This is a genomic window from Streptomyces sp. A01 (genome assembly GCF_059026195.1).
This window is the reverse complement of record NZ_JBWLKN010000043.1, coordinates 1-45,807: the sequence shown is the minus strand read 5'-3', so window position 1 is coordinate 45,807 and position 45,807 is coordinate 1. Positions and strand designations below refer to the sequence as shown.

37 protein-coding genes and 5 tRNA genes are annotated in these 45,807 nt (G+C 70.6%); 28 read left to right on the top strand and 14 right to left on the bottom strand.

Translation table 11 applies throughout. The features are described 5' to 3' along the window. The first annotated feature begins 89 nt into the window (after nt 1-89). The gene (locus tag AC5P1B_RS33605) at nt 90-452 is read left to right on the top strand and encodes a hypothetical protein (protein WP_493891798.1); all 363 of its coding nucleotides are present in this window, start codon (nt 90-92) and stop codon (nt 450-452) included. A gap of 35 nt (nt 453-487) precedes the next feature. Here AC5P1B_RS33605 and AC5P1B_RS33600 read toward each other — a convergent pair whose 3' ends face one another. Further along, nucleotides 488-2,239 carry an MFS transporter gene (locus tag AC5P1B_RS33600; protein ID WP_493891797.1) on the bottom strand — a complete coding sequence of 584 codons (1,752 nt, stop codon included), beginning with the start codon at nt 2,237-2,239 and terminating at the stop codon, nt 488-490. Nucleotides 2,240-2,412: 173 nt separating this feature from the next. Between AC5P1B_RS33600 and AC5P1B_RS33595 the strand changes: the two genes are divergently transcribed. Then, the gene (locus tag AC5P1B_RS33595; protein WP_493891796.1) at nt 2,413-3,159 is read left to right on the top strand and encodes a TetR/AcrR family transcriptional regulator; all 747 of its coding nucleotides are present in this window, start codon (nt 2,413-2,415) and stop codon (nt 3,157-3,159) included. A 157-nt stretch (nt 3,160-3,316) separates the two neighbouring features. After that, nucleotides 3,317-3,538: a hypothetical protein gene (locus AC5P1B_RS33590; RefSeq protein ID WP_493891795.1), complete on the top strand. Its 222-nt coding sequence runs from the start codon at nt 3,317-3,319 to the stop codon at nt 3,536-3,538. Between the two features lie 137 nt (nt 3,539-3,675). Here AC5P1B_RS33590 and AC5P1B_RS33585 read toward each other — a convergent pair whose 3' ends face one another. Further along, a complete protein-coding gene (locus AC5P1B_RS33585) occupies nt 3,676-5,253 on the bottom strand; it encodes a PucR family transcriptional regulator (protein ID WP_493891794.1) in 1,578 nt (525 codons plus the stop codon). Nucleotides 5,254-5,658: 405 nt separating this feature from the next. Between AC5P1B_RS33585 and AC5P1B_RS33580 the strand changes: the two genes are divergently transcribed. From AC5P1B_RS33580 to AC5P1B_RS33565, 4 genes are all read left to right on the top strand, one after another. After that, nucleotides 5,659-6,585 carry a proline dehydrogenase family protein gene (locus AC5P1B_RS33580; RefSeq protein ID WP_493891793.1) on the top strand — a complete coding sequence of 309 codons (927 nt, stop codon included), beginning with the start codon at nt 5,659-5,661 and terminating at the stop codon, nt 6,583-6,585. 250 nt (nt 6,586-6,835) lie between these two features. Next, on the top strand, nt 6,836-8,467 hold the full coding sequence (gene pruA / locus AC5P1B_RS33575) for an L-glutamate gamma-semialdehyde dehydrogenase (RefSeq protein ID WP_493891792.1): 1,632 nt from the start codon (nt 6,836-6,838) through the stop codon (nt 8,465-8,467). A 197-nt stretch (nt 8,468-8,664) separates the two neighbouring features. Next, complete coding sequence (locus AC5P1B_RS33570; RefSeq protein WP_493891791.1) at nt 8,665-10,140, top strand: cytochrome P450; 1,476 nt, start codon at nt 8,665-8,667, stop codon at nt 10,138-10,140. A 198-nt stretch (nt 10,141-10,338) separates the two neighbouring features. Continuing rightward, complete coding sequence (locus AC5P1B_RS33565) at nt 10,339-10,467, top strand: hypothetical protein (RefSeq protein ID WP_493891790.1); 129 nt, start codon at nt 10,339-10,341, stop codon at nt 10,465-10,467. A 211-nt stretch (nt 10,468-10,678) separates the two neighbouring features. On the opposite strand, the gene AC5P1B_RS33560 is transcribed toward AC5P1B_RS33565, so the two are convergent. Continuing rightward, nucleotides 10,679-12,295: a purple acid phosphatase family protein gene (locus AC5P1B_RS33560; protein ID WP_493891789.1), complete on the bottom strand. Its 1,617-nt coding sequence runs from the start codon at nt 12,293-12,295 to the stop codon at nt 10,679-10,681. Nucleotides 12,296-12,424: 129 nt separating this feature from the next. On the opposite strand from AC5P1B_RS33560, the gene AC5P1B_RS33555 reads away from it, so the two are divergent. Together AC5P1B_RS33555 and AC5P1B_RS33550 are read left to right on the top strand one after the other, a co-directional pair. Next, entirely contained in the window at nt 12,425-13,462 is a 1,038-nt protein-coding gene (locus AC5P1B_RS33555) for a 3-isopropylmalate dehydrogenase (RefSeq protein ID WP_493891788.1), read from the top strand. A gap of 255 nt (nt 13,463-13,717) precedes the next feature. Then, nucleotides 13,718-14,815, top strand: coding sequence for a branched-chain amino acid aminotransferase (locus AC5P1B_RS33550; protein ID WP_493891787.1), 1,098 nt, complete (start codon nt 13,718-13,720; stop codon nt 14,813-14,815). Between the two features lie 166 nt (nt 14,816-14,981). On the opposite strand, the gene AC5P1B_RS33545 is transcribed toward AC5P1B_RS33550, so the two are convergent. Further along, nucleotides 14,982-16,409, bottom strand: a complete 1,428-nt coding sequence (locus AC5P1B_RS33545) for a cytosine permease (RefSeq protein WP_493891786.1) — start codon at nt 16,407-16,409, stop codon at nt 14,982-14,984. Between the two features lie 168 nt (nt 16,410-16,577). Here AC5P1B_RS33545 and ureA point away from each other — a divergent pair, with 168 nt between their 5' ends. From ureA to AC5P1B_RS33510, 7 genes are all read left to right on the top strand, one after another. After that, the gene (ureA, locus tag AC5P1B_RS33540; RefSeq protein ID WP_493891785.1) at nt 16,578-17,501 is read left to right on the top strand and encodes an urease subunit gamma; all 924 of its coding nucleotides are present in this window, start codon (nt 16,578-16,580) and stop codon (nt 17,499-17,501) included. 5 nt (nt 17,502-17,506) lie between these two features. After that, nucleotides 17,507-19,204, top strand: coding sequence for an urease subunit alpha (locus AC5P1B_RS33535; protein ID WP_493891802.1), 1,698 nt, complete (start codon nt 17,507-17,509; stop codon nt 19,202-19,204). A 125-nt stretch (nt 19,205-19,329) separates the two neighbouring features. Next, entirely contained in the window at nt 19,330-20,409 is a 1,080-nt protein-coding gene (locus AC5P1B_RS33530) for an agmatine deiminase family protein (RefSeq protein ID WP_493891784.1), read from the top strand. A gap of 89 nt (nt 20,410-20,498) precedes the next feature. Further along, the gene (locus tag AC5P1B_RS33525; protein WP_493891801.1) at nt 20,499-21,038 is read left to right on the top strand and encodes a TetR family transcriptional regulator C-terminal domain-containing protein; all 540 of its coding nucleotides are present in this window, start codon (nt 20,499-20,501) and stop codon (nt 21,036-21,038) included. A 505-nt stretch (nt 21,039-21,543) separates the two neighbouring features. Next, nucleotides 21,544-23,157 (top strand): citramalate synthase, encoded by a 1,614-nt coding sequence (gene cimA / locus AC5P1B_RS33520; RefSeq protein WP_493891783.1) that lies wholly within the window; start codon nt 21,544-21,546, stop codon nt 23,155-23,157. Between the two features lie 426 nt (nt 23,158-23,583). After that, entirely contained in the window at nt 23,584-25,167 is a 1,584-nt protein-coding gene (locus AC5P1B_RS33515) for an acyl-CoA carboxylase subunit beta (protein WP_493891782.1), read from the top strand. 16 nt (nt 25,168-25,183) lie between these two features. After that, complete coding sequence (locus tag AC5P1B_RS33510; RefSeq protein ID WP_493891781.1) at nt 25,184-25,423, top strand: acyl-CoA carboxylase subunit epsilon; 240 nt, start codon at nt 25,184-25,186, stop codon at nt 25,421-25,423. A gap of 217 nt (nt 25,424-25,640) precedes the next feature. Here the strand turns inward: AC5P1B_RS33510 and AC5P1B_RS33505 are convergent, their stop codons facing one another. From AC5P1B_RS33505 to AC5P1B_RS33470, 8 genes are all read right to left on the bottom strand, one after another. Next, nucleotides 25,641-26,219, bottom strand: a complete 579-nt coding sequence (locus tag AC5P1B_RS33505; RefSeq protein ID WP_159469791.1) for a GTP-binding protein — start codon at nt 26,217-26,219, stop codon at nt 25,641-25,643. Further along, nucleotides 26,200-26,964 (bottom strand): DUF742 domain-containing protein, encoded by a 765-nt coding sequence (locus AC5P1B_RS33500; RefSeq protein WP_493891780.1) that lies wholly within the window; start codon nt 26,962-26,964, stop codon nt 26,200-26,202. Before AC5P1B_RS33500 ends, AC5P1B_RS33505 begins: the two co-directional genes overlap by 20 nt. 81 nt (nt 26,965-27,045) lie before the next feature. After that, on the bottom strand, nt 27,046-27,459 hold the full coding sequence (locus tag AC5P1B_RS33495) for a roadblock/LC7 domain-containing protein (RefSeq protein WP_493891800.1): 414 nt from the start codon (nt 27,457-27,459) through the stop codon (nt 27,046-27,048). 10 nt (nt 27,460-27,469) lie between these two features. After that, complete coding sequence (locus AC5P1B_RS33490; RefSeq protein ID WP_493891779.1) at nt 27,470-30,634, bottom strand: sensor histidine kinase; 3,165 nt, start codon at nt 30,632-30,634, stop codon at nt 27,470-27,472. A gap of 363 nt (nt 30,635-30,997) precedes the next feature. Next, nucleotides 30,998-31,579 carry a GTP-binding protein gene (locus AC5P1B_RS33485; RefSeq protein WP_493891778.1) on the bottom strand — a complete coding sequence of 194 codons (582 nt, stop codon included), beginning with the start codon at nt 31,577-31,579 and terminating at the stop codon, nt 30,998-31,000. Then, nucleotides 31,560-31,970 carry a DUF742 domain-containing protein gene (locus tag AC5P1B_RS33480; protein ID WP_493891777.1) on the bottom strand — a complete coding sequence of 137 codons (411 nt, stop codon included), beginning with the start codon at nt 31,968-31,970 and terminating at the stop codon, nt 31,560-31,562. Before AC5P1B_RS33480 ends, AC5P1B_RS33485 begins: the two co-directional genes overlap by 20 nt. Before the next feature lie 91 nt (nt 31,971-32,061). Continuing rightward, a complete protein-coding gene (locus tag AC5P1B_RS33475) occupies nt 32,062-32,475 on the bottom strand; it encodes a roadblock/LC7 domain-containing protein (RefSeq protein WP_493891799.1) in 414 nt (137 codons plus the stop codon). 49 nt (nt 32,476-32,524) lie between these two features. After that, nucleotides 32,525-36,748 (bottom strand): nitrate- and nitrite sensing domain-containing protein, encoded by a 4,224-nt coding sequence (locus AC5P1B_RS33470; RefSeq protein ID WP_493891776.1) that lies wholly within the window; start codon nt 36,746-36,748, stop codon nt 32,525-32,527. Between the two features lie 530 nt (nt 36,749-37,278). Here AC5P1B_RS33470 and AC5P1B_RS33465 point away from each other — a divergent pair. From AC5P1B_RS33465 to AC5P1B_RS33430, 8 genes are all read left to right on the top strand, one after another. Continuing rightward, nucleotides 37,279-37,458, top strand: coding sequence for a hypothetical protein (locus AC5P1B_RS33465; RefSeq protein WP_493891775.1), 180 nt, complete (start codon nt 37,279-37,281; stop codon nt 37,456-37,458). Between the two features lie 241 nt (nt 37,459-37,699). Continuing rightward, on the top strand, nt 37,700-38,482 hold the full coding sequence (locus AC5P1B_RS33460; protein ID WP_493891774.1) for a fumarylacetoacetate hydrolase family protein: 783 nt from the start codon (nt 37,700-37,702) through the stop codon (nt 38,480-38,482). Continuing rightward, the gene (gene gltX, locus AC5P1B_RS33455; RefSeq protein WP_493891773.1) at nt 38,475-39,941 is read left to right on the top strand and encodes a glutamate--tRNA ligase; all 1,467 of its coding nucleotides are present in this window, start codon (nt 38,475-38,477) and stop codon (nt 39,939-39,941) included. Before AC5P1B_RS33460 ends, gltX begins: the two co-directional genes overlap by 8 nt. Before the next feature lie 192 nt (nt 39,942-40,133). Next, nucleotides 40,134-40,205 (top strand) — tRNA-Gln (locus AC5P1B_RS33450). Nucleotides 40,206-40,258: 53 nt separating this feature from the next. Further along, nucleotides 40,259-40,331 (top strand) — tRNA-Glu (locus AC5P1B_RS33445). 62 nt (nt 40,332-40,393) lie between these two features. Continuing rightward, nucleotides 40,394-40,466 (top strand) — tRNA-Glu (locus AC5P1B_RS33440). A 13-nt stretch (nt 40,467-40,479) separates the two neighbouring features. Beyond that, nucleotides 40,480-40,551: transfer RNA gene (locus tag AC5P1B_RS33435), tRNA-Gln, on the top strand. A gap of 12 nt (nt 40,552-40,563) precedes the next feature. Further along, nucleotides 40,564-40,636: transfer RNA gene (locus AC5P1B_RS33430), tRNA-Glu, on the top strand. A 459-nt stretch (nt 40,637-41,095) separates the two neighbouring features. On the opposite strand, the gene ndgR is transcribed toward AC5P1B_RS33430, so the two are convergent. Further along, a complete protein-coding gene (gene ndgR, locus AC5P1B_RS33425) occupies nt 41,096-41,812 on the bottom strand; it encodes an IclR family transcriptional regulator NdgR (protein WP_493891772.1) in 717 nt (238 codons plus the stop codon). A gap of 146 nt (nt 41,813-41,958) precedes the next feature. On the opposite strand from ndgR, the gene leuC reads away from it, so the two are divergent. The 4 genes from leuC (at nt 41,959) to AC5P1B_RS33405 (ending at nt 45,181) form a co-directional block, all read left to right on the top strand. After that, entirely contained in the window at nt 41,959-43,383 is a 1,425-nt protein-coding gene (leuC, locus tag AC5P1B_RS33420) for a 3-isopropylmalate dehydratase large subunit (RefSeq protein ID WP_493891771.1), read from the top strand. A gap of 6 nt (nt 43,384-43,389) precedes the next feature. Then, nucleotides 43,390-43,983, top strand: a complete 594-nt coding sequence (gene leuD, locus AC5P1B_RS33415; RefSeq protein WP_493891770.1) for a 3-isopropylmalate dehydratase small subunit — start codon at nt 43,390-43,392, stop codon at nt 43,981-43,983. Between the two features lie 125 nt (nt 43,984-44,108). Beyond that, nucleotides 44,109-44,354, top strand: coding sequence for an SCO5555 family protein (locus AC5P1B_RS33410; RefSeq protein WP_493891769.1), 246 nt, complete (start codon nt 44,109-44,111; stop codon nt 44,352-44,354). Between the two features lie 125 nt (nt 44,355-44,479). Further along, on the top strand, nt 44,480-45,181 hold the full coding sequence (locus AC5P1B_RS33405; RefSeq protein ID WP_493891768.1) for an HU family DNA-binding protein: 702 nt from the start codon (nt 44,480-44,482) through the stop codon (nt 45,179-45,181). 156 nt (nt 45,182-45,337) lie between these two features. Here AC5P1B_RS33405 and AC5P1B_RS33400 read toward each other — a convergent pair whose 3' ends face one another. Next, nucleotides 45,338-45,541, bottom strand: coding sequence for a hypothetical protein (locus AC5P1B_RS33400; protein WP_493891767.1), 204 nt, complete (start codon nt 45,539-45,541; stop codon nt 45,338-45,340). Nucleotides 45,542-45,807: the final 266 nt, after the last annotated feature.

Sequence of the window (45,807 nt, the reverse complement as noted above, 5' to 3'; positions counted from 1 at the left end):
ACGGCTAGGTTCACTGAGACAGAAAGCGAAACGACTGGGTTCGCTGAGTAAACGCCTCGATTGGATGAGAGCGGTCACGGGGGAAGGTGGTGCCGCAGCCGCAGCTGGAGGAGATGTTCACCGTTCCGGACGTCACCTACACGGGCAAGGGAAACTGCCGCGTCCCGGGCGACCCGACCGCGGGCCGCGCCTGCTTCAGCGCCGGGCTGAACCGGACCACGTGGTCGAACGGCGTCGTCGTCTGGGGCAAGTCCGGCGCGGTCCCCGGCTACACCACGGGGGTGTCGGCCACCCGCGACCTGCGGCGCGTCCTGGTGTACTCGCTCAACGCGACCGGCAACAAGGACGGTTCGGAGCTTCCGTACGTCGTGAAGCTCGTCGCTGCCGGCTTCGACCCGTCGCTCGCCGAGCAGCAGAAGGAGCAGCAGGAGCAGAAGCAGAGGGAGAAGTAGAGGGGTAAGGAGAAGCAGGCGGCACGGGGCCGTGGTCACCGTCCGGGAGCGGCTGCCGGGCTGGGGACAGGCTCCGTGCCGGGAGCCGCCTCACCGTCAGGAACGGCTTCGGCGCCGGTGGCTGGTGCGTTGTCCGTCGCAGTCGCAGTCGCAGTCGCAGTCGCAGTTACGGCCGTACTCGTACTCGCGGTCGCATTCGCGGTTACGGTCGCGGACTCGGCGTCAGGCGCTGAAGCCGTCTCCTGGGGAAGCCGGCGGAGCGTGAGCAGCGCCAGGGCGGACGCGACGAGCAGCAGGGCCATGCCGCCGAGCGATGCCGCCCGCATGCCGTGCGTGAACGCCTCACGCGCCGCGCTCAGCAGAGCCTCCCCGGTGTGGTCCGGCAGCCGCCCCGCCGTGACCGTGGCGTTGCCCAGGGTCTCGCGCGCGGCGTCCAGTTGCGCGTGCGGAAGCCCGGACGGGGCCGCGTCGGCGAGGTCGCGCCTGTACACCGCGTCACCGAGGCTGCCGAGCAGTGCCATCCCCAGCGCCCCGCCGAACTCCTGCCCTGTCTCCAGTACGGCGGAGGCCGAGCCCGCCCGCTCCGGCCGCACCGTACCGAGCGCCAGATCGGTGGCGAGTGACATGACGGTGACGATGCCGCTGGCGAGCACACCGGAGCCGAGGAGGACCGTCCAGAGCGAGTCCGATCCGGCCAGCGCCAGCAGCCCGTAACCGAGTGCGGCGCTGAGGAAGCCACCGCAGATCACGTACCGCCGGTCCACGCCGCGCCGTACCAGCGCGGCCGCGACGGGAGCGGCGGCACCGACGGCGGCGGACGGGAGGAGGGCCCAGAGCGCCGCTTCGAGGGCGCCCTTGCCGAGCACCGACTGGAGGTACTGGGTGGTGAAGTAGGCCGAGCCCATCATCGCGAACGAGGCCAGGAGATTGAGCCCTACGGAGGCGCCGAAGCCACGGTTCCGGAACAGCTCAGGGCTGATCATCGGCGCCCGGCTGGTCCGCTGGCGCCGTACGAAGACGGCGCCCACGGCGAGACCCGCCGCGACGCACAGTGCCAGGGGCGCGCTGAGGCCGTCCACGGAGATGCGCTTGAGTCCGTACACCACCGGCAGCACGGCGCCCATCGACAGCGGCACGCTGAGCAGATCGAACCGGCCGGGCTCCGGGTCCTTGAACTCGGGTACCAGCAGCGGCGCGAGCACCAGCAGCAGCACCATCGCCGGAACGTTCACCAGGAAGACCGAGCCCCACCAAAAGTGGTCGAGCAGCACCCCGCTCATGACGGAGCCGAGCGCTATGCCGCCCGCCATGGTCGCCGACCAGAGCGCGATGGCGGTGCCGCGCTGCCTGGCGTCCCGGAACATGTTCCGGACGAGCGCCATCGTCGAGGGCATCAGTGTGGCGCCGCCGATGCCGAGCACGACCCGCGCCGCGATGAGCATGCCCGCGCTCTGCGCGTACGCGGCGGCGACCGAGGCGGTGCCGAACGCGACGGCACCGATCAGCAGCAGCTTGCGGCGCCCGATCCGGTCACCCAGGGAGCCCATCGTGATCAGCAGCCCGGCCAGTGCGAACGCGTAGACATCGAAGATCCACAGCTGCTGGGTACTGGTCGGTTCCAGCTCCGCACTGATCGCCGGCACCGCGAAGTAGAGCACCGAGACGTCCATGGAGACCAGGAGCAGCGGAAGCAGCAGCACGCCGAGCGCGGTCCACTCCTTGCGCCCGGCACGCGGCTCGGGCAGGGCGGACGGCGCGGGGGCCGAGGCAGAGGGGGAGGGAATCATGAGCGGAATTATACGGGCGTCTTAAACGCTTGTCTATGACGCTTGTATAGAACGAATGGGTAAGACGCCCGTGTGGGACGTGTATGGGACGGTGCGTATGGGGCGTGGGTGCAGGACCGGCGTACAAGACGAGCGTCTAAGACGGCCGTATGAGGCCGGGATACGCTGGCGGAATGGGACATCGTGAGGATCTGCTGGAAGGCGCGAAGCGCTGCCTGCGTGAGAAGGGGCTCGCCCGTACCACGGCGCGCGACATCGTGGCTGCCTCGGGCACCAACCTGGCGTCCATCGGCTACCACTACGGCTCCAAGGACGCCCTCATGCGGGAGGCGTTGTTCACGTCGATGGGCGACTGGGCCGACGACGTCCAGGAGGCGGTCTCGGCCGCTGTCGAGCCTGACGCGGATCTGCTGGAGCGGTTCGAGCAGGGCTGGGGCCGGGCGCTCGAACTCTTCGGCAAGCACCGCGACTTGTGGAAGGCCCAGCTGGAAGCCATCATGCGCGTCGACCAGGACCCCGAGTTGCGCGAGGCGTTCCGGCGCGCCCAGCCCGAGGGGCGCGAGGGCCTTGTGGCGCTGTTCCACGGCATCGCGGAAAGCGAGGTCGGCGCGGAGAACGCGCGGGTCTTCGGCTCCTTCTACATGACGCTGGTCAGCGGTCTCGTGGTGCAGTCGGCACTCGACCCGGAATCTGTGCCGAGCGGCCGCGACCTGGCGGAGGCGATGCGCCGGATCATCGCGAACGAGCCTCTGCCGACGGGCGGTACGGAGGCGCACGGTGCGGAGGCGCACGGTGCGGAAGCCCACGGTGCGGAAGCGGCTGCTGCGGAAGCGCACGGCGGGGGAGTGGCCGAGGCGGCGGCGACCGCCGGTGCCGAAGCGGCGACCGGCCAGGCCGGTTCACACGCCGCCCCGCACTGACAACCGCCCCCGCACTGACAACCGCGCCGCACTGACGGCCGCATCTCACTGACGGCCGCGCCTGACCGCCAGCAGAGGTCAGCGGCTGTGCGGCTTTTCGGCGCCGGGGCGGAAATCCGCTACCGGTGTCGAGGCTCCTGGCCTAGCATCGCGAGCCATGCCCCCACCCCATGGATTCAGCTACGTACGCCGCGCTGACGGCGCCATCGTCATCACCCACCACGGCCGAGCTGCCGGGACACTGCGCGGCGCCCGCGCGGAGCGGTTCTCCGCCGAGGTGGGATCGGACGACGCCCAACTGGTGATGGCCCGCTGGACCGGAGCGTACAAACACGGCAACGAGCGCGCGGCACGCCACCACCCGCGCAACCGCCACTGATCCTGCCTCTTCGAGCGGGCAGCGACCATGCCCCGTCGCCCCGTCGCCCCGTCGCCCCGTCGCCCCGTCGCCCCGTCGCCCCGTCGGGACGTACGCACGGTGCACGGTAGTGGGCCCCGGCCCCTACAGACGTGTCCCTACAGGCGTGTCAGCCGGGCCGCCTTCAGGGCCATGTGCAGGAGCAGCCGGTCCTCGCCCTCGTCGAGGTCGAGGCCGGTGAGCTGCTCGACCCGGGAGAGCCGGTAGTAGAGCGTCTGCCGGTGGATGCCGAGCGCTTGCGCGGTACGGCCCGCCTGCCCCGCCAGGTCCAGGAATTCCTCGGCGGTACGGGCGAGTTCGGCGTTGGAGCGCTCCAGCAGCGGGCGGACCGCCGCATCGGGGGCGGCTACGGGGAGCCCGGTCAGCAGCCGGTACGGGCCGATGTCCGCCCACTCGGCGACGGGGCCGAACCGGGCGTCGGCCCGCGCCGCCCGTGCGGCGGCCAGTGCCTCGCGCCACGCGGTGGGCAGTTCGCCGAGCCCGCGCCGCACCCCGCTCACCCCGGCGGCGGGCCCCGCTCCCGCCGAGGCCCCGGCCGGACCCGTACCGCCGGTCGTTCCGCTTCCGTTCGCCGTTCCCGGCCTGCTCGTCGTTCCCGCACCACCGCGCGGCCCCGTACCCGCTCCGCCGCTTCCCGCCGTGCCCGGCCCGCTCCGTTGCCCCGTGCCGGTCGCCCCGTCGCGCCCCGTCCCCGCCAGAGCGTTCGCGGCCGCCGCCGTGCCGCCCGTCCCGGCCGCCTGCGGCTGCCCCGCGGCGTCGGGCGCGGCGCTTCCCACGTGCCCCGCAGCGCGCGGGGAGCGGAGCAGCTGCTCAGCCGCGGCGCGTGCCGCTTCGGCGGAGGTCGTCGAGCGGAGCCTGACCAGCGCGGCGAGGCTGGTAGCCGGCACGGACACGGGCTCCGGGGTGAGCGGGACGTCAGGGCGCACGGCGGCGCGTACGGCGGCACCCCTGCGGCGGGTCGGCGGGTCGTCCGCCGGGGTGTCGGGGTGCCAGTCGCCGCCCGCCGCGCCCGCCGGTGCGGTGATGGTGCACACAGCGGCCAGGCCCGGCAGGTTCGGCAGCGGGGCGGCGTCCGCCATGCCCTCCGTGGCCCACGGGGTGACAGCGACGACGGCCAGGGGCCCGTGCGCCGCCGCGCGCAGCGCGTCACGCAGGTCCGACTCCGCCCCGTCCCGTCCCGATGGCGGCCCCACCAGCAGCGCCCGCAGCAGCTCGCCGAGCTCGGCCCCGCTCCGTGCCTCGGCCGCCAGCAGCGCGCCGATGCGCTCCGCCGTCTCCATGGCCTGCGCGAGACGGGGGTCGGCCGGGGCTCCGGGGTGGCCCAGCTCCAGGTCGGCGAGGTGGCCGTCGTCGAGCAGCCACACATAGCCGTGGACGATGCCCCGGTGCCGCACCGGCAGACAGATCCGCCCCATGAACACCCCCGCCGCAGGGTCGGGCGGGATGCGCAGCGGTGCCTGGGCGCGCGCGATGCCGAATGCCTCGAACCAGGCGCGGACCGCCGCCGTGGACCGTCGCTGCAGGATCGAACGGGTCCGTACCGGGTCCATGGCGAAGTCGTCGTCGCTGTCGTGCACGCCGAAGGCGATCAGTCCGAAATCCCGGTCCTCAAGGGTCGCAGGTGCGCCGAGGATCGCTGAGATCTCGTCCACGAGTTGCTGGTAGTCGCCGCGCATCCGCCGCGTGGCTCCCTTCGAGGTGTTCGGACAGTGAGGTGTGCCGGCAGTGAGGTGTTCGGGCTTCGAGGCGTAAGCGCCTTGAGGTGATGTGGGTCGGTGGCATGTGAGTCGTTGGCGTACAGGACGTTACGGGCTGTCTTCGGGGTATTTGAGGGGCTACAGGATGCTTCTTGCGAGGGAGAATGACGCTGATGTGGTCTGTCCGGGGCTGCCGACGGCACCGGCGCACGCCGCCGGTGCCCATTGTCATACATCTGTCTGAGATGCAGGGCACCAACGCGTGACAGCTGTCGATGGCCGGGGAGCGCGAACGATCCTTAGGTTTCACGGTGGCTCACCTTGCCGTCGCGGCTGCGCGGCGGCGTCAGTCTTGACAGAAGAACCGCAACGTGGAGGTGCCCCGTGCTGGGTCCTGTGCTGCTCGCTGCTTCTCGCAGCGACGCCATCCGCCGTATCGTCTCGGCCGCCCCGGTCACCCGCCCGATGGTGGACCGTTTCGTCGCGGGGGAGCAGCTGGACCAGTCGATCGGGGTCGTACGGGGCCTGACCGGACGTGGCCTCGACGTCACCATGGACTTCCTCGGCGAGGACATCACCGACCCGGCCGAGGCCACCCGCAACCGTGACGCCTACCTCGCGCTGACCGAGGCGCTGGCCCCGCTCGGCCTCGGCGCCCGCACCGAGATGTCGGTCAAGCTCTCCGCCTTCGGGCAGGCGCTGCCCGGCGGCCACGACCTGGCGCTGGCGAACATCACGCCTGTCGTGGAGGCCGCCGCCGAGGCCGGGATGAACGTGGCCCTCGACATGGAGGACCACACCACCACCGACTCCACCCTCGCGATCCTCGCCGACCTGCGGAAGCGTTTCCCGCAGACCGGTGCCGTCGTGCAGTCCTACCTCTTCCGTACCGAGGAGGACTGCCACACGCTCGCCGGGGAAGGCTCGCGGGTGCGGCTGGTGAAGGGCGCGTACAAGGAGCCGTCCGACGTCGCTTTCCAGGACAAGCGCGACGTGGACAAGGCGTACGTCCGCTGCCTGAAGATCCTCATGGCGGGCGAGGGCTACCCCATGATCGGCTCGCATGACCCGCGCCTGGTCGCCATCGCGCAGGAACTCGGCCGCCGCTACGGGCGCAAGCTCGACGAGTACGAGTTCCAGATGCTGTTCGGCATCCGCGTCGCCGAGCAGGAGCGGCTGGTGGCCGAGGGCCACCGGATGCGGATCTACGTCCCGTACGGCACGGACTGGTACGGGTACTTCATGCGGCGGCTCGCCGAGCGCCCGGCCAACATGGCGTTCTTCCTGCGCTCGCTCGTGAGCCGCGGCTGACCCTCCGCCGCTGAGCCCGGGAGGGTGTGAGCCACGGTTCACGCGCCCGCGCGCCAGTGGCTCCGCTGACGGAGCCGAAGCGCGAGACTTGCAAGGGGGGCACAAGCGCCCCCGCGGACGAGTCCGCGCTCGCCCCGTCCGCCGAAGCTGAGCCGCCCCGGCGGCCTGGTGGCCCCGTGCCACCGCCCTGCGTCCCGTGCGCAGAACGTATCCGTACGCAGCAGACCCGACGATCGAAGGAGACACGGCCATGGACGCTGTGACCCAGGTCCCCGCGCCGGTGAACGAGCCGGTGCACACCTACGCACCCGGCACTCCCGAGCGCGCCCGTCTGGAGACCAAGCTCAAGGAGCTTGGCCAGAACCCCATCGACCTCCCGATGACCATCGGTGGCGAGAAGCGGCTGGGCGGCGGCGAGCGCTTCGACGTCGTGCAGCCGCACAACCACGCCGCCAAGCTCGGCACGTACGCCAACGCCACCGCCAAGGACGCCCAGGACGCCGTGGACGCCGCGCTGGCCGCCGCCCCGGCATGGCGCGCGCTGGCCTTCGACGACCGCGCCGCGATCATCCTGAAGGCCGCTGAGCTGCTCGCAGGGCCCTGGCGGGAGACCCTCGCCGCCTCCACCATGCTGGGTCAGTCGAAGACGGCGCAGCAGGCCGAGATCGACACCCCGTGTGAGCTGGTCGACTTCTGGCGCTTCAACGTGCACTTCGCGCGCCAGATCATGGCCGAGCAGCCGATGGCCAACGCGCAGGGCGTGTGGAACCGCAGCGACCACCGGCCGCTTGAGGGCTTCGTCTACGCGATCACGCCGTTCAACTTCACGGCCATCGCGGGCAACCTGCCGACCGCCCCGGCCCTGATGGGCAACACGGTCGTGTGGAAGCCGTCCCCGACCCAGACGCACGCCGCCGTGCTGCTCATGGAGATCCTTGAGGAAGCCGGGCTGCCCAAGGGCGTCATCAACCTGGTGACGGGCGACGGCCAGGCCGTCTCCGAGGTGGCCCTGAACCACCCGGACCTGGCGGGCATCCACTTCACCGGCTCGACCAAGACCTTCCAGTACCTGTGGAAGACGGTCGGCAACAACATCGAGAAGTACAAGACGTACCCGCGGCTGGTCGGCGAGACCGGTGGCAAGGACTTCATCGTCGCCCACCCGTCCGCGGACCCGGCGGTCCTCAAGACGGCCATGACGCGTGGCGCCTTCGAGTTCCAGGGCCAGAAGTGCTCCGCCGCCTCGCGCGCGTACGTGCCGCGCTCGCTGTGGGAGAACGGCCTGAGGGAAGAGTTCGCCGCCGAGGTCGACTCGCTCACCATGGGCGACGTCACCGACCTGTCGAACTTCATGTCCGCCGTCATCGACGAGCGCGCGTTCGCCAAGAACAAGGCCGCCATCGACCGCGCCAAGGCCGACCCGACCATAGAGGTCATCGCCGGTGGCACGTACGACGACGGCGTGGGCTACTTCGTGCGCCCGACCGTGCTCGTCTCCACCGACGCGGACAACGAGATCTTCCGGGACGAGTACTTCGGCCCGATCCTCGGCGTCTTCGTCTACGAGGACTCCGAGTACGACGCCATGCTCACGCAGATGGAGTCCGCTTCGCCGTACGCCCTGACCGGTTGCGTCATCGCCCAGGACCGGGCCGCTGCCGCCGCCACGTGCGAGGCGCTGCGCTTCGCCGCGGGCAACTTCTACATCAACGACAAGCCCACCGGCGCCGTCGTCGGCCAGCAGCCCTTCGGTGGCGGCCGCGCGTCCGGCACCAACGACAAGGCGGGCGCCAAGCAGAACCTGATGCGCTGGACCTCGACGCGCTCCATCAAGGAGACCCTGGTCCCGCCGACGGACTTCCGCTACCCGCACATGGGCTGACCGTGTTCCCGCTCCTGTGCTGACCGTGTTCACGCACATGGGCTAACCGTGTTGCCGCCCCCTGGGCTGACCGTTTTCTCCGCCCAGGGGCCGCCCAGCTGGCGCGTGTCATACGCGCGCTTTGTGACTTCCGCCCCCGAATGGCCCCCCAGCCATTCGGGGGCGGATGTTTTGGGCTGCGAAAAACGCCAGGCACGATGGCGGACATGAGAAACCTCCGCTCGCGCACCGTCTCCTGGCTGGGGCGCAAATATCTCTCCTTGATGCAGAAAAGGGGCTTTGATCCCGCGCACATATCTCTCCTCCCCGACGCCGCGCTGCTGCCCCTGAAGCGCGACGGCCTTGACCCCGTCCCCGGTCTCGCCGCCGCCCGCAACGCTTCGCCCATCAGCAGGCTTCCGCTGCCGCTGGGGGTGAACGCCTGGCTGGTCACGGGGCACGCCGAGGTCAAGGAGGTGCTCAGCAAGAAAGACGAGTTCAGCAACGACTTCATCAATTTGGTGGGGTATGGCGGTGCCGAGGAACGGCACAACCCCGGTGGTCTCGGCTTCAGCGACCCGCCCGAACACACCCGGTTGCGGCGGCTGCTGACCCCGGAATTCACCATGCGGCGGCTGAACCGGCTCACCCCCCGTATCCACGCCATCATCGAAGAGCAACTGGACGAGATGGGGCGCTGCGGCGCTCCCGTCGACCTGGTGCAGCACTTCGCGCTGCCCATTCCGTCCCTGGTGATCTGCGAACTGCTCGGCGTCTCGTACGAGGACCGCGCCGACTTCCAGCGGCTGAGCACCGCGCGCTTCGACCTGTTCGGCGGCGCCGACGCCTCGTTGGGTGCGATGAACGAATCCCTTGCCTACCTCCTCGACATCGTCCGCAAGCAGCGCGAGAACCCCGGTGACGGGCTCCTGGGCATGCTGGTGCGCGAACACGGCGACGCGATCGACGACATGGAACTGGCGGGGCTCGCCGACGGCGTGCTGACCGGCGGCCTGGAGACCACGGCGAGCATGCTCGCCCTCGGCACCCTGGTGCTGCTCAGAGACCCGGAGACGTTCGCGGCCGTACGCGATGACGACGACGCCGTGAACGGCGTCGTGGAGGAGATGCTGCGCTATCTGACGGTGGTACAGCTGGCGTTCCCCCGGTTCGCCCGGGAGGACATCGAGATCGCCGGAACGGCCATCGCGGCGGGCGACATAGTGCTGTGCTCGCTCAGCGGCGCCGACCGCGACGAGCGGCTCGGCCCGGACATGGAGAGCTTCGACCCGGTCCGCGACCCGGCCCCGCCCCACGTGGCCTTCGGCTACGGCATGCACCGCTGCATCGGCGCCGAGCTGGCCCGCATGGAGCTGCGGGCCGCTTTCCCCGCCCTGGTGCGCCGCTTCCCCGACATGCGGCTGGCCGTGCGCCCGGAGGAGCTGTCCTTCCGGAAGGTCTCCATCGTCTACGGGGTGGAGTCGCTGCCTGTCCTCCTCAGCCCCACCCCGGCGGCGCCCGGGGACGAGGAGCCACCGATATCCGGGTGGCGCGACACATCCGGATGGCGCAACACGTCGCGGCTTAGTCCCGCACGGCTGAAACCGACCCGGCTGAACCCCAGCAGGCGGGGGCCCGCCCGGCTCACCGCGGGCCTGCTGAGCAGCGTGACCGGCGGGCGCCGTCTCAGATAGTAGGAAGTCCGAGTAATCGTGCAGACAGCTCGGCCCGGCTGCCTTACGTTTGAGGAAGCCGAACGTCTCGCTCCATCAAGCGACGGCGGATGAACCGGCCGCGTCAGCGCAGGTGACCCCTGCCGCGTCCAGGTTCCCGCCCTTTCCGGCGATTCCATTCCTCTCGGGGTTCTGGCATTGGCATTGGAGACGTGCATCATGGCCGAGACTGTCCGCAGGATCAGGCACACCGCCCGCCGCGACGACGACACCGACCGCAAGAACGCCGCTGCGGCACTGCAGCGGGCGCTTGACCGCAGGGACAACGGCGGAGCCACCGGGCACTAGGGGCTCGCTCCGCCCGGGGCCGACGAGCCGCGAAGGGCGCGCCGCCCCGGCGCGCCCTTCCCCTGCGGCGCCCCGCGCGGTGCGGCGATGGCCGTACGGGGCACGGGGCGGCGGTAGCCCGAATGGCGCACGGGGCACGGGGCACGGAGCGGTCCGTACGGGGCACGGGGCACGGAGCGCTTTCGGCTCCAGTCGGCCCCGTCGTCGGCCGTCAGCGCCGGGAGCGGGTGATCTCGAAGTGGTCGATCCGCTCGCCTGACTCGGCGAGCGCGGTCACCTTCAGCTTCGGGCGCGGGCCCGGCTCGGAGCGGACCGCGATGAACGAGAAGCCCGTGTACCGCACCCGCGACCACTCCACGACGTCCGGGTTCCGCTCCGCCCCCTTCACCCAGTGGAACGTCCGCACGTGGTCGCGGTCCTTCACCTGCCCCTCGTAGCTGTCGGGCACCGGGAAGCTGTAGAGCGTCTTCCCCGCCCCGCCCGCGGTGACGTAGACGATCCCCTCCCGGGCGGTGTCCACGCTCTCGCCGACCGGAACCGTTTTGGAGACCTCGCCGCCGCGGATGGCGTCGGTGCGTTCGTAGACGTGGTTGTGGCCGTTGATCACCAGGTCCACCTGGTGCCGTTCGAACAGCGGCACCCACGCGTCGCGCACCCCGCCGTCCGAGGCGTGCGCGCTGGTGGTCGAGTACGCGCAGTGGTGGAAGAAGACCACGACGAAGTCGATCCCGGGCTGCCGCCGCAGCTCGCCGAGGCGCCGGTCGAGCCAGGCGGTCTGCTTGCCGCCGGTGTACCCGCGGTTGGCGGGGATCTCATGCGAGACGTCGTTGGCGTCGAGGGCGACGACGCCCACGTTGCCGTACGCGAAGGAGTAGACGCCTGGCGCCTTGTCCGGGTCGGGGCCGTTGCCGGGCAGCAACCAGCGGGCCAGCTGACCGCCGTAGCCGTGGGGGCTGTACCACGCCTCCATGTCGTGGTTGCCGGTCGTCACCATCCACGGCACCCGGGAGGCGACGGACTCGGTCTGGGCGAGGAACTGGTCCCACACCCGGGCGTCGTAGGCGTCGGATTCCTCGCCGTGGCCCTTGCTGTCCGCGTAGCACAGGTCACCGGCGTGCAGGTGGAACGACGGGTTCTGGCCGAGGATCAACTGGTCGTTGGCGAGCGCGTCATAGCTGACGCCCTGGTCGCCGAAGGCGGTGAAGACGAACTCCTCCGGCCGGTCCGGCGCCGTACGGAAGGTGCCGATGCTCCCGAAGCGGCTCGGCTCCGCCGGGTCGAAGCCGTCGTGGCCCACGCCGTAGTAGTACGTGCGGCCGGGGCGCAGCCCGTCGAGGGCGGCGTGCAGGTAGTACTGGTCCACCGCGGGGAGCTTCTTGGTCAGCGCCGGGGTGTGCAGATCGCGGACCTCGGCCTCGATCTTCCGGCTGAGCTCCCACGGCTTCAGACCGATGCGTACGAACGGCCGCTTGACGGCGAACGGGACCTGCCAGGAGATCCGCAGCTGCGTCTTCGGGTCGGCGCCGAACGCGAGATGGCGGGCGAACGGGGCGACGAGCGAGCCGTCCACGCGCGCGGTCGCGCGCGAAGAGGCGGGGGCGGGGCTGGAGGAGGGCGGCGCGGCACACGCCGAGCCGCCCAGCAGACCGGCGCCCGCCGCCGTGCCCGCCGTCGCGATCCCGCCGCGCAGCACGCCGCGCCGGGACAGCTTCGCGCGCAGGTACTCGTGCTGCTCGGGCATCGTCATCCGGCGGGCCAGTTCCTCGGGGATGCCGACGCGAGGCGTGTCGGCAGGGCCGGGGGCCGAGCGGTGAGATTGAGCGGTCATGAGGGGAAAGGTCCCAGGGGAAGCGGGCCTTGAGCCGTACGGGGGGTGAACGCCACCTGTCCGACTCACCATCGTCCGTATGATGGACACCCCGTGTCAGGCAATGGGACGGAGAGTAGGGTCTTTCGCATGTCTCGCAGCCTGAACCTCGCAGTGATCCCCGGTGACGGAATCGGTCAGGAAGTCGTAGCCCAGGGCCTCAAGGTGCTCTCGGCCGTCCTTCCCCAGGACGTGAAGCTGGAGACCCGGGAATACGATCTCGGCGCCCAGCGATGGCACGCCACCGGTGAGACGCTGCCGGACGCGGATCTTGAGTCACTCAAGGGGCACGACGCCATCCTGCTCGGTGCGATCGGCGACCCGTCCGTGCCGTCCGGTGTGCTGGAGCGCGGGCTGCTGCTCAAGCTGCGCTTCGCCTTCGACCACTACGTGAACCTGCGCCCCTCCAAGCTCTTCCCGAACACGGCGACCCCGCTCGCGGGCCGTCCGGACATCGACTTCGTCGTGGTCCGCGAGGGCACCGAGGGCCCGTACGTCGGCAATGGCGGCAGCCTGCGCACCGGCACCCCCGCCGAGGTCGCCACGGAGGTCAGCCTCAATACCGCGTACGGTGTGGAGCGCGTGGTCAGGGACGCCTACGAGCGCGCCAACGCCCGCCCCCGCAAGAAGCTCACCCTCGTCCACAAGAACAACGTGCTCGTCTACGCGGGCCACCTGTGGAAGAACATCTTCGACCGGGTCGGCCAGGAGTACCCCGACGTCACCACCGACTACCTGCACGTGGACGCGGCGACGATCTTCTTCGTCACGCAGCCGGACCGGTTCGACGTGATCGTCACCGACAACCTGTTCGGCGACATCCTCACCGACCTCGCCGCCGCGGTCACCGGCGGCATCGGCCTCGCCGCCAGCGGAAACATCAACCCGGCCGGTGCCTTCCCGTCGATGTTCGAGCCGGTCCACGGCTCGGCTCCCGACATCGCCGGTACCGGCAAGGCCGACCCGACGGCCACCGTGCTGTCCGTCGCCCTGCTGCTGCGCCACCTCGGCTACGAGGCCGAGGCCGTCCGGGTCGAGGAGGCCGTAGGCCAGGACCTCGCCGCCAGGGACGGGGCCCGCAGCACGGAGGAGACCGGCGACGCGCTCGCCGCCCGGGTCAGCGGTTGATCCACCCACGCGACGGACGGTGTGACCGGTCCGTCGCTGGGATTCCGCGCGGCGGGGTGCGACCATCGGATGTCAGACCGCGCGTGCTGTGCCGTGCCCTTGTGTTCCTGTGGTGGTCCCGCGCGAGCGATAATCGAACGCGGGGCCGCCGCACAAGGGGAGACTTGGACGTCGAAGCCGACTGATCCAACCCGCCGAGAAGGACGGAATTGAGCGCGCGGTCCGCCAAACCCACACGGTGAAGGACACGCACTCATGACGACGACCACGATCGAGCTCAAGCCCTCCTCGCATCCGCTGCCCCACGCGGAGCGCGAGCAGATCCTGGCCAGCCCCGGTTTCGGCCGCCACTTCACCGACAACATGGTGACCATCAGGTGGACTGAGGGCCGCGGCTGGCACGACGCCCAGCTTGTGCCGTACGCACCGCTGTCCATCGACCCGGCGAACATGACCCTGCACTACGCGCAGACGATCTTCGAGGGACTGAAGGCGTACCGCCAGCCCGACGGCTCCGTCGCCACCTTCCGGCCCGACCAGAACGCCCAGCGCTTCCAGGCGTCCGCGCGGCGGCTGGCCATGCCCGAGCTGCCGGTCGAAACCTTCATCGCGGCGTGTGACGCACTGATCAGCCAGGACAAGGAGTGGGTGCCCGGGACCGGCGAGCAGTCGCTGTACCTGCGGCCCTTCATGTTCGCCACCGAGGTCGGCCTCGGCGTGCGCCCCGCGAACGAGTACCTCTTCGTCGTCATCGCCTCGCCCGCCGGTGCCTACTTCCCCGGCGGCGTGAAGCCGGTCTCGGTCTGGCTGTCCGAGGAGTACGTGCGCGCGGCCCCCGGCGGCACCGGTGCGGCGAAGGCCGGCGGCAACTACGCCGCCTCCCTGGTCGCCCAGGCGCAGGCCGCTGAGAAGGGCTGCGACCAGGTGGTCTGGCTGGACGCGATCGAGCGCCGCTGGATCGAGGAGATGGGCGGCATGAACCTGTACTTCGTGTACGGGGCGGGCGACCGGGTGCGCATCCTCACCCCCGAGCTGTCCGGCTCGCTGCTGCCGGGCATCACCCGCGCCTCGCTGCTCAAGATCGCCGAGGACCTGGGCTACGTCTGCGAAGAGGGCCGGATCTCCGTCGAGGACTGGAAGAACGGCAACGCCGACGGCTCGCTGACCGAGGTCTTCGCGTGCGGCACCGCCGCTGTCATCACCCCCGTCGGCTCGGTCAAGTCCGCCCGCGGCGACTGGACCGTCGGCGACGGCGAACCGGGTGACGTCACGATGAAGCTGCGCAGGGCGCTGCTCGACATCCAGACGGGCGCGGCGGCCGACCCCCACGGCTGGATGCACCCCCTCGGCTGAGCGACGCCTACGGCCGCGCACGGACGCGGTCGGCAGGGCCCGCCCCGGCATGAGCGCGTTCGCGCGCCGCTGGAGCGGGCCTTCGCGTTGTGCGGCGGGCCTGGTCTGGCACTCGGGTCGTTGCCGCTGACCGCTCGTCGCTGACCGCTCGGCCGGTGCGCTCCGTTCAGCCGGTTTCGGCGGGGGCGCGGGCCGCCCTGACGGCGGTGACCGGACGCGGGTCCCTGGCGGTGAGGGTCAGATAGGCCACGGCCGAGACTCCCGCCGACAGCAGGAAGCTGACGTCGATGCCACCGGTCCAGCGCAGCAGCGGTCCGTCGTAGAGCGTGGTGTCCACGGCCAGCAGGCCGCACACCGAACCGGCCCCCCACGCCACTGTCGCGCTGGGATTCCACCCGGCGCGGTACCAGTACACGCCGCCCCGCGAGCGCCGGTTGTAGACCTGGAGCGCGTCCGCCTCGTACGCGCCGCCGCAGCGGAGGTAGCCGATCACGGTGATGACCGCCCACGGTGTGCCCACGGCGGTCAGCAGCAGCACGAACGAGGTCATCGCCTCCTGCGCCGCCCACGCGAAGTGGCCGAGGTAGACGAGGGTGGTGGAGACGGCGGCGACGGCGTACGTGGCCTGGGTCCGGGTCGCCCGGGGGAGGATCGCGTCCAGGTCGAGCCCCATGCTGTAGAGCATGAGCCCCGCGTTGCCCACGGAGCCGGCGGTGGCGGCGATGAACAACGGGGCCAGGTACCAGACGGGCGCCCCCGCGACGAGCGGCCCCGCGTAGTCCTCGCCCGCACCGACGGCGAGAGCGGTGACGGTGCCGAACAGCTGCGGTACGAGCAGACCGGCCGTCAGGCCCAGGCAGGTGGCGAGGAAGACCCGGCGCGAGGTGTGGCGGCGCGGTGAGACGTAGCGCGTGTAGTCGCCGAGCAGCGTGATGAACGCGATCGGGCCGCTCAGCCCGGCGGAGACGGCGGCCAGCAGCCAGGTCTGCCAGAAGCCGCCCAGCAGGTAGCCGCTGCCCGCGAGTGGCGCCGTCGTGAAGGCGCCCGCGTAGGCGATGAGCCCCGCCAGCAGCAGCACACTCATCCCCACGGCGAGCACCCTGCTCAGCCTGAGCAGCAGCCGGTAGCCGTAGACGGCGCCGACGGCTGTCCCCCCGGCGAGCACGGCGTACCCGAGCGCGTGGCTCCAGCCGGTGACGGGCAGGCCCACCAGCCGGTTCAGGCAGCCGACGAGCACGTCGCCGCCGACCCACAGGGTGAGCGCCGTGTATCCCAGGGACAGCAGCAGCCCGAGGACGGAGCCGATGAGGCGGCCCCTGACCCCGAAGTGCGCGCCGCTGCTGGTGGACAGGTTGGTGGCGGTACGGAGCGAGACCAGCGCCAGCGGGGCGACCAGCAGGGTGCCGACGAGCGTGCCGCAGACCAGCGAGGTCACCGAGGGCCAGAAGCCGAGCCCGAAGGAGACGGGGAGCCAGCCGAAGATGACGACACCGAGCGCGAGGTTGGAGCCCAGCAGGATGCTGACCAGGTCGCGCGGGCCGCTGGTGCGTTCCTCGTCGGGGACGGTGTCGACTCCGCGCTGTTCTATCGGCATGGGCGATCTCCCGGGGGGCGTGGCGAGTGGGCGGGGAGCTTGTCCGGGCGGCGATTAGAGCGCCGTTCAAGTGCGGTTAATCTGAACTACTGCGGTTCTGGCGTCAACCCCTTGTTGCATTGCATTTTCCGTGTTTAGAGTGGCGTTCTAATCGAGGAGGTGTACGGAGTGCGGCTGACTCCTACGGAGCGCGACCGGCTGCTGCTTTTCGGCGCGGCCGAGCTGGCGCGGGCGCGCCGCGCGCGCGGCCTGCGGCTCAACGTGCCGGAGGCGACCGCGCTCATCGCGGACACGGTCTGCGAGGCGGCCAGGGACGGGCGGCGGCTCGCCGAGGCGATCGAGGCGGCGCGCGCTGTCCTCGGCCCGGACGATGTGCTGCCCGGTGTGGCGGATGTGGTCACCGAGGTCCACGTGGAGGCCGTCTTCGACGACGGCTCACGGCTCGCCGTGGTGTCCGGCCCGATCGGAGGCGGCAGCGCCCCGGGGGAGCTCGCGCCCGGCGCCGTACTGCCCGGCCCCTCCACTCCCGAGCCGGAACCCGCGGTGCGGCTGCTCGTACGGAACACCGCGGCCGTGCCCGTCAGCGTCACCTCGCACTTCCACTTCTTCGAGGCCAACCCCCGGCTGTACTTCGACCGCCGCGCCGCCTACGGCATGCGGCTGTGCGTCCCCGCCGGGTCGTCCCAGCGCTTCGACCCGGGCGCCGAGAACGAGGTCGGCCTCACCCCGATCGGTGGCGACCGGATCGCGATCGGCTTCGCCGGCCTGGTCGACGGCCCACTGGACGCCCCGGGCGCCCAGGAGGAAGCACTGCGCCGTGCGGCGGCGTGCGGCTACCTGGGAGCGGAGGCAGGCGTGGGACGGGGCACGGGGCAGGGGGCGGGCCGCCCAACGGAACCAGGGACGGGGCACGGAGCGGAGCCCGTAGCGGAGCCGGAGCCTGTAGCGGACCCCAGGACCCCCAGGACGGGGCACGGGGCGGAGTCACGGGCGAGACGGGGCACGGGGCACGGGGCCGGGGTTCGGCTCCCCCGCGGAGTGGCGCAGCGCGGTGTGGAAGACGGCATCGCGGAGACCGAGGAGGACAAGTGACGGTGATGGACCCACGGGACTACGCGTCCGTGCACGGGCCGCGCGCCGGGGACCGGGTGGTCCTCGGCGACTCCGGCCTCGTCGTCCGCGTCGAGTCGGATTCCCAGCGGCTCGGCGACGAGTTCCTCGCCGGGTTCGGCAAGACCGCCCGCGACGGGCTGCACCTGAAGGCCGCTTCCGTGCGGGAGACCTGCGACGTCGTGATCAGCAACGTGCTGGTGATCGACGCGCTGCTCGGCGTGCGCAAGGTGTCCATCGGCATCCGCGAGGGCCGGATCTCCGCCATCGGCAGGGCGGGGAACCCCGACACCCTCGACGGCGTGGACGTCGTCGTCGGTACCGGAACGTCCATCGTGTCCGGCGAGGGGATGATCGCCACCGCGGGCGCCGTGGACACCCACGTCCACCTGTTGTCGCCGCGCGTCATGGAGGCGTCGCTCGCCTCCGGGGTGACGACCATCGTGGGCCAGGAGTTCGGCCCCGTATGGGGCGTCGGCGTCAACTCGCCCTGGGCGCTCCGGCACGCGTTCAACGCCTTCGACGCCTGGCCCGTGAACATCGGCTTTCTGGCGCGCGGTTCGTCCTCGGACCCCGCTCCGCTCGTCGAGGCCCTCGCCGAGGGCGGGGCGAGCGGCTTCAAGGTGCACGAGGACATGGGCGCGCACACGCGTGCCCTCGACACCGCGCTGCGGGTCGCCGAGGAGCACGACGTGCAAGTCGCGCTGCACAGCGATGGGCTGAACGAGTGCCTGTCGGTCGAGGACACCCTGTCCGTGCTGGACGGCCGGACGATCCACGCGTTCCACATCGAGGGCTGCGGAGGCGGCCACGTGCCGAACGTGCTCAAGATGGCGGGCGTCGGCAACGTCATCGGGTCCTCCACCAACCCGACGCTGCCGTTCGGGCGGGACGCGGTCGCCGAGCACTACGGCATGATCGTCTCCGTCCATGACCTGAAGACCGACCTGCCCGGAGACGCGGCCATGGCCAGGGACCGCATCCGCGCGGGGACCATGGGCGCCGAGGACGTGCTGCACGACCTGGGGGCGATCGGCATCACCTCATCCGACGCGCAGGGCATGGGGCGCGCGGGGGAGACCGTGCGCCGCACCTTCGCCATGGCGGGGAAGATGAAGGCCGAGCTCGGCCCCATGGAAGGAGACGGCCCGGCCGACGACAACGCGCGCGTGCTCCGCTACATCGCCAAGCTCACCATCAACCCGGCCCGCGCGCACGGCCTCGCCCACGAGGTCGGCTCCATCGAGGTCGGCAAGCTGGCCGACATCGTGCTGTGGCAGCCACGGTTCTTCGGCGCGAAGCCGCAACTGGTGCTCAAGGCCGGATTCCCCGCCTACGGGGTCACCGGCGACCCGAACGCCGCCACGGACACCTGCGAACCACTCGTCCTGGGTCCGCAGTTCGGCGCGCACGGGGCGACCGCGGCCGACCTTTCTGTGGCCTTCGTCAGTGAGGCCGCGGTGGCGGCGGGCGCGCCCGGGCGCGCGTACGACTCGATGCCCACGCGGCGGCGCCGGGTCGCGGTGCGCGGCACGCGCGGCATCGGCCCCGCCGACCTGGTGCGCAACGCGCGCGTCGGAGACGTCCAGGTGGACGGCCGCAGCGGGCTGGTCACCCTCGACGGCGACCCGCTGCGGTCCGGGCCCGCCGAGGAGATCTCGCTCAACCGCCTGTACTTCCTGTGACAAGCGACTTCCTGTGACAAGCGGCCTCACCTTTCCCTGCCTTGCTCTTTCCCTTCCCCTTCCCTTGCCCAGGGCCGGGCGCCCCGTATGAGCCCCCGCACAGGCCGATCAAGGACATGCCACCAATGACCCACACGCTTCCCCTGCCCGCTTCCACGGCGACTCCGGCCGCCGACGGCTTCCGGATGCCGCCGGAGTGGGCCCCGCACGCCCGTACATGGATGGCGTGGCCCGGTGCCAACGTCACCTTCGGCGAGGAAGGCGACGAGGCGCTGAGCGCCGCGCGCGCGGCCTGGGCGGCCGTCGCCCGCGCCGTCCGCCGCTTCGAACCGGTCACCGTTGTCGCGGGCACCGGCCAGGGCCGGGCCGCCCGCAGACAACTCGGCCCCGGTATCGAGGTCGCCGAGCGGCCGCTCAACGACGCCTGGATGCGGGACATCGGCCCCACCTTCGTCACCCGCGGCGAGCGCGGAGCGGGGCAGCTCGCCGCCGTCGACTGGGTGTTCAACGGCTGGGGAGCGCAGGAGTGGGCCCGCTGGGACCTCGACGCCGGGATCGGCGCGCACGTCGCCGCCAAGGCGGGCGCACGCCGTTACGCCTCACCGCTGGTGAACGAGGGCGGCGGCATCCACATCGACGGCGAGGGCACCGTACTGCTCACCGAGACAGTCCAGCTCGATCCCGGCCGCAACCCCGGCTGGACCCGGGAGCAGGCCGAGGCGGAGATCCATGCCCAGCTCGGCACCCGGAAGGCCATCTGGCTGCCGCGCGGACTGACCCGCGACTACGGGCAGTTCGGCACCAGGGGACATGTCGACATTGTCGCGGCCTTCGCCCGCCCTGGTGTGGTGGTCGCCCACACCCAGCCCGACCCCGCACACCCCGACCACGAGGTGTGCCAGGAGATCGTCAAGCTGCTGCGTTCGGCCACCGACGCGCGTGGCCGGACGCTGGAGGTCGTCGAGTTGCCCGCGCCCACCGTCACCGAGGTGGACGGCGAGCTGGTGGACTACTCCTACGTCAACCACTACCTGTGCAACGGCGGCGTCGTGCTGTGCGCCTTCCGCGACCCCCGGGACGAGCTCAACGCGGGCGTCTTCCGGCGGCTCTTCCCCGAACGCACAGTCACCCTGGTCGACGCTCGCGAGATCTTCGCCAACGGCGGCGGCATACACTGCGTCACGCAACAAGAGCCCCAGGTGTGAACGGAGAGCGGAGAGTGGTCGCGGTGAGCGGTGCCCGCGCCCCCAGGCGACGGCTCAGCCAGCCGCGTGAACACGTGCTCGCCGCCGCCATGGCGGCCATCGCCGAACACGGCCTGTCCGCGCTCACCATGGCGAGCCTCGGCCGGCAGGTCGGTATGAGCAGCGGCCACATCATGTACTACTTCGGCAGCAAGGATGAGCTGCTGCTCCAGACCCTGTGCTGGAGCGAGGAACAGCTGGGAACGGAGCGCAGGGCGGCGCTGTCCCAGCCGACCCCGCCCCGCGACCGGCTCGACGCGCTCGTCGCGCTCTACCTCCCCGAGGGGCACCGCGACCCGCGCTGGACGCTGTGGCTCGAAGTCTGGAACCGGTCGCAGAACGCCGACGACGCCACGCGCGCCCGACAGCTCGAACTGGAGCTGGCCTGGCACCGTGACCTCGTCGCGCTGCTCGCCGAGGGCGTGTCGCGCGGCGAGTTCCGGCCACTGGACGCCGACCGGTGCGCGACGCGGACACGCGCGCTGCTCGATGGTTTCGGCACCCAGCTGGTCGCGGGGCTGCCCGGCGTGGACCAGGCGCATGTACGCGGCCACGTACGCGAGTTTCTGGACGAGATGCTGGCCCCGTAGGACTGGCCCCGTAGTGCCCCGTGCCCCGTGGGGACAGCAGCGCTCCGTGCTCCGTGCCCCGTGCGTAGAGACAGCAGCGCTCCGTGCCCCGTGCCCCGTGCGGTATGCGCGGCCCGGCCGCCTGCGCACCACAGAGGGCCCCGCAGAGCGCTCCCGCCCCGCACGGCCCCTCCGGTCATCTCATTGCGCTTCCCGCATCGTGAGACGGTGTGACGGCTCTTCGTGGGTGTATGCCAGACTTCTGCCGTGCTCTCGTTCGCCATGATTATCGGCAGCAGGCGCGCCGGTCCGCAGTGACCGCTGAACCGCCAGGAACCCGGCGGCAGCGGACACCGTGCCCACGACCCGCGCGCAGACCTCTCGCACCCGCGAGGGGTTTTTTCGTTTCCTGGCCTACCGAGCCGGGGCGGAGCGCGAGGGACCATAGGGGGCGGTGGCCCGGTTTCCCCCGGCCTTCGGCATGGGGGACCCCAGGAGACCGAGATCCCGACAGGAGTCAGACAGCATGACGGACTCACCCGCTCCCTCCGCGCTCGGAGACGACTTCCACGTGTTCGACACCACGCTGCGCGACGGCGCGCAGCGTGAGGGCATCAACCTCACCGTGGCCGACAAGCTGACCATCGCCCGGCACCTGGACGACTTCGGGGTGGGCTTCATCGAGGGCGGCTGGCCCGGTGCCAACCCCCGCGATACCGAGTTCTTCAAACGGGCTCGTGCGGAGATCGACTTCAAGCACGCGCAGCTCGTCGCGTTCGGCTCCACCCGTAAGCCCGGGGTACGCGCCGAGGACGACCCGCAGGTGCGGGCGCTGCTGGACTCGGAGGCGCCCGTCATCGTGCTGGTCGCCAAGTCCCACGACCGGCACGTCGAGCTCGCCCTGCGCACCACGCTGGAGGAGAACCTGGCGATGGTGCGGGACACCGTCTCCTTCCTCCGCGCCCAGGGCCGCCGGGTCTTCGTCGACTGCGAGCACTTCTTCGACGGCTACCGGGGCAACCCGGGCTACGCCAAGCAGGTCGTGAGCGCCGCGCACGAGGCGGGCGCGGACGTCGTGGTGCTCTGCGACACCAATGGCGGCATGCTGCCGGCGCAGGTGCAGGCGGTCGTCTCGACCGTTCTCGCCGACACGGGCGCCCGGCTGGGCATCCACGCCCAGGACGACACCGGCTGCGCGGTCGCCAACACGCTGGCCGCCGTCGACGCGGGCGCCACACACGTGCAGTGCACGGCCAACGGGTACGGCGAGCGGGTCGGCAACTCCAACCTGTTCCCGGTGGTGGCGGCCCTGGAGCTGAAGTACGGCAAGACGGTGCTGCCCGCTGGTTCGCTGGCCGAGATGACCCGGATCTCCCACGCCATCGCCGAGGTCGTCAACCTCACGCCCTCCACTCACCAGCCCTATGTGGGTGTGTCCGCCTTCGCCCACAAGGCCGGGCTGCACGCCTCCGCCATCAAGGTGGACCCGGATCTCTACCAGCACATCGACCCGGAGCGGGTCGGCAACACCATGCGGATGCTCGTCTCCGACATGGCGGGTCGCGCGTCGATCGAGCTCAAGGGCAAGGAACTCGGCATCGACCTCGGCGGTGACCGCGCGCTGGTGGGCCGGGTCGTGGAGCGGGTCAAGGAGCGCGAGCTGCGGGGCTACACGTACGAGGCGGCCGACGCCTCGTTCGAGCTGCTGTTGCGGGAGGAAGCGGAGGGCAGGGCGCGCCGCTACTTCCGGGTCGAGTCCTGGCGCGGCATCGTCGAGACCCGCCCGGACGGCACGCACGCCAACGAGGCCACAGTGAAGCTGTGGGCCAAGGGCGAGCGGATCGTCGCCACGGCGGAGGGCAACGGCCCCGTCAACGCCCTCGACCGGGCGCTGCGGGTGGGCCTGGAGCGGATCTACCCGCAGCTCGCCGCGCTGGAGCTGGTCGACTACAAGGTGCGCATCCTGGAGGGCAGGCACGGCACCCAGTCCACAACACGCGTCCTGGTCTCCACCAGTGACGGGCGGGGCGAGTGGTCCACCGTCGGCGTCGCCGACAACGTGATCGCCGCGTCGTGGGAGGCGCTGGAGGACGCGTACACGTACGGCCTGCTGCGTGCGGGGGTCGAGCCGCAGGAGTGAGGCGGCGGCGTCAGCGAGACCGCGGCCCCGGCACGCGCCCACGCGCGGGCGCGTGCCGGGGCCGCGCCGTGCGGCGTCCCGGGCCCACGGAGCGGCCCTGACGGCGCGGACACCGAAGGTGAGCCCTACTGCCGTGAGAGCGACCACTTGGGCTTGACGTTCTACAACCGCGGTGGCTGCTGACCTCCGCGACGGCTCCGCCCCGGTCCGTACGAGCCGGGGACGGTGGCGTACCCCGATCTGTGGGGTAGTGATGGACAACGGGCCTATGGCTTTGTGGAGTACTCACAGCGGCAGTGCGTGTACCGAGCTGGTAGGTGGGCGAAAGGCGCCGCGTAGTTCTGTGCCGCCTGCCCACGAAAACGAGCATGACGTTGTAGGGAAACGACATGAGGTTCCCAGGGTCCGGGAACGTACCGTCGATGCATGACCAATCTCGAAGGTGCGCCCGTAGCGGCGAGTGACGTCCGTGGGCGCGTCGCCGAGCTGCACGCCATCCGCGAGCAGGCTCGGCGTGGTCCGAGCGAGCGAGCGACCGAGGCTCAGAAGGCCAAGGGCAAACTGACGGCTCGGGAGCGGATCGACCTCCTCCTCGACGAGGGCTCCTTCAGTGAGGTGGAGCCCCTGCGGCGGCACCGGGCGGTCGGGTTCGGGCTGGAGGCGAAGAAGCCGTACACCGACGGCGTGATCACCGGCTGGGGCACCGTCCACGGCCGCACCGTCTTCGTCTACGCGCACGACTTCCGGATCTTCGGCGGCGCGCTCGGCGAGGCCCACGCGACCAAGATCCACAAGATCATGGACATGGCCATTTCGGCCGGGGCGCCCCTGGTGTCCCTCAACGACGGTGCCGGAGCCCGCATCCAGGAGGGCGTCTCGGCGCTCGCGGGCTACGGCGGTATCTTCCAGCGCAACACCCGCGCCTCCGGCGTCATCCCGCAGATCTCGGTGATGCTCGGCCCGTGCGCGGGCGGCGCGGCCTACAGCCCCGCGCTGACCGACTTCGTCTTCATGGTCCGCGAGACCTCGCAGATGTTCATCACCGGCCCTGACGTCGTGCAGGCCGTGACCGGTGAGAAGGTCTCCCAGAACGGCCTCGGGGGGGCCGATGTGCACGCTGAGACCTCGGGCGTGTGCCACTTCGCGTACGACGACGAGGAGACCTGCCTCGAAGAGGTGCGCTACCTCCTGTCCCTGCTCCCGCAGAACAACAGGGAGAACCCGCCGGTCGTCGAACCGGCCGACCCCGTCGACCGGCGCGGCGACGCGCTGCTCGACCTGGTCCCGGCCGACGGCAACCGCCCCTACGACATGCGCAAGGTCATCGAGGAGATCGTCGACGACGGCGAGTTCCTGGAGATCCACGAGCGCTGGGCGACCAACATCATCTGCGCCCTCGCCCGGCTCGACGGCGCCGTGGTCGGCATCATCGCCAACCAGCCCCAGTCGCTGGCCGGCGTGCTGGACATCGAGGCGTCGGAGAAGTCCGCGCGCTTCATCCAGATGTGCGATGCCTTCAACATCCCGCTGGTCACCCTCCTGGACGTACCGGGCTTCCTGCCCGGCGTCGACCAGGAACACGGCGGGATCATCCGGCACGGCGCCAAGATGCTCTACGCGTACTGCAACGCCACGGTGCCGCGGATCTCGGTCATCCTTCGCAAGGCGTACGGCGGTGCCTACATTGTGATGGACTCCCAGTCCATCGGCGCCGACCTCACGTACGCCTGGCCCACGAACGAGATCGCGGTCATGGGCGCCGAGGGCGCCGCGAACGTCATCTTCCGTAAGCAGATCGCCGGCGCGGACGACCCCGAGGCCATGCGTGCCCGCATGGTCAAGGAGTACAAGTCCGAGCTGATGCACCCCTACTACGCCGCCGAGCGCGGCCTGGTCGACGACGTCATCGACCCGGCCGAAACCCGCGAGGTGCTGATCCGTTCCCTGGCGATGCTGCGCAACAAGCACGCTGACCTGCCGTCGCGTAAGCACGGCAACCCGCCGCAGTAATGGAGACGAAGACACTGTGAGCACCGAACCCGCTACATCCGCCACCAACGCCACCACGGCGAACGACACCGTGGTGCGGGTCGAGAAGGGGCACGCCGACGCTGAGGAGCTGGCCGCGGTCACCGCGGTCCTGCTCGCCCGCGCCGCCGCCACGCAGGGCCACTCCGCCGCTCCGGCCCCGCGCCGCTCCTCCGCCCGCTGGCGCCGTCTGGAGCGCACGCCCGGCTTCCGCGCCCCGCACAGCTGGCAGGGCTGAGCACCGCCCGACAGCACACGGCAGCAGGCAGTACGAGTCCCCGCCGCTCCGGCCCGGAGCGGCGGGGACTCGCGCGTCCAGTGGCCCCGTGGCCTCCCGCGCGGGGCCCCGTGGCGCCGTACGGCGCGCACCGTGCCCCGTAAACGGCGAGGTCCCCGCCGCTCCGTCGTGGAGCGCGGGGACCTTCGCCGTTCGCGGGGCCGCTGCGGGCCCTGCCCTAGCGCAGGCGCGCCATCAGGGCGTGCTCGACAAGCGTGATGAGCGCGCTCTTCGCCTCGCTGCGGTGCCGGGCGTCGGTGACGATGATCGGCGCGTCAGGCCCGATCTGGAGTGCTTCACGGACCTCGTCGGGGGTGTAGGGCTGATGCCCGTCGAAGCCGTTGAGGGCGATGACGAACGGCAGCCCGGAGTTCTCGAAGTAGTCCACGGCGGGGAAGCAGTCCGCGAGCCGCCGGGTGTCCACCAGGACGACGGCGCCGATGGCGCCGCGGACCAGGTCGTCCCACATGAACCAGAAACGGTCCTGGCCGGGCGTGCCGAACAAGTACAGGATCAGGTCCTGGTCGAGCGTGATGCGGCCGAAGTCCATCGCCACCGTGGTGGTGGTCTTGTCCGGCGCGTGCGTGAGATCGTCGATCCCCGCCGAGGCGGAGGTCATCACAGCTTCGGTGCGCAGCGGGTTGATCTCCGAGACCGCGCCGACGAACGTGGTCTTGCCCACGCCGAAGCCGCCCGCCACCACGATCTTCGCGGAGGTGGTGGAGCGGGCTGCACCGCTAGAGCTTGCGAAGTCCACTGAGCACCCTTTCGAGCAGTGTCACGTCAGGCTGACCGCCGGCGGTCTCGTCGCCGCCGGGCTGATGGATGGCGACGAGCCCCGCCTCGGCCAGGTCGGCTACGAGGATGCGGGAGACGCCAAGGGGGATGGAAAGCAGTGCGGAGATCTCGGCGACCGACTTGATCTCGCGGCACAGGTGGCAGATCCGCTGGTGCTCGGGCAGCTGGCCCTGAAGCTGGGACGGATCTGCGGTGGTGCTGACCAGCGCCTCGATGGCGAGCTGGTAACGGGGCCGGGTGCGGCCCCCGGTCATCGCGTACGGGCGTACCAGCGGGTTGTGCGTGCCGCCCGCCGGTCCTGGGTCCGGTTCGCGCCGGGAGGGCCGCGCCGGCTGGACGCGCGGGCCGCGCTGCGGCTCGTATCCACGCTGCGGCTGTTGCGGTTGCTGCGGCTGGTAGGGCCCCCGGCCGTACGGCTGCTGCCCGTACGGCTGCTGCGGATACCCCTGCGGCGCGCCGTGCTGTGGTGCGCCATGCTGGGGCGCGCCGTGCTGCGGAGCGCCGTGCTGGGGCTGCCGGTACGGGGGCCGCTGCTGCTCGTTCTGCCAGTTGCCTTCAGCGGTGCCCCCCGGCTGCTGCTGGGACGCTGGCTGGACCCGGCGGCTTGGCGCGGAGGGGAAGTTGAACCGGTTCAGCGGGGCCTCACCTTGAGGGTCAGACTGCTGCCCATCGCCGTACGAATAGCCGCTCGGGGGCGTTGCCACGGGTCCTCCTCCAACTCGCCTGTTTGCCGGTCGCGCCACCGAACCCTATGGCGCGGTGGCGCGAAACGCACTGTTTGTTTGTTAGTTGAGAAGGCTCCCTTGCAGTTCCGCGCGGAGATCCGGGGTGAGGACCCCGCCGGTGCGGTCGACAAGGAGGGCCATCTCGTAACCGACGAGGCCGATGTCGCAATCGGGGTGGGCGAGGACGGCCAGGGATGAGCCGTCCGAGATGGACATGATGAAGAGGAAGCCGCGTTCCATCTCGACCACGGTCTGGTTGACGGAGCCGCCCTCGAAGATGCGGGAGGCTCCGGCGGTCAGCGAGGTCAGGCCGGAGGCGACGGCCGCCAGTTGATCGGCCCGGTCGCGGGGGAAGCCTTCGGACATCGCCAAAAGGAGTCCATCGGCGGAAACCACCACTGTGTGCGACACCCCTGGGGTGTTGTCCACGAAGTTGGTGATCAACCAGTTCAGGTTCTGCGCCGCCTGGCTCATCGGGCTCACACTAACGCTCCTGATCGTAGGTGCTGCCGGGGCCGTAGCCCTGTTGGTCATGCTGGTCCTGCGTGGTGCTCTCGGCGCTCGCGTTCCGGCCCTGCTGGACCCCGCGCCGCAGGTTACTCAACCTGCCGCGGACGTCCTCGGGGGCCCGTGAGATCTGCGGGCCGCCCTGCTGGCTCTCCTCGGCGGTGCCCTCGACCAGGTTGGCCTTCGGTACCCGCCGGGGCAGACCGGACGGAGTGATTCCGCCTGCCTTCGGCTCGCGGAGCTGCTCGGCGCGGTGCCAGCGCTCGTCATTGGCCGACTGCCAGGAGGAGTCGTCGCGCTGCTCCGGCTCTCCAGACTCCTCGGGTGCTGTGTCTGCTGTCTCGGTACTGTCCGCGGCGTCCGCGTCCGCGTCTTGCCATTGCTTGTCACGGCGCGGGAGACCAGCGCCGGTGACCGAGCGGACGCCACTGGGCGCAGGGCCCGGACGGTGGAACTCTACGCGGTCCGAGGCTTCTTGCGTAGCGTTCGGAACAGCTTCCGGTTCGGTTCCGTATCCGTCGTCGAACCGATTGTCGTAGCCGTTGGGCGCCGCCCACTCACCCTGGTGAGCAGGGGCGTTGTAGTCGGCGTACGGCTGCTGCGTGGCATCGGCCTGGTCCCCGTAGGGAGCTTCCGGATAGCCGTCGTCCCGGTAACCGGACGGCGCTTGCCGGTAACCGCCGTCCGGGCCCGCCCCGGCCCCGGATTCGTCGCGGAAGTCCGCCGCCTGCTGCCCGTACGGAGCGCCCTGGCCGTCGTCCGGGTAGTCGGTGTAAGCGGGGCCCGCGCGGTTCCCGTACGGAGCGTCCTGGGCGGCCCCGTAGGGCGCCTGCCGCGCGTCGTCCCCGTACGGGGCGCCGTCGGCCTCCTGGGCGTTGTAGCCGCCGTCGTAGCGCGCGTCGTTGAAGCCGAGCTCCGCCGCCGTGCGCTGGGTGCCGAGCCCCTGGGGCAGGTAGTGGTCGGCGGGCTGCTCGACGATGGGGGAGACGGTGAAGTCGTCCTCGACGAAGTCGTCGCCGCCACCGCCGTGCGTGATCGGCTCGGGCAGCATGACGAGCGAGGTGGTGCCCGCCTGCTCACCGGAGGGGCGCAGCTGCACCCGGATGCCGTGCCGATTGGCCAGGCGGCCGACCACGAACAGGCCCATGCGCTGCGAGATCGCCACGTCGACGGTCGGCGGGTGGGCGAGCTTGTGGTTGATGTCCGCGAAGTCCTCGGCGGTGAGGCCGATCCCCTTGTCGTGGATCTCGACCATCACCCGGCCGTCGGGCAGCCGGGTCGCGGTGACCCGCACCTTGGTGTGCGGTGAGGAGAAGGTGGTGGCGTTCTCCAGCAGCTCGGCGAGCAGGTGCACGAGGTCGGTCACGGCGTTGCCGTGGATCTCGCTCTCCGGGACGCCGGTCAGCTCGATGCGCTCGTAGTTCTCCACCTCGGAGGAGGCCGCGCGCAGCACGTCCACCAGAGGTACCGGCTGGTTCCACCGGCGCCCCGGCTCCTCACCGGCGAGCACCAGCAGGTTCTCGCCGTTGCGGCGCATGCGGGTCGCCAGGTGGTCCATCCGGAACAGGTTTTCCAGCTGGTCCGGGTCGGCCTCGTTGTTCTCCAGCGTGCTGATCAGCGTCAGCTGCCGCTCGATGAGGCCCTGGTTACGGCGCGAGAGGTTGGTGAAGATCGCGTTGACGTTGCCCCGCAGCAGAGCCTGCTCGGCGGCGAGCCGCACCGCTTCCCTGTGCACCTGGTCGAACGCCCGGGCGACCTCGCCGATCTCGTCCCGCGAGGTGATCGGGATCGGCTGTACCCGGGTGTCCACCCGGCCCGGCTCGGTCCGGGAGAGTTGGTCGACCAGCTCGGGCAGCCGCTGTTCGGCGACGTCGAAGGCGGCGTTGCGCAGGCGGCGCATGCTGCGGCTCATGGAGCGGGCCATCATCCCGGCCACGATGAACGCGACGAGGAGCGCGAAGAGCACGATCGCGGAGTTCACGAAGGTGTCCCGCTTGGCGTCCGAGGAGATCTGCGAGGCCTCGGCGACCGCCTTGTCCACCAGGCTCTTCTCCACCGAGCGGTAGGCGTCGAACTTGGCCGTCGCGGTGGCGAACCAGGCTTCCTGAGTGATGCCCTGCGCCTTCAGCTCAGAGGGCTTGGCGCCCGAGCCGATGGCCTTGATCATGGCTTCCATGGACGGCGGCGGCACGAACTTCTTGCCGTCGGACTCGGCCTCGGCCTCGGCCTTCGCCTCGGCGACCCGCCGCTTGCCGTCCTTCTCCGCCTTCGTCAGAGCCGCCTTGAGGCGGGCGGTGTCCTCCGCCAGGCCGCCGGACTCGAACTCGACCAGGGCGATTCGCTCCAGGTACGCGTACGAGGAGAAGGCGGTCAGCTGGGCCTGCCGGTCCGCGGCGCTGGGGCCGGGCTTGACCAGCAGGTGGCTGCCGATGGAACGCTGCAGCGACTCGGCGGCCTTGGCCAGCGAGATCGCGTAGACGGTGCGGCCGTACGAGGTGATGTTGCCGGTGCCCAGACCGAGCTCGTTGGCGAACTCCATCAGCGGGTGCTGGACGGTGACGTAGCCCTCTTCGGTCTGCACGCCCGCCAGCCGCGAGGTGTACGCGTTCTGGCGCAGCGTGGCGAGGCGCGGCTCGACGGACCTGAACGCCTTCAGGCGGCGCTGGAGGCCCGCCTCGTCGGGCATGGCGTCGACGGCCTCGTCGAACTCGGCGGCGGCGTTGTCCGTGGCCGTACGCGCCTGCTTCACGGCGTCGGTGGAACCGCCGGTGAGGAGCGGAACCGCAGAAACGTCACGCTCGATTTTCAGAGCCTGACCGTAGGTGGCGGCGGCCCGCACCAGACGTGCGGTGTCCTCCGCCTCCTGGGCCTCGGTCCAGGTCTTCACGGACGAGGCGACCTGGAAGCCGCCGAAGACCAGTGCGACCAGCACTGGAATCAGCAGAATCGCGTTCAGCCGGACCGGCACCCGCCAGTTGCGCGGGGACCACTTGCTCCCGCTGGGGCCCGGGGACTCGGGTACGGGTACGTCAGAGGGCGACGCCGCTGTGCGCGGTGGCGGCGTGAAATTGCCCCGCGCCTGGCCCTGATCGGCCTCCGGCTTGAGCTTTCCTGCCGCGGGCGCCGTTGTGCTTCGCCTCACTCGACCAACAACCTCTCGGCGTCGGCACCTGATGTTGTGCCGTTCTCAGCTGAGCCCTTACTGCTCAGTTCAGCGAATTCCAGCACGTCAGGCAGGCGCATTCCAAACAGTGAGCAGCACGGACAGAGGGCTGTCGGCCACTGAGATAAAACGGGCGTTAAGGGCGAGCGGTCGCAAAATTCAGGCAAAATGTATGCGCAGTGAAACCAATTGGTCGCTGTGCGTATCGCTCGGGCCGGGTAATTCTCTGTCGAAACGTTATGAATCCACGAGCCATCCACGAGCCCATCGTGTCAAAGGACACAATGCCGCCCGCAATGCGGCCCCAGAAAGCCGACCCGGGTAACTTCCGTGCTCGATACGTTACTTGAGCCGGGCCATCAAAGCGTGCTCAACGAGGGTGATAAGCGCACTCTTCGTCTCGCTGCGGTGCCGGGCGTCGGTGACGATGATCGGCGTGTCCGGGCCGATCTGGAGTGCTTCGCGCACCTCATCGGGGGTGTAGGGCTGATGACCGTTGAACCCGTTGAGGGCGATGACGAACGGCAGCCCGGAGTTCTCGAAGTAGTCGACGGCGGGGAAGCAGTCCGCGAGCCGCCGGGTGTCCACCAGGACGATGGCACCGATGGCGCCGCGGACCAGATCGTCCCACATGAACCAGAAACGGTCCTGGCCGGGTGTGCCGAACAGATAAAGGATCAGGTCGTCATCGAGCGTGATACGGCCGAAGTCCATCGCCACGGTCGTCGTGGTCTTGTCCTGAACGTGGCTCAAATCGTCGATCCCCGCCGAAGCGGAGGTCATCACGGCCTCGGTGCGCAGCGGGCTGATCTCCGAGACCGCGCCGACAAAGGTGGTCTTGCCCACGCCGAAGCCACCGGCCACCACGATCTTCGCAGAGGTGGTGGAACGGGGGGCCTCACCACTAGAGCTTGCGAAGTCCACTGAGCACCCTTTCGAGCAGAGTCACGTCAGGCGTGCCACCGGATTCGGAACTTCCGCCAGGCTGATGGATCGCGACCATGCCGGCCTCGGCCAGGTCGGCGACGAGGATGCGGGCCACCCCGAGCGGTATCGCCAGCAGCGCGGAGACCTCGGCGACCGACTTGACCTCACGGCACAGGTGGCAGATCCGCTGGTGCTCGGGCAGCAGGCCCTGCAGGTGCGCCGGGTCGGCCGTCGTGCTGACCAGCGCCTCGATGGCGAGCTGGTAGCGGGGCCGGGTGCGACCTCCGGTCATCGCGTACGGGCGCACCAGCGGCTGGTCGCCTTCATCCCCGTACGGTGCGTGATGAGACGCACCGTACGGGCCGGTCGAGGCAGCGGGCGGGTTCATTGGGTCCTCCGGTCGGACAGCAGGCTGGCGGTGGTGCCGTCGGTCGGTGCCGGTGGGGTGGCGATGGAGCTGGACGGACGGTGGCGGGCAGTCAGTTCAGGAGAGTGCCCTGCAGTTCGGCGCGCAGGTCGGGGGTGAGGACCCCGCCGGTGCGGTCGACAAGGAGGGCCATTTCGTAGCCGACGAGGCCGATGTCGCATTCCGGGTGGGCGAGGACGGCCAGGGACGAGCCGTCCGAGATGGACATGATGAAGAGGAAGCCGCGTTCCATCTCGACCACGGTCTGGTTGACGGAGCCGCCCTCGAAGATGCGGGAGGCTCCGGCCGTCAGCGACGTCAGACCGGAGGCGACGGCCGCCAGCTGATCGGCCCGGTCGCGGGGGAATCCTTCGGACATCGCCAAAAGGAGCCCGTCGGCGGAAACCACCACCGTGTGCGACACCCCTGGGGTGTTGTCGACGAAGTTGGTGATCAACCAGTTCAGGTTCTGCGCGGCCTGGCTCATCGGACTCAACTAACGCTCCTGCTGGTAAAAGTGGTCAAAACCGCGATCCTCATGGCCGCCCGTCCGTTCCGGCCTGACGGCCCTGCTGGATGCCTCGACGAAGGTTGGTCAGTCGCCCGCGTACGTCGTCCGGCGCACGCGACACCTGGGGGCCGGCCTGGTGGGTCTGCTCCTCGGCGGTGCCGTCGACCAGGTTGGCACGCGGCACCCGGCGGGGCAGCCCCGAGGCGGTCACACCCCCGGCGGCGGGCTCGCGGAGCTGCTCGGCCCGCCGCCACCGCTCGTCGTTCGGGGAGGAGCGCCAAGCCGTGCCGCCACCCGCCGCCGGCGCGGTGTCCGGCGCCGCCTGCGTCCGCACCGGCTGCTCGGACGTACGCTCGCGCGCGTCCTGCGACCGGGGCTCACGCTGGGGCAGCGACGGGGCGGAACCGGTGGGCTCCGGCGCCCCGTGCGGGGCGCCGTTCCCGGCAGGTCCGCCATCGGGCTCCGCTGCGGGAACCGTCGGCTGACCGGGCTGCGCGGGGCTCTGCGGGCTGCGGAACCAGTTGGACTCGATCGTGTCGAAGATGGGGGTGCCCCCATCGTCGAAGCCCTGCGGCAGCGGCAGTTCGCCGGTGAGGTGGTCCTGCTCCGGCGCCGGGCCGCGGCTCTCGCGCGGCGCGCCGCCCAGACCCACTCCCGGGCCGCCCTGGTAGGCGGTGGCCGCCCCGCGCCCGGGGGGCGGGCCGTTGAAGTCGGGCCGGTCGAACCGCGTCGTGTCGCCGGGGCCCGCCTGCGCGCCGCCGACGGGGCCGGGCTGCGGGTACTCGCCGGTGTCGGCGGGACGGGGCGCCGCGTACTCGCCGGTGGTGCTGGTGTCGGCGATGCCGGGGCGTGCGTACGACCCGGTGTCGGTGGGACGGGGCTGCGGGTACTCGCCGGTGTCAGTGGGGCGCGGCGCCGCGTACTCGCCGGTGTCGGCGGGTCCGCCACCCGGCAGGCTGAACTGCCCCGTGTCGCCGGGGCCGCCCGACCCGCCGCGCGGGAGGGCGAACTGACCGGTGTCACCGGGGCCGCGACCGGCAGCGGGCCGGTCCTGCTGCGGGGGCCGGGCGAACTGGCCAGTATCGCCCTGTCCGCCCTGTCCGCCCTGTCCGGCGGCGGGGCCCGGCTGGGCGTACTCACCGGTGTCACGGGTGGCCGGGCGGGGGTACCCGCCGGTGTCCTCGCCGCGCCGTGGCGCGAACACGCTCGTGTCCCCCGCTCCGTGGTCGCCACGCGTGCTCCCGGGGACGGCGAACTCGCCGGTGTCGCCGGGACCGCCCGCCGCGCCGCGCGGGAACGGCGGCGTGGTGTCGATGTCCTCGTGGCCGCGCGCGGCGTCCGCGTCGTGGTCGGCGGCGGGCCAGTCGTCCGCGGCGGCGGCGCGCCGGGCACCCCAGTTCGTGCCGGGCCGCTGCGCGTCGCTGTCCGCGCCCTGCGCGCCGGGGCCTTCGGCCACCGCCGGGCGGGGCGCGCCGGGCAGCTCGGGAGCCGGGCCGCGCTGCGACAGCTGCGGGCGTCGGCCCGGGTCGCCGGAGGAGCCACCGGGGCGCCCGGCGTTCGCGGGGGCGCCGGTCGGCGGGGCGATGGTCGGCTGGTTGCCCTGCCGGTCCTTGCCGCCCGGCCGGTCCTGCCGGTTCTGGCTGCCCGGCCGGTCCTGACGGTTCCGGTTGTCCTGGTTGTCGCGTGCGGGCAGGGCGGGGTGCGTACCGGTGGCGGGACTCCCGTCCTGGTTCGCGTTCGCGGCGTTACGCGCGCCAGCGCGGCTGCCGCCGAAGAAGTCACCGGTCGTCGCGGGGGTGTTGTCCGCCCCGCTGGCCCGGTTGCCGCTTCCGCCGCCGAAGAAGTCACCGGCACCGGCGCCCGATCCGCCCCCGTTGCCGCCGGGCACGGAGGCACCGACAGGGCGGGAGGGCAGGCCACTGCTGGACATCCCGGGACGGCCGCTCTGGCCGCTCGGCTGCTGACGGCCGGGGCTGCTGGAGCCGCCCGCGGGCGCGCCGCCGCGCGGCGCGGGGCCACCGTTGCCGGGGAGCGCGGGCCGCTGGCCGGAGCCCGGCATCTGGCGGCGCGAGGACGTGGAGCCGAGCGGCCCAGCCGACCCGTTGCCGTTGCCGGGGGAGCCCGGCTTGCCGAGGGCGGGCGCGGTCGAGCCGGACACCGGAGGGGCGCCCTTCTTGCCGCCGCCCTGCGCGACGTCGACCGGCAGCATGACCAGCGCCGTGGTGCCGCCCGAGTCGGACGGCCGCAGCTGGATGCGGATGCCGTGCCGCAGCGACAGCCGGCCGACCACGAACAGGCCCATGCGGCGGGAGACCGACACATCGACGGTGGGCGGGCTGGCCAGCCGCTCGTTGATCGCGGCGAGGTCTTCCGGTGAGAGGCCGATGCCGGTGTCGTGGATCTCCACGAGCACCCGCCCGTCGGGCAGCGCGTGCCCGGTGACCTTCACCTTCGTCTGCGGCGAGGAGAACGAGGTGGCGTTCTCCAGCAGCTCGGCGAGCAGGTGCACGAGGTCGTTGACGACCCGGCCCGCGACCTCGGTGCCGGGAACGGAGCTGAGCTCGATCCGCTCGTACTGCTCCACCTCCGACGCCGCGGCGCGCAGCACGTCCACCAGGGGGACGGGGCGGGTCCAGCGGCGGCCGGGCTCTTCACCGGCGAGGACGAGGAGGTTCTCACCGTTACGGCGCATACGCGTCGCGAGGTGGTCCAGCTTGAACAGCGAGGAGAGCTGGTCCGGGTCGGCCTCGCGGCTCTCCAGCTCGGAGATGAGCGAGAGCTGGCGCTGGATGAGGCCCTGGCTGCGGCGCGAGAGGTTGGTGAACATCGCGTTGACGTTGCCTCGCAGCAGCGCCTGCTCGGCGGCGAGCCGGACCGCTTCGCGGTGCACGTCGTCGAACGCCGCGGCGACCTTTCCGATCTCGTCCCGGCTGTGCACACCCACCGACTCCACGGACGTGTCCACGTCCTGCGGGTCGTGCTCGGACAGCTGCTTGACCAGCTCGGGCAGCCGCTGCTGGGCGACGTCCTGCGCGGTGTCCTGCAGCCGTCGCAGCGAGCGCACCATGGAGCGGGAGACGACGAAGGCGCCGACGAGCGAGATGCCGAGCACCAGCAGGATGAGCGCACCGTTGATGAACGCGTCCTGCTTGGCGTCCGCCCGCAGCTCGCGCGCCTTCTGCTCCATCTCCGTCAGCAGCGTCTGCTCGATCTTCGACATCGCTTCGAGCTTGATGGTGTCCTGGTCGTACCAGTCCATGTACGTGCGGTCTTCGGACGCCAGCCCGGCGTCGTCGCGCAGGATGCGCAGCGCGTACTTGTTGGCCGCGGTGATGTCGGTGTTGCCGCCGTTGAGCGGGGACAGCAGCTCGGGGGAGTCGCCGGGGCGGATCTGCGTGAACCGGCGGAGCGCCTGCTCCTCCTTGTCGAGCGCCGTCCTGGTGTAGCGGCGGTCGTTCGCGGAGAGCTTGGCCTTCTTCGGCTGCGCCAGCCCGGCGCTGATGGAGGCGCGCTGGATCGACGCGTACTCCTTGGCCGACGAGAAGGTGGCGAGCGCGCGCGTCTTGCTGATCATCGCGCTGTTGCTGGTCGCCTGCGCCATGTCCTGGGACAGCGACAGCAGCGAGGTGATCAGCTCGTTGTAGCTGACCACGGTCTGCGAGGTGTACTCCGGGTCGGAGTAGGCGTCCTTGCGGATCTCCTGGATCTTGGCAAGCTGCTTCTTGATGTCCACCAGCGTGGACTGCACGCCGGTCACCGTCGGGTCGACCGGGTCGATGCCGTCGGTGGCCCGGGTGAACGCCAGGAGCGCCTGGTCGGTGCGCTGCCGCGGGGCGACCACCTGGTCGTCCTTGGCGTCGCCGGCACCTGCCAGCGGACCGGCGGACCTGTCCCGCTCCTCCTGGAGCGCGTCGGCGAGCTGGGTCGCCTGCTGCGTCATCTCGGTGAGCAGCTTCATGTGGTCCAGCTGCTCGATCTTGTCCATCGAGCTCTGGATACGCAGACCACCCAGCGTCGTCGCCGCGACCACGGGAAGCGCGAGCAGCGAGACAAGCCGGGTGCTGATCTTCCAGTTGCGCAGGGCTATTCGCGGGCCAGGCCCGGTGGGAGCCTTTGGCTTCGGCTGCTCGGCGGACTCATCGCCGCCAGGCGTGTTCGTCCGCGTACTGGCTTCCGCACCGCGGTCGGAACCACCGCGCGGCTCGGGGTCCGCCGCAGCGTTGCCATCCCTCTTGAAACGTCCCTGCACTAGCGTCGCAACCTCTGGACCAGGCGTCCCCCCGTGGATACGGCGGGACGGTGTCGAGTCGTGAGTGACCGGCGCGCTTGCCTTTCTCGTGGAAAGAGGAGCCGCCGCCTTCGGCGCCTCTTCGCGCCCCCTGCGCGCCAGCTGAATCCTGTCGGCGGTCCGGGGAATTCCAGCACAGTGCCGGATGCTCCAACAAGAGCCGTGGGTGACGCCATGGGGCTTGTGACTCAATGCGAGCGTTTGATGACCGGTTGTGGACAACAATGTCTGAGATATCGGGCTATTAGCCGCGCTCCCCTCAGGGCCACCGCGTGTCCGGGTAGCGATGATCAAGAGCGGAACGTCAGCTTCAGCTACGAATTGCCCGTTTCGCGGTGTCCTGTTGAGTGCCTGGAATGCGGCATTTGCCGGGGTCTTCGTGAGGAAACTCACACGTCAGGCATGACTGGGCTCGCAGATTCCTGGGGAAAGCCGCGTTTAGCCTGACGCTTTACACCCGATCCCGAAACGACAAGGACGAGGCAGAACCAGTGAAGACGACGATGATGTTCCGGAACATAGCCAACCCGCGGCGCACCACCCTGGCCCACCTCAAGGACGCCGAGGAGCTGCAGCCCACCCCTGCGGACGAGCAGCAGGAACACCCCGTCGAGCTCCCCACGCAGACCGCGAACCCGCGCCGCACCATCCTGATGGACGCCCCGCAGTAGCCCCAGTTCGCCCCAGCGGACTCACCGGCCCGCCGGTTCACCGCTCGGCTCCGGCGTCCCACCGGTTCACCGCTCGGCCCCAGCGTCCCGCGGCGCCCCGGTGCCCTCGCCAGATCCTGCCCCACCCGCCGCCGCGCCGGCCCCGGCGACCGGCGCGCCGCGAGCGCACGCACGCCGAAAACGGGGCGATAGCCTGGAGCGTCAGACTCCAGCCAGTGATCAGTGAGGGGCAGCACCTCCCGTGCGCATCGCCAGATTCTCCATCGACGGCAACGTCGCGTTCGGAGTCGTGGAGGGGGACGCCGCGACAGAAGGCGGCCCCGTCCTCGACATCATCAAGGGACATCCCTTCGCCGAATTCGAGCGCTCGGGCCAGAAGGTCCCGCTGGACAAGGTGCGGCTGCTGCCGCCCGTGCTCCCGAACAAGGTCGTCGCCATCGGCCGCAACTACGCCGAACACGCCGCCGAGCTGGGCCACGAGGTCCCCGACATCCCCGTCACGTTCTTCAAGCCCTCCACCTCGGTGACCGGCCCCGGCGACCCGATCGCCTACCCCGCCTTCTCGGAGGAGCTGCACCACGAGGCCGAGCTGGCCGTCGTGATCGGCCGGATGTGCCGGGAGGTCCCGCGCGAGCGCGCACGCGAAGTGATCCTCGGCTACACCTGCGCGAACGACGTCACCGCGCGTGACGTGCAGCGCCGCGAGCAGCAGTGGGCCCGCGCCAAGGGCTTCGACACCTCCTGCCCGCTCGGCCCCTGGGTGGAGACCGACGTCGAACCCGGCGACCTGGCGATCATGTGCACCGTCAACGGCGAACAGCGGCAACTGGGCCGCACCAGCGAGATGGTCCGCTCCGTCGAGGAGCTGATCGTGCACATCACCGAGGCCATGACGCTGCTCCCGGGCGACGTCATCCTCACGGGCACCCCGGCCGGAGTCGGGCCGCTCAACGTCGGCGACGAGGTCGCCGTCACCATCGAAGGCATCGGCACTCTCACCAACAAGGTGATCAAGCGTGGCTAGCGCATCTCCCGTACGCGTCCGTTTCTGTCCCTCGCCGACCGGTAACCCCCACGTGGGACTGGTCCGCACCGCCCTGTTCAACTGGGCTTTCGCCCGCCACCACGGCGGCACCCTGGTCTTCCGCATCGAGGACACCGACGCGGCGCGCGACTCGGAGGAGAGCTACCAGCAGCTCCTCGACGCGATGCGCTGGCTCGGCTTCGACTGGGACGAGGGCCCCGAGGTCGGCGGCCCGCATGCCCCGTACCGCCAGTCGCAGCGCGTGGACCTCTACGCGGACGTCGCCCGCAAGCTCCAGGAGCGCGGCTTCGCGTACCCCTGCTACTGCACCACCGAGGAGCTGGACGCCCGCCGCGACGCCGCGCGCAAGGCGGGCAAGCCGTCGGGCTACGACGGCAAGTGCCGCGCCCTCACGCCTGAGCAGATCGCCGCCTACGGAGCCGAGGGCCGCACCTCGATCGTGCGGTTCCGGATGCCCGACACCCCGATCACCTTCACCGACCTGGTGCGCGGCGAGCTGACCTTCACCCCGGAGAACGTGCCGGACTTCGGCATCGTCCGGGCCAACGGGGCCCCGCTCTACACGCTGGTCAACCCGGTCGACGACGCGCTGATGGAGATCACGCACGTGCTGCGCGGCGAGGACCTGCTGTCCTCCACCCCGCGCCAGATCGCGCTGTACGCGGCGCTCGCCGAGATCGGTGTGGGCAACGGCACCACCCCCGCCTTCGGGCACCTCCCGTACGTCATGGGCGAGGGCAACAAGAAGCTCTCCAAGCGCGACCCGCAGGCCTCGCTCAACCTCTACCGCGAGCGCGGCTTCCTCCCCGAGGGGCTGCTGAACTACCTGTCCCTGCTCGGCTGGTCCCTCGCTGAGGACCGGGACATCTTCTCCATGGACGAGATGATCGCGGCCTTCGACATCGCCGACGTGAACGCCAACCCGGCGCGCTTCGACCTGAAGAAGTGCGAGGCCATCAACGCCACGCACCTGCGGGACCTCGCGCCGGAGGAGTTCGTACGGCGCCTCGTGCCGTTCCTGTTCCCCGACCGCGAACCGACCGGCGACGAGCTGGAGCTGCTGGCCAAGGCGGCCCCGCTGACGCAGGAGCGGATGGTGGTGCTCGGCGAGGTCGTCGGCATGCTCGGCTTCCTCTTCGTCAAGCCGGAGGACTTCCAGGTGGACGAGGCCGACGCGGCCAAGGTGCTCACCGAGGACGCCAAGCCGGTGCTCGCCGCCAGCGTCACAGCCCTGGAGCAGCTGGCGGACTTCCAGCCGGACGCCATCCAGGCCACGCTGCGGGAGGCGCTGGTGGACGGGCTGGGGATCAAGCCCAAGTTCGCCTTCACGCCGCTGCGGGTCGCGGTCACCGGTCGGCGCGTCTCGCCGCCGCTGTTCGAGTCCATGGAGCTGCTCGGCCGTGAGGAGACGCTGCGCCGCCTGCGCGCCGCGCTGTAGTCCTCCGGGTGCCGGGAGGCGGCCCCAGCGCGCCTGGGGCCGCCTCCCGGGCGCTCGCACGGCCGGTATCGGTTTTGGTGCGCCGCCCACGTTCAGGTAATGTTCTTCCTGCGCCGCCCACGAGGGACCGACAGGTCCGGATGGAAAGCGCAAACCCAAACAAGAACCCCCAATGAGGGGTTTGAGTTTTGGTGGGCTATGGTGTAATTGGCAGCACGACTGATTCTGGTTCAGTTAGTCTAGGTTCGAGTCCTGGTAGCCCAGCAAGAGATCTTCATCCGGTCTCTTGATCGCGAAGCTGAGATCGCGAAGTTCAAGCCCCCGTTGTGTAGCGGCCTAGCACGCTGCCCTCTCAAGGCAGTAGCGCCGGTTCGAATCCGGTCGGGGGTACAGATCCTGACTCCGTCACCATCCGGAAATTCCCCGGAGGCGACGACGAATGGATCGCTAGGGCCCCCGTTGTGTAGCGGCCTAGCACGCCGCCCTCTCAAGGCGGTAGCGCCGGTTCGAATCCGGTCGGGGGTACTGGTCTATACCATGGGCTATGGTGTAATTGGCAGCACGAGTGATTCTGGTTCATTTAGTCTAGGTTCGAGTCCTGGTAGCCCAGCGCAGTGCTCTTGCCCCCGTTGTGTAGCGGCCTAGCACGCCGCCCTCTCAAGGCGGTAGCGCCGGTTCGAATCCGGTCGGGGGTACAGAAAGAAAGTGGCTCTCCGTATTTCGCGGAGGGCCACTTTCGCGTTCGCCCGACGTCTGGACGGGCTTTCCCATGAGGCGCTCCGCGGCGCGCGACGTGCTCACCCCGGGCCGGGCCGGGTGCCGCCGACGCGGACGACGGCCTCGTCGTCTCCACCATCGGCACGCGGATCAACCACCTGCGGGCGGTGCGCGATTGGGGCCGCCCCGTGCCCCGCGCGGTTGGGCGGCTCCGTGCCCCGTGGGGGCGCCCCGTGCCCCGTGCCCCGTGGGGGTGCCCCGTGCCCCGTGCCCCGTGGGGGCGGCGCCCCGTGCCCCGTGCTCGCGAGGTCGGCGCCCCCGTGCTCCGTACGCCCGGCAGGGCTCCGTGGTCCGGACCGGGACCTGGGCCCTGCCGGGACCCTGAAGGCTCCGTGGCTCATGACCGCAAGCCCGCAGGGTCCGGCGGGTCCGGCAGGTCAGCTCGTGCGGCGCAGGGCTTCGGAGAGGCGTGCTGCGGCGTCGATGACCGCCTGGGCGTGCATGCGGCCCGGGTGGCGGGTCAGCCGCTCGATCGGGCCTGAGACGGACACGGAGGCGACCACGCGGTTGGAGGGGCCCCGTACGGGCGCGGAGACGGACGCCACGCCCGGTTCCCGCTCACCGATCGACTGGGCCCAGCCCCGGCGCCGTACGCCCGACAGGGCCGTCGCCGTGAACCGGGCACCCTGCAGACCCCGGTGCAGCCGCTCGGGCTCCTCCCAGGCCATCAGGATCTGGGCGGCGGACCCCGCCTTCATGGGCAGCGTGGAGCCGACCGGCACCGTGTCCCGCAGTCCGGACAGCCGTTCCGCGGCGGCGACGCAGATGCGCATGTCGCCCTGCCGCCGGTACAGCTGGGCGCTTTCGCCGGTCACGTCGCGTAGGTGAGTGAGTACGGGGCCTGCCGTGGCGAGCAGCCGGTCCTCGCCCGCGGCGGCCGCGAGCTCGGAGAGCCGCGGGCCGAGGATGAAACGGCCCTGCATGTCACGCGCGACCATCCGGTGGTGCTCAAGGGCTACCGCGAGCCGGTGCGCCGTGGGGCGCGCCAGTCCGGTCGCCGCGACCAGCCCGGCGAGGGTGGCCGGGCCGGACTCCAGAGCGCTCAGTACCAGAGCCGCCTTGTCGAGAACGCCGACGCCGCTAGAGTTGTCCATGCAACGATACTCGCGTCTCACACTGTGAAACGCAAGTTCAAATTCTCGCGGCACCCGCCAGTCTGGAGATGGCGCCGGACATTTCCGACGGCGCTCCCACGAACACACGAGTTGGGTCGGCAGCGACGCCGGCCGGAGGGAAAGCGATGGGACGGACACTCGCGGAGAAGGTCTGGGACGACCATGTCGTCCGGCACGCCGAAGGCGAGCCTGACCTCCTCTTCATCGATCTGCACCTGCTGCACGAGGTGACCAGCCCGCAGGCCTTCGACGGGCTCCGTAAGGCCGGACGCCGGGTGCGGCGCACCGACCTCACCATCGCGACCGAGGACCACAACACCCCCACGCTCGACATCGACAAGCCCATCGCCGACCCGGTCTCCCGGACGCAGCTGGAGACGCTGCGCAAGAACTGCGCGGAGTTCGGAGTGCGGCTGCACCCGCTCGGCGATGTGGAGCAGGGCGTCGTCCATGTGGTGGGCCCGCAGTTGGGACTGACCCAGCCGGGCACCACCGTCGTGTGCGGCGACAGCCACACCTCCACGCACGGTGCCTTCGGCGCCCTGGCGTTCGGCATCGGCACCTCCCAGGTGGAGCACGTGCTGGCCACCCAGACGCTGCCACTGGCCCCGTTCAGGACCATGGCGATCACCGTCGAGGGCGAACTGCCCGAGGACGTCACCGCGAAGGACCTGATCCTCGCGATCATCACCAAGATCGGCACCGGTGGCGGGCAGGGCTACGTCATCGAGTACCGGGGCTCCGCCATCGAGAAGCTGTCGATGGAAGCGCGGATGACCATCTGCAACATGTCCATCGAGGCCGGAGCCCGGGCCGGGATGATCGCACCGGACGAGACCACGTTCGCCTACCTCGAAGGCCGCGACCACGCTCCCCGCGGCGCCGACTGGGACGAGGCCGTCGCGTACTGGCGCACACTGCGCACCGACGACGACGCCGTCTTCGACCACGAGGTCGTCATCGACGCCACCTCCCTCGCGCCGTTCGTCACCTGGGGCACCAACCCCGGCCAGGGCGCGCCGCTGTCGGCCGCCGTGCCCGACCCTGCCTCGTACGAGGACGTCAGCGAGCGGTTCGCCGCAGAAAAGGCCCTGGAGTACATGGGGTTGACGGCGGGTCAGTGGCTGCGTGACATCCGCGTGGACACGGTGTTCGTGGGCTCGTGCACCAACGGCCGGATCGAGGATCTGCGCGCGGCCGCCTCCATCCTGGAGGGCCGCAGCGTCGCCGAAGGGGTGCGGATGCTCGTCGTCCCCGGCTCCGTACGGGTCGCCCTGCAGGCCGTGGCGGAGGGGCTCGACAAGGTGTTCACCGCGGCTGGGGCCGAATGGCGGCACGCGGGTTGCTCGATGTGCCTGGGCATGAACCCGGACCAACTCGCTCCTGGCGAGCGCTCCGCCTCCACCTCCAACCGCAACTTCGAGGGCAGGCAGGGCAAGGGCGGCCGCACCCATCTGGTCTCCCCTCAGGTCGCCGCTGCCACCGCCGTCCTGGGGCACCTCGCCTCGCCCGCCGACCTCGCCCCGTCGACCGCTCCTGTGGGGGTCTGAACAGCCATGGAAGCATTCACCACACACACCGGCCGTGCCGTCCCGCTGCGGCGCAGCAATGTCGACACCGACCAGATCATCCCGGCGCACTGGCTGAAGAAGGTCACCCGGGACGGGTTCGAGGACGGCCTCTTCGAGGCGTGGCGCAAGGACCCCGAGTTCGTGCTGAACCAGCCCGAGCGCACCGGGGCCACAGTGCTGGTCGCCGGGCCCGACTTCGGCACCGGCTCCTCCCGCGAGCACGCGGTGTGGGCGCTGCAGAACTACGGCTTCAAGGCCGTCATCTCCGCCCGATTCGCCGACATCTTCCGCGGCAACTCCCTCAAGAACGGCCTTCTGACGGTCCTGCTGCCGCAGGAGACGGTGGACGCGCTGTGGCAGTTGACCGAGGCCGACCCCACCGCCGAGGTCACGGTGGACCTCGTCGCACGGCAGGTGCGAGCAGCCGGAGTAACGGCTGAATTTGAGCTTGACGAGAACGCCCGTTGGCGGCTGCTTGAAGGGCTGGACGACATCAGCCTGACCCTGAGGCAGGAGCCGGAAATCGCTGCGTATGAGGTGGGCCGACCGGCCTTCAAACCCAGTACGGTGCAGGTCTGACACCCCCGGTGTGCCCTGCGTAGAGCGCGTTTGACACGATGCGTCGCTGGTCCTCGGACCAGCGGCGCATCGGCGTGTTGGAGCCCCATGAGGCGACAACTCGCCGCAGATGGCACAATCAGCGCATGGAACGCGACACCCAACTACAGCTTTACGGGATCGTCGCCGACCGGCTGAAAGAAGCGCATGCAAAGGTGCGCGCACTGCAAGTCCCGGAGGGCGTACGGATGGCGCTGTCCCGGAAGCTGCTGATCATCACGGCGGCAGCCAAGCACGATCTCGCAGACGCGGCGCGGCGTCTGGACCGGTTGATGAACGACCTGGATGAAGGTCGTTTCCCCGAAGATCTCGACGGTGACGGAAGTCCGTGACGGTCGAGTTCATTGCGGCACAAGGGTGATTAGGCCGTTTCGTGTTTGATTTGCGGTATATATCTGCCTAACGTGCGAAAAAGCTAGAACAGATTCGTTCCAGCTATGTCTCCGAAGGGGAAGACGTGAACAAGGCGCAGCTCGTTGAAGCGATTGCCGACAAGCTCGGTGGACGTCAGAACGCCGCAGACGCGGTCGACGCGGTACTCGACGCGGTCGTCCGCGCGGTCGTCGGCGGTGACCGGGTATCGGTCACCGGTTTCGGCTCGTTCGAGAAGGTCGACCGCCCCGCGCGGTACGCCCGCAACCCGCAGACCGGTGAGCGGGTCCGGGTCAAGAAGACCTCGGTGCCGCGTTTCCGCGCGGGCCAGGGCTTCAAGGACCTCGTGAGCGGTTCGAAGAAGCTCCCGAAGAACGACGTGGCCGTGAAGAAGGCCCCCAAGGGCAGCCTCTCGGGCGGTTCTTCCACCCGTACGACGGCCAAGGCGGCCGCGAAGAAGGCCACGGCCAAGAAGGCGACGGCGAAGAAGGCCGCCACCACGGCGAAGAAGACGACGCCGACCGCGAAGAAGACCACCGCCACGGCCAAGAAGGCTCCGGCGAAGAAGACCACGGCGACGACCGCGGCCACGGCCAAGAAGGCTCCGGCGAAGAAGACGACCGCCACGGCCAAGAAGGCCACGCCCGCCAAGAAGGCGGCCACGGCCAAGAAGGCCAGCGCCAAGAAGACCGCGCCCGCGAAGAAGGCGACGGCCAAGAAGGCCCCGGCCCGTAAGACCACGGCCCGCACGACCACCGCCAAGAAGGCGACCGCCAGGAAGAAGTAACCCACGGCGAACGCCGTCCAGCTCAGTACCTCGCCGGGCCGGACTCCCTCAGGGGAGCCCGGCCCGCGGTGCGTTCCAGGGAAGGGCGGTCGGCGGCCCGGGTGGCCTCAGAAAAGCCCAGAAGGACTACGGAGGACTGAGAGGGCTGAGGAGGGCTCAGAAGGTCTGGAGCGTCACGAAGACGACGCGGCGGGCCTCGCCCTCGCCCTCGACGTCGATCCGCACTCGCTGACCGGGGCGCAACAGCCGCAGACCACCGGCGTCGAAGGCCGCCGCGTCGAAGGGCAGCGGGGTGCCGTCGTCGAGCAGCACACTGCCCGCCCGGGTGTCGGGGTCGTACGTATACGCGGTTGCCTGCATACCCAGCAGCGTAGCCCGCGGAGTCCCAGCCGCCACGCGCGCGCCGGCGCTGGGCTTCAGCTTGAAGGCTGGGGTTCAGGAGCCTTGCTGTGCGCGGGGCCAGCACGGGGCGATGGGGGGCGAGGCACGGGGCACGGAGCCGTATGGCGATACGGGGCACGGGGCCGTACGGAGCACGGAGCACGGAGCACGGAGCACGGAGCACGGAGCACGGAGCACGGAGCACGGAGCACGGAGCACGGAGCACGGAGCACGGAGCACGGAGC

What these genes read in the sequence shown, in the direction of transcription:
- AC5P1B_RS33600 (WP_493891797.1), bottom strand. Translation starts at nt 2,239, where the DNA reads ATGATTCCCTCCCCCTCTGCCTCGGCCCCCGCGCCGTCCGCCCTGCCC.
- AC5P1B_RS33595 (WP_493891796.1), top strand. Translation starts at nt 2,413, where the DNA reads ATGGGACATCGTGAGGATCTGCTGGAAGGCGCGAAGCGCTGCCTGCGT.
- AC5P1B_RS33590 (WP_493891795.1), top strand. Translation starts at nt 3,317, where the DNA reads ATGCCCCCACCCCATGGATTCAGCTACGTACGCCGCGCTGACGGCGCC.
- AC5P1B_RS33585 (WP_493891794.1), bottom strand. Translation starts at nt 5,253, where the DNA reads ATGCGCGGCGACTACCAGCAACTCGTGGACGAGATCTCAGCGATCCTC.
- pruA (WP_493891792.1), top strand. Translation starts at nt 6,836, where the DNA reads ATGGACGCTGTGACCCAGGTCCCCGCGCCGGTGAACGAGCCGGTGCAC.
- AC5P1B_RS33570 (WP_493891791.1), top strand. Translation starts at nt 8,665, where the DNA reads ATGGCGGACATGAGAAACCTCCGCTCGCGCACCGTCTCCTGGCTGGGG.
- AC5P1B_RS33565 (WP_493891790.1), top strand. Translation starts at nt 10,339, where the DNA reads ATGGCCGAGACTGTCCGCAGGATCAGGCACACCGCCCGCCGCGACGAC.
- AC5P1B_RS33560 (WP_493891789.1), bottom strand. Translation starts at nt 12,295, where the DNA reads ATGACCGCTCAATCTCACCGCTCGGCCCCCGGCCCTGCCGACACGCCT.
- AC5P1B_RS33555 (WP_493891788.1), top strand. Translation starts at nt 12,425, where the DNA reads ATGTCTCGCAGCCTGAACCTCGCAGTGATCCCCGGTGACGGAATCGGT.
- AC5P1B_RS33550 (WP_493891787.1), top strand. Translation starts at nt 13,718, where the DNA reads ATGACGACGACCACGATCGAGCTCAAGCCCTCCTCGCATCCGCTGCCC.
- AC5P1B_RS33545 (WP_493891786.1), bottom strand. Translation starts at nt 16,409, where the DNA reads ATGCCGATAGAACAGCGCGGAGTCGACACCGTCCCCGACGAGGAACGC.
- AC5P1B_RS33535 (WP_493891802.1), top strand. Translation starts at nt 17,507, where the DNA reads ATGGACCCACGGGACTACGCGTCCGTGCACGGGCCGCGCGCCGGGGAC.
- AC5P1B_RS33530 (WP_493891784.1), top strand. Translation starts at nt 19,330, where the DNA reads ATGACCCACACGCTTCCCCTGCCCGCTTCCACGGCGACTCCGGCCGCC.
- AC5P1B_RS33525 (WP_493891801.1), top strand. Translation starts at nt 20,499, where the DNA reads ATGGCGGCCATCGCCGAACACGGCCTGTCCGCGCTCACCATGGCGAGC.
- cimA (WP_493891783.1), top strand. Translation starts at nt 21,544, where the DNA reads ATGACGGACTCACCCGCTCCCTCCGCGCTCGGAGACGACTTCCACGTG.
- AC5P1B_RS33515 (WP_493891782.1), top strand. Translation starts at nt 23,584, where the DNA reads ATGACCAATCTCGAAGGTGCGCCCGTAGCGGCGAGTGACGTCCGTGGG.
- AC5P1B_RS33495 (WP_493891800.1), bottom strand. Translation starts at nt 27,459, where the DNA reads ATGAGCCAGGCGGCGCAGAACCTGAACTGGTTGATCACCAACTTCGTG.
- AC5P1B_RS33480 (WP_493891777.1), bottom strand. Translation starts at nt 31,970, where the DNA reads ATGAACCCGCCCGCTGCCTCGACCGGCCCGTACGGTGCGTCTCATCAC.
- AC5P1B_RS33475 (WP_493891799.1), bottom strand. Translation starts at nt 32,475, where the DNA reads ATGAGCCAGGCCGCGCAGAACCTGAACTGGTTGATCACCAACTTCGTC.
- ndgR (WP_493891772.1), bottom strand. Translation starts at nt 41,812, where the DNA reads ATGGACAACTCTAGCGGCGTCGGCGTTCTCGACAAGGCGGCTCTGGTA.
- leuC (WP_493891771.1), top strand. Translation starts at nt 41,959, where the DNA reads ATGGGACGGACACTCGCGGAGAAGGTCTGGGACGACCATGTCGTCCGG.
- leuD (WP_493891770.1), top strand. Translation starts at nt 43,390, where the DNA reads ATGGAAGCATTCACCACACACACCGGCCGTGCCGTCCCGCTGCGGCGC.
- AC5P1B_RS33410 (WP_493891769.1), top strand. Translation starts at nt 44,109, where the DNA reads ATGGAACGCGACACCCAACTACAGCTTTACGGGATCGTCGCCGACCGG.
- AC5P1B_RS33400 (WP_493891767.1), bottom strand. Translation starts at nt 45,541, where the DNA reads ATGCAGGCAACCGCGTATACGTACGACCCCGACACCCGGGCGGGCAGT.